The 57035-nt window shown below is 60.7% G+C and carries 52 protein-coding genes and 2 pseudogenes (1 of these 54 running past the window's edge); 27 read left to right on the top strand and 27 right to left on the bottom strand.

Going from position 1 to position 57035, the window contains the following annotated elements; genetic code table 11:
* The 4 genes and pseudogenes from ACR52_RS09980 to ACR52_RS31705 all read left to right on the top strand — a co-directional run.
* Positions 1 to 1944: the 3' end of an RHS repeat-associated core domain-containing protein gene (locus ACR52_RS09980; RefSeq protein WP_152687610.1), read on the top strand. Its footprint begins 2451 nt before the window's first position; 1944 of the gene's 4395 nt are visible here — the last part of the coding sequence; the start codon falls outside the window, past its left edge; the stop codon is at positions 1942 to 1944.
* Positions 1945 to 1965: 21 nt separating this feature from the next.
* A complete protein-coding gene (locus tag ACR52_RS09975) occupies positions 1966 to 2613 on the top strand; it encodes a hypothetical protein (protein WP_048723552.1) in 648 nt (215 codons plus the stop codon).
* 130 nt (positions 2614 to 2743) lie between these two features.
* Positions 2744 to 3331 (top strand): hypothetical protein, encoded by a 588-nt coding sequence (locus ACR52_RS31190; protein WP_236692129.1) that lies wholly within the window; start codon positions 2744 to 2746, stop codon positions 3329 to 3331.
* Positions 3332 to 3436: 105 nt separating this feature from the next.
* Positions 3437 to 3748 (top strand): annotated as a pseudogene (locus ACR52_RS31705) (hypothetical protein); the annotation flags it as partial.
* Between the two features lie 85 nt (positions 3749 to 3833).
* Here ACR52_RS31705 and ACR52_RS09960 read toward each other — a convergent pair.
* The 3 genes from ACR52_RS09960 to ACR52_RS09950 form a co-directional block, all read right to left on the bottom strand.
* Positions 3834 to 4109, bottom strand: coding sequence for an HU family DNA-binding protein (locus ACR52_RS09960; protein WP_003213368.1), 276 nt, complete (start codon positions 4107 to 4109; stop codon positions 3834 to 3836).
* A 191-nt stretch (positions 4110 to 4300) separates the two neighbouring features.
* A complete protein-coding gene (locus ACR52_RS09955; protein WP_048723545.1) occupies positions 4301 to 5449 on the bottom strand; it encodes an NAD(P)/FAD-dependent oxidoreductase in 1149 nt (382 codons plus the stop codon).
* A gap of 36 nt (positions 5450 to 5485) precedes the next feature.
* On the bottom strand, positions 5486 to 5653 hold the full coding sequence (locus ACR52_RS09950; RefSeq protein ID WP_032856748.1) for a rubredoxin: 168 nt from the start codon (positions 5651 to 5653) through the stop codon (positions 5486 to 5488).
* Positions 5654 to 5850: 197 nt separating this feature from the next.
* Between ACR52_RS09950 and ACR52_RS09945 the strand changes: the two genes are divergently transcribed.
* Both ACR52_RS09945 and ubiA read left to right on the top strand, forming a co-directional pair.
* Positions 5851 to 6414 carry a chorismate--pyruvate lyase family protein gene (locus ACR52_RS09945; RefSeq protein WP_048723542.1) on the top strand — a complete coding sequence of 188 codons (564 nt, stop codon included), beginning with the start codon at positions 5851 to 5853 and terminating at the stop codon, positions 6412 to 6414.
* On the top strand, positions 6414 to 7304 hold the full coding sequence (gene ubiA / locus ACR52_RS09940) for a 4-hydroxybenzoate octaprenyltransferase (RefSeq protein WP_048723540.1): 891 nt from the start codon (positions 6414 to 6416) through the stop codon (positions 7302 to 7304). Before ACR52_RS09945 ends, ubiA begins: the two co-directional genes overlap by 1 nt.
* A 219-nt stretch (positions 7305 to 7523) precedes the next feature.
* Here ubiA and ACR52_RS09935 read toward each other — a convergent pair whose 3' ends face one another.
* Entirely contained in the window at positions 7524 to 7904 is a 381-nt protein-coding gene (locus tag ACR52_RS09935) for a COG4315 family predicted lipoprotein (RefSeq protein WP_048723539.1), read from the bottom strand.
* 154 nt (positions 7905 to 8058) lie between these two features.
* Between ACR52_RS09935 and phoB the strand changes: the two genes are divergently transcribed.
* The 3 genes from phoB (at position 8059) to ACR52_RS09920 (ending at position 11595) form a co-directional block, all read left to right on the top strand.
* On the top strand, positions 8059 to 8748 hold the full coding sequence (gene phoB, locus ACR52_RS09930) for a phosphate regulon transcriptional regulator PhoB (protein ID WP_003176964.1): 690 nt from the start codon (positions 8059 to 8061) through the stop codon (positions 8746 to 8748).
* 95 nt (positions 8749 to 8843) lie between these two features.
* Complete coding sequence (phoR, locus tag ACR52_RS09925) at positions 8844 to 10130, top strand: phosphate regulon sensor histidine kinase PhoR (RefSeq protein ID WP_236692130.1); 1287 nt, start codon at positions 8844 to 8846, stop codon at positions 10128 to 10130.
* A gap of 124 nt (positions 10131 to 10254) precedes the next feature.
* The gene (locus tag ACR52_RS09920; RefSeq protein ID WP_048723535.1) at positions 10255 to 11595 is read left to right on the top strand and encodes a hemolysin family protein; all 1341 of its coding nucleotides are present in this window, start codon (positions 10255 to 10257) and stop codon (positions 11593 to 11595) included.
* Positions 11596 to 11598: 3 nt separating this feature from the next.
* On the opposite strand, the gene ACR52_RS09915 is transcribed toward ACR52_RS09920, so the two are convergent.
* The 10 genes from ACR52_RS09915 to ACR52_RS09870 all read right to left on the bottom strand — a co-directional run bounded on the left by ACR52_RS09915 (position 11599) and on the right by ACR52_RS09870 (position 22742).
* Positions 11599 to 12270, bottom strand: a complete 672-nt coding sequence (locus tag ACR52_RS09915; protein ID WP_048723533.1) for a M23 family metallopeptidase — start codon at positions 12268 to 12270, stop codon at positions 11599 to 11601.
* Positions 12271 to 12335: 65 nt separating this feature from the next.
* The gene (locus ACR52_RS09910) at positions 12336 to 12635 is read right to left on the bottom strand and encodes a helix-turn-helix domain-containing protein (RefSeq protein WP_048723530.1); all 300 of its coding nucleotides are present in this window, start codon (positions 12633 to 12635) and stop codon (positions 12336 to 12338) included.
* Between the two features lie 4 nt (positions 12636 to 12639).
* On the bottom strand, positions 12640 to 12963 hold the full coding sequence (locus tag ACR52_RS09905; protein ID WP_048723528.1) for a type II toxin-antitoxin system RelE/ParE family toxin: 324 nt from the start codon (positions 12961 to 12963) through the stop codon (positions 12640 to 12642).
* Between the two features lie 187 nt (positions 12964 to 13150).
* Positions 13151 to 14053, bottom strand: a complete 903-nt coding sequence (locus ACR52_RS09900; RefSeq protein WP_048723527.1) for a response regulator — start codon at positions 14051 to 14053, stop codon at positions 13151 to 13153.
* Between the two features lie 167 nt (positions 14054 to 14220).
* The gene (gene phoU, locus ACR52_RS09895) at positions 14221 to 14982 is read right to left on the bottom strand and encodes a phosphate signaling complex protein PhoU (protein ID WP_048723525.1); all 762 of its coding nucleotides are present in this window, start codon (positions 14980 to 14982) and stop codon (positions 14221 to 14223) included.
* 115 nt (positions 14983 to 15097) lie between these two features.
* Entirely contained in the window at positions 15098 to 15931 is an 834-nt protein-coding gene (gene pstB, locus ACR52_RS09890; RefSeq protein WP_048723523.1) for a phosphate ABC transporter ATP-binding protein PstB, read from the bottom strand.
* 93 nt (positions 15932 to 16024) lie between these two features.
* Positions 16025 to 17695 carry a phosphate ABC transporter permease PstA gene (gene pstA / locus ACR52_RS09885; RefSeq protein ID WP_048723521.1) on the bottom strand — a complete coding sequence of 557 codons (1671 nt, stop codon included), beginning with the start codon at positions 17693 to 17695 and terminating at the stop codon, positions 16025 to 16027.
* Positions 17696 to 17710: 15 nt separating this feature from the next.
* On the bottom strand, positions 17711 to 19744 hold the full coding sequence (locus ACR52_RS09880) for an ABC transporter permease subunit (RefSeq protein ID WP_173439226.1): 2034 nt from the start codon (positions 19742 to 19744) through the stop codon (positions 17711 to 17713).
* 385 nt (positions 19745 to 20129) lie between these two features.
* On the bottom strand, positions 20130 to 21116 hold the full coding sequence (locus tag ACR52_RS09875; protein WP_048723517.1) for a phosphate ABC transporter substrate-binding protein PstS: 987 nt from the start codon (positions 21114 to 21116) through the stop codon (positions 20130 to 20132).
* Between the two features lie 336 nt (positions 21117 to 21452).
* Positions 21453 to 22742: an MFS transporter gene (locus ACR52_RS09870; RefSeq protein ID WP_048723516.1), complete on the bottom strand. Its 1290-nt coding sequence runs from the start codon at positions 22740 to 22742 to the stop codon at positions 21453 to 21455.
* 470 nt (positions 22743 to 23212) lie between these two features.
* Here ACR52_RS09870 and ACR52_RS09865 point away from each other — a divergent pair, with 470 nt between their 5' ends.
* Positions 23213 to 23617: an acyl-CoA thioesterase gene (locus tag ACR52_RS09865; protein ID WP_048723515.1), complete on the top strand. Its 405-nt coding sequence runs from the start codon at positions 23213 to 23215 to the stop codon at positions 23615 to 23617.
* Between the two features lie 57 nt (positions 23618 to 23674).
* Entirely contained in the window at positions 23675 to 24574 is a 900-nt protein-coding gene (locus ACR52_RS09860; RefSeq protein WP_048723513.1) for a D-hexose-6-phosphate mutarotase, read from the top strand.
* A gap of 99 nt (positions 24575 to 24673) precedes the next feature.
* Here the strand turns inward: ACR52_RS09860 and ACR52_RS09855 are convergent, their stop codons facing one another.
* From ACR52_RS09855 to ACR52_RS09835, 5 genes are all read right to left on the bottom strand, one after another.
* Positions 24674 to 25210, bottom strand: a complete 537-nt coding sequence (locus tag ACR52_RS09855) for a DUF3299 domain-containing protein (protein WP_048723729.1) — start codon at positions 25208 to 25210, stop codon at positions 24674 to 24676.
* A 78-nt stretch (positions 25211 to 25288) separates the two neighbouring features.
* A complete protein-coding gene (locus ACR52_RS09850) occupies positions 25289 to 25534 on the bottom strand; it encodes a GlsB/YeaQ/YmgE family stress response membrane protein (RefSeq protein ID WP_048723510.1) in 246 nt (81 codons plus the stop codon).
* Positions 25535 to 25640: 106 nt separating this feature from the next.
* A complete protein-coding gene (locus ACR52_RS09845; RefSeq protein ID WP_048723508.1) occupies positions 25641 to 26726 on the bottom strand; it encodes a 5-(carboxyamino)imidazole ribonucleotide synthase in 1086 nt (361 codons plus the stop codon).
* 11 nt (positions 26727 to 26737) lie between these two features.
* On the bottom strand, positions 26738 to 27229 hold the full coding sequence (purE, locus tag ACR52_RS09840) for a 5-(carboxyamino)imidazole ribonucleotide mutase (RefSeq protein ID WP_003195648.1): 492 nt from the start codon (positions 27227 to 27229) through the stop codon (positions 26738 to 26740).
* A 330-nt stretch (positions 27230 to 27559) separates the two neighbouring features.
* Complete coding sequence (locus tag ACR52_RS09835; RefSeq protein ID WP_048723504.1) at positions 27560 to 28468, bottom strand: LysR substrate-binding domain-containing protein; 909 nt, start codon at positions 28466 to 28468, stop codon at positions 27560 to 27562.
* Between the two features lie 182 nt (positions 28469 to 28650).
* Here ACR52_RS09835 and aspA point away from each other — a divergent pair, with 182 nt between their 5' ends.
* From aspA to ACR52_RS09800, 7 genes are all read left to right on the top strand, one after another.
* Positions 28651 to 30075 carry an aspartate ammonia-lyase gene (gene aspA, locus ACR52_RS09830; protein ID WP_048723502.1) on the top strand — a complete coding sequence of 475 codons (1425 nt, stop codon included), beginning with the start codon at positions 28651 to 28653 and terminating at the stop codon, positions 30073 to 30075.
* Between the two features lie 394 nt (positions 30076 to 30469).
* Positions 30470 to 31921, top strand: coding sequence for an alanine/glycine:cation symporter family protein (locus ACR52_RS09825; RefSeq protein ID WP_048723501.1), 1452 nt, complete (start codon positions 30470 to 30472; stop codon positions 31919 to 31921).
* 86 nt (positions 31922 to 32007) lie between these two features.
* Complete coding sequence (locus ACR52_RS09820; RefSeq protein ID WP_048723500.1) at positions 32008 to 32985, top strand: asparaginase; 978 nt, start codon at positions 32008 to 32010, stop codon at positions 32983 to 32985.
* 128 nt (positions 32986 to 33113) lie between these two features.
* Complete coding sequence (locus ACR52_RS09815; protein ID WP_048723498.1) at positions 33114 to 37703, top strand: dermonecrotic toxin domain-containing protein; 4590 nt, start codon at positions 33114 to 33116, stop codon at positions 37701 to 37703.
* Between the two features lie 64 nt (positions 37704 to 37767).
* Positions 37768 to 38760, top strand: coding sequence for an AraC family transcriptional regulator (locus ACR52_RS09810; protein WP_048723496.1), 993 nt, complete (start codon positions 37768 to 37770; stop codon positions 38758 to 38760).
* A 165-nt stretch (positions 38761 to 38925) separates the two neighbouring features.
* Positions 38926 to 39960: a histone deacetylase family protein gene (locus ACR52_RS09805; protein WP_048723494.1), complete on the top strand. Its 1035-nt coding sequence runs from the start codon at positions 38926 to 38928 to the stop codon at positions 39958 to 39960.
* Positions 39957 to 41048, top strand: a complete 1092-nt coding sequence (locus ACR52_RS09800) for a polyamine ABC transporter substrate-binding protein (protein ID WP_048723491.1) — start codon at positions 39957 to 39959, stop codon at positions 41046 to 41048. Before ACR52_RS09805 ends, ACR52_RS09800 begins: the two co-directional genes overlap by 4 nt.
* 105 nt (positions 41049 to 41153) lie before the next feature.
* On the opposite strand, the gene pdxR is transcribed toward ACR52_RS09800, so the two are convergent.
* The gene (pdxR, locus tag ACR52_RS09795; RefSeq protein ID WP_048723489.1) at positions 41154 to 42704 is read right to left on the bottom strand and encodes a MocR-like pyridoxine biosynthesis transcription factor PdxR; all 1551 of its coding nucleotides are present in this window, start codon (positions 42702 to 42704) and stop codon (positions 41154 to 41156) included.
* A 102-nt stretch (positions 42705 to 42806) separates the two neighbouring features.
* On the opposite strand from pdxR, the gene ACR52_RS09790 reads away from it, so the two are divergent.
* From ACR52_RS09790 to ACR52_RS09780, 3 genes are read left to right on the top strand one after another with little or no spacing between them, the layout of a single operon-like run.
* Positions 42807 to 43445 carry an FMN-binding negative transcriptional regulator gene (locus ACR52_RS09790; RefSeq protein ID WP_048723487.1) on the top strand — a complete coding sequence of 213 codons (639 nt, stop codon included), beginning with the start codon at positions 42807 to 42809 and terminating at the stop codon, positions 43443 to 43445.
* The gene (locus tag ACR52_RS09785) at positions 43442 to 43888 is read left to right on the top strand and encodes a GNAT family N-acetyltransferase (protein ID WP_048723484.1); all 447 of its coding nucleotides are present in this window, start codon (positions 43442 to 43444) and stop codon (positions 43886 to 43888) included. The genes ACR52_RS09790 and ACR52_RS09785 overlap by 4 nt, the downstream gene beginning before the upstream one ends.
* A 10-nt stretch (positions 43889 to 43898) precedes the next feature.
* On the top strand, positions 43899 to 44579 hold the full coding sequence (locus ACR52_RS09780) for a GNAT family N-acetyltransferase (RefSeq protein ID WP_048723482.1): 681 nt from the start codon (positions 43899 to 43901) through the stop codon (positions 44577 to 44579).
* A 3-nt stretch (positions 44580 to 44582) separates the two neighbouring features.
* Here ACR52_RS09780 and ACR52_RS09775 read toward each other — a convergent pair whose 3' ends face one another.
* Entirely contained in the window at positions 44583 to 45482 is a 900-nt protein-coding gene (locus ACR52_RS09775) for a homocysteine S-methyltransferase family protein (protein WP_048723481.1), read from the bottom strand.
* 113 nt (positions 45483 to 45595) lie between these two features.
* Between ACR52_RS09775 and ACR52_RS09770 the strand changes: the two genes are divergently transcribed.
* Both ACR52_RS09770 and ACR52_RS09765 read left to right on the top strand, forming a co-directional pair.
* The gene (locus tag ACR52_RS09770; RefSeq protein WP_048723479.1) at positions 45596 to 46417 is read left to right on the top strand and encodes an ABC transporter substrate-binding protein; all 822 of its coding nucleotides are present in this window, start codon (positions 45596 to 45598) and stop codon (positions 46415 to 46417) included.
* Positions 46414 to 47244, top strand: coding sequence for an amino acid ABC transporter permease (locus ACR52_RS09765; protein WP_048723477.1), 831 nt, complete (start codon positions 46414 to 46416; stop codon positions 47242 to 47244). Before ACR52_RS09770 ends, ACR52_RS09765 begins: the two co-directional genes overlap by 4 nt.
* A gap of 9 nt (positions 47245 to 47253) precedes the next feature.
* Here the strand turns inward: ACR52_RS09765 and ACR52_RS09760 are convergent, their stop codons facing one another.
* Both ACR52_RS09760 and ACR52_RS09755 read right to left on the bottom strand, forming a co-directional pair.
* Positions 47254 to 47526 carry a helix-turn-helix domain-containing protein gene (locus ACR52_RS09760; RefSeq protein WP_048723475.1) on the bottom strand — a complete coding sequence of 91 codons (273 nt, stop codon included), beginning with the start codon at positions 47524 to 47526 and terminating at the stop codon, positions 47254 to 47256.
* Positions 47523 to 48857, bottom strand: a complete 1335-nt coding sequence (locus ACR52_RS09755) for a HipA domain-containing protein (RefSeq protein WP_048723471.1) — start codon at positions 48855 to 48857, stop codon at positions 47523 to 47525. Before ACR52_RS09755 ends, ACR52_RS09760 begins: the two co-directional genes overlap by 4 nt.
* A gap of 189 nt (positions 48858 to 49046) precedes the next feature.
* On the opposite strand from ACR52_RS09755, the gene ACR52_RS30905 reads away from it, so the two are divergent.
* From ACR52_RS30905 to ACR52_RS09740, 3 genes are all read left to right on the top strand, one after another.
* Positions 49047 to 49316 (top strand): hypothetical protein, encoded by a 270-nt coding sequence (locus tag ACR52_RS30905; RefSeq protein WP_048723469.1) that lies wholly within the window; start codon positions 49047 to 49049, stop codon positions 49314 to 49316.
* A gap of 110 nt (positions 49317 to 49426) precedes the next feature.
* On the top strand, positions 49427 to 50692 hold the full coding sequence (locus ACR52_RS09745) for an autotransporter outer membrane beta-barrel domain-containing protein (protein ID WP_048723467.1): 1266 nt from the start codon (positions 49427 to 49429) through the stop codon (positions 50690 to 50692).
* Between the two features lie 108 nt (positions 50693 to 50800).
* Positions 50801 to 51943 carry a hypothetical protein gene (locus tag ACR52_RS09740; protein WP_152687609.1) on the top strand — a complete coding sequence of 381 codons (1143 nt, stop codon included), beginning with the start codon at positions 50801 to 50803 and terminating at the stop codon, positions 51941 to 51943.
* A 74-nt stretch (positions 51944 to 52017) separates the two neighbouring features.
* Here ACR52_RS09740 and oadA read toward each other — a convergent pair whose 3' ends face one another.
* Positions 52018 to 53826, bottom strand: a complete 1809-nt coding sequence (gene oadA / locus ACR52_RS09735) for a sodium-extruding oxaloacetate decarboxylase subunit alpha (protein ID WP_048723462.1) — start codon at positions 53824 to 53826, stop codon at positions 52018 to 52020.
* 11 nt (positions 53827 to 53837) lie between these two features.
* Positions 53838 to 55253 (bottom strand): acetyl-CoA carboxylase biotin carboxylase subunit, encoded by a 1416-nt coding sequence (locus tag ACR52_RS09730; protein ID WP_048723460.1) that lies wholly within the window; start codon positions 55251 to 55253, stop codon positions 53838 to 53840.
* 194 nt (positions 55254 to 55447) lie between these two features.
* Between ACR52_RS09730 and ACR52_RS09725 the strand changes: the two genes are divergently transcribed.
* The gene (locus ACR52_RS09725) at positions 55448 to 56422 is read left to right on the top strand and encodes a LysR family transcriptional regulator (protein WP_048723458.1); all 975 of its coding nucleotides are present in this window, start codon (positions 55448 to 55450) and stop codon (positions 56420 to 56422) included.
* Here ACR52_RS09725 and ACR52_RS31175 read toward each other — a convergent pair.
* Both ACR52_RS31175 and ACR52_RS09720 read right to left on the bottom strand, forming a co-directional pair.
* Positions 56352 to 56549 carry a PA3496 family putative envelope integrity protein gene (locus ACR52_RS31175; protein WP_082143123.1) on the bottom strand — a complete coding sequence of 66 codons (198 nt, stop codon included), beginning with the start codon at positions 56547 to 56549 and terminating at the stop codon, positions 56352 to 56354. The genes ACR52_RS09725 and ACR52_RS31175 overlap by 71 nt on opposite strands.
* A 328-nt stretch (positions 56550 to 56877) precedes the next feature.
* Positions 56878 to 57035 (bottom strand): annotated as a pseudogene (locus ACR52_RS09720) (transcriptional regulator); the annotation flags it as partial.

Genomic DNA, 57035 nt, shown 5'->3' with positions numbered 1-57035 from the left:
GCGCTGATCAACGAGAACGGCGAACGTTATCGGTTTGCCTGGGATGCCGGGGATCGGTTGACCGAGCAACAAGACCTCGACGGCAGCGCCAAGCGTTACGACTACGACCGGCTGGACAACATCACGACGGTGACGGCCGTTGCAGCGCCTTATGGCAATGGCTTGGCGGTGGTTCCCGAGATGCCACCGGCGCCCATCGTTCATCAACTTGAGCGCGATGCGGTAGGCCGACTGATTGCGAAAGTCACCGACGATGGCCGCACCGACTACAGCTACGATGCGCTGGACCAACTGACGGCAGTCACCTTCACCGACTTGCAGGGCAATGCCCAAGCCCTGGGCTTTGCTTACGACGCCCTTGGCCAATTGCTTGCCGAACAGAGTTCAGCGGGCAACCTGCAACACCACTACGACGAACTCGGCAACCTGATCCAGACCCAACTGCCGGACGGCCGCTGGCTCAATCGCCTGTACTACGGCAGCGGCCACCTGCACCAGATCAACCTCGACGGCCAGGTCATCAGCGACTTCGAGCGCGACCGCCTGCATCGCGAAGTGCTGCGCACCCAAGGCCAGCTCAGTACCCGCAGCGAATACGACCGCAGCGGCCGCCTGCGCTCACGCCAACGACGCCACGCCAGCCAGCCGTCGTTGATGCCGGCAGCCGCGCAAAAGCAGTTCGAGTACGACCCCGCCGACAACCTGATCGGCAAACTCGACCAACAGCCCGCAGCACAACACCGCCAACTGCTGCACTACGACGCCACTGGCCGCATCATCGCCAGCCAGGACAGCCTGCATGGCCAGCGCGAAACCTTCGCCTACGACGCCGCCGCCAACCTGCTGGACGGCCCGCAACCCGGTGCCGGGCTGGTGGTGCACAACAAGCTGCTGACTTATCAAGACAAGCGTTATCGCTACGACGCGTTTGGCCGGATGATCGAAAAGCGCAGCGCCAAACGCGGCGTGCAGCGCTTTGCCTATGACGCCGAAAGCCGGCTGATTGAAGTGCGTAATGAAAATGGCAGCGTGGTCAGGATGACCTATGACCCACTGGGCCGGCGCATTGAAAAAACCGAGCACGGCAGTGATGGATATCCGCTAGGGGAAACCCGATTTACCTGGGACGGCTTGCAGTTGTTGCAGGAGCATAAACACAGCCAAACGAGCCTTTATATTTACGAAGGTGAAGGCTATGAGCCGTTGGCGCGAGTCGACGGCACAGGGCCGTTGCAAAAGATTCGCTACTACCACAATGACCTCAACGGTTTGCCTGAACAGCTGACCGAGGCTGATGGGCACACCCTGTGGCAGGCGACTTATCGGGTGTGGGGCAATACGCTTGAAGAGGTGCGCGAGCCGTATTACATCGAAGAGCAGAACCTGCGGTTTCAGGGACAGTATCTGGATCGGGAGACGGGGCTGCATTTCAATACGTTCAGGTTTTATGATCCGGATGTGGGAAGGTTCACTACACCTGATCCGATTGGGTTGGCGGGCGGCATCAATACTTACCTCTATGCCGACAACCCCTTTGGTTGGATTGACCCATTAGGACTTACGTGTGGAGGCAGTGGAAAAGTACACGGCAACAGCCATGCAAGCAAAAATCCTAATCACGCCTATGTCATCGTTGATACGAAAACAGGGCGAATGATGAAGCCGGGAATCAGCGGGCGTCCGCTAAATAAAAATGGCACATCACCTCGTGCCAACCAGCAGGTCAATGTGCTGAATAAACCTCAAGCTGGGCGTTACAAGGCAGTGATCGTCGAAAAGAACAAGACACGACTTCAAGTCAAAGCTACCGAGCAGAAGATCACGGACAAACATGCGGCGAGAAATAACGGCAACATGCCTTCACCGATCCACAAAAACCCGCTACCGCAGGTTGACACAAGAGATGGCTACCTTAAATTGTACGGTATGCCTGATAACCGTTAGTTTTTCGAAGTGAACAATGCAATGAATCTAAATATACTTACGCTGCAAGAAAGTGATGCATCCGTTCTGACAGAGGGTGTTCGCATACGTCAAATTGGCCATCACATCACCCAAATATTCATGACATTGTTGCCTAAGGTAGAGATAAACGGCAGCAGTAAAATAGTAGTTTCACTGGGGCCACGTGGCGACGAAGATCTATTTGATAATGTCTTAGGCGTGACAAATATCTTTATAGAAAACTTCGACTTCAAACAATTCTTCTCTCTGGATCGATTTAATCAGGACAAACAACTTCTGGAGAAGTTACGCCATGCACTCGTTGCTATTGCAATGCGAAAAGAAAGTAACCACGCAACTGTCGAGATCATAAACTCGACTGCTGAAGCGGTACTGAAAATGCATTTTGAGCTAGAGACTCCAATTAAAAAGCTGTCAAAAACCAGCAAAGATAAAAAACATAAAATAAACGTTTACAGGCTGCTCAACGCGAAAGTCGGTGAAGGTTGGTATTGCGAAGAACATAGTCCAACAAAGAATAAAATCTGGATGCATGAAATCCCCGGCTTTATTGACCGAAGTGATTTATTTAAAAGTGCAGAAATCAATGAACATGGCTACCAGATCAAAAATCGCCTAGGCAAAGTAGTTTTTGAAATTACTCTCTGACAAAGTACAACCCTATTTATGCGTTGTTTTTTAGCTTTCCAAAGTGAGCAGAACAAAAGGGGGTGGGGGTTTTAATTCAAATAAATCTGTCCCCTTTACCTCGTAATAAGATTTTGAGGAAAGTCGACTTATGAATTACTTCAAACTCAATCCGAATGTCGCCAGTAAAAAGTGGGAAGGTTATGTCAACCTCGGAGAGCTTATTTACAAGGGAGAGGAAGTAGACGACGTTGAGCTGTCCAATAGCCGAAAGCCCTGCACAATGAGGCCTCTGCACTACGACATTCTTGCCGCCGGAAAAACCGCCCCGGTCAATACCATTGGAGCTGATTTTTTTGTATTCGATGAGTCTCTTGAGGGTCTGGATAACCTGGCGGCTGAGAACGTGCAATATCTGCCTATCACTCACGAAAGCCAAAAAGTACGTTACCGACTCTTGCATGCCTACCATCATGTTGATTGCGTCGATTGGGCATTATCCAAATACGAAGCGTGGCCCGAAGAGCATGTGGTCAAGGAATGGCAGAATCCAAGAGGTCGTTTCTTTTTCGAACCAGTGCTGATCGCAGAAAAACTCCCTGAAACTGCTGAGGTCTTTCGTTTGGAAGGCTGGGGGGGAGCGTTCAACATCATCATTGGCGAAGCGTACAAAGAGAAGTTGCTCGCCCTTGATTTCGATCACTCTTTTTTGGAGTTTCACCTCATCACGCTCGTATGATGGAAAGGTCTTCACACATTCGCATCAACAGGTGTGGCTCCCGTCTCGAGTTTCCGTCAAGAAGCTGGACTTGGGTCGCAAGTGAGAAATCAAAACAATCCAGATTTTGAGTGGGATGCGGTAGACCGTCTGCGGCAACAGCAAGACCTCGACCACAGTCGGCGCTGCTATACCTATGACCCGCTGGATAACGTCGTCGCCGTGGGTTACCGCCGGGTAGCGAAACCGATCCGCTGGGCCACATCACCCGCTACCGTTATGACGTCCACGGCCAGGTCGTGGAAATCATTGATGCCACCGGCAAAAGTAAAAAGCTGCGCTGGAACCCGTTCGGGCAACTGGTCGAGCATGTCGATTGCTCGGGTTACCCAACGCGCTTTCACTACGACGAGCGGGGCTATTTGCAGGTCATTCAGAAAGCCCCCACAAAAAATGGGCACCCAACCCAGTCGGCGTGCCCATTTTTCCTACCACCCCGCCTACCTTCAAGACGGTACCGCTATTACGGGTTGACGCTGTCTTTGAGCGACTTGCCCGGCTTGAACGCAACGGTGTTGCTGGCCTTGATTTTCACAGGCTCACCGGTTTGCGGGTTTTTGCCGGTGCGGGCGCCGCGGTGGCGTTGCAGGAAGGTGCCGAAGCCAACCAGGGTGACGCTGTCTTTGCGGTGCAGGGCGCCGGTGATTTCTTCGAGAACGGCGTTGAGGACACGGTTGGCCTGTTCTTTGGTGAGATCCGCTTTTTCAGCGATGGCGGCTGCGAGTTCTGGTTTACGCATATGTGAAGCCTCTTTGACGGTTTTTTGTTGTTATGTCCGTGCTGCTCTCTATTGGAGCAGCGCCCAAGGCGCCGCAGGCTCTACTCTGCGGCAGACGGGAGTGAGGATGGCATGCCCTCGGACGCCGCGCCAGTCTCGCGGCGACCTTTCTAGGGGGAAAAACGTGCTTATTCCGACAGAACGGCCGGTATTTACGCCAGCAACGGCGGAAGTTCTTTGTTCAGGGCCAGTTTCTCCATCACGGCGCTGCCGGTCAGCGCGTAACCCAGCAGGCGGCCGCTGGCGTCGCGGCACAAGGCCTTGATGTCTGCGCCCTGCCCTTCGACGCTCCACACGCCTTCGGTGCCCCTTGGCGGAGGCGAAACGACAAGTGGGCATACCGGGGTTTTGACGGTGACCGGCATCGGTCCGTAGCTGACAGCCGTCGCGTTGCCGGCCAGGGTCTGGGCCAGGGCGCGGGCGCAGGTCATCAGCGGCATCACGTACAGCAGGTTGAGGCCGTCGACCTCGGCGCAGTCGCCCAGGGCGTAGATGTTGGCGTGGGAGGTCTTGAGGTGACGATCGACCATGACGCCACGGTTGATCTGCAGGCCGGCGGCAGCGGCCAGGTCGACACGCGGACGCAGGCCAATAGCCGAGACCACCAGGTCGCACTGGATCACTTCGCCGTCCGACAGGTGGGCTTCAAGGCCGTCCGCGTTGCGTTGCAGGCGATTGAGCACCGGGCCCAGGTGGAAGCGCGCGCCAAGGCCTTCCAGCCCGGCCTGCACCGCGGCGGCCGCCGCAGGGTGCAGCAGCGTCGGCATGACTTGCTCGCACGGCGCCACCAGGTCGATTTCATAGCCGCCGAGGATCAGGTCGTTGGCGAACTCGCAGCCGATCAGCCCGGCGCCGAGCAGCAGCACGCGGCGTTTGCCAGCGGCAGCCGCGCGAAAGCGTGCGTAGTCTTCAAGGTCGTTGATCGGGAAAATCAGCTCAGCGGCGTCGCCTTCGACCGGCACACGCACGGTTTCCGCGCCCCAGGCCAGGATCAGGTCGCGGTAGGCCACCGCTTCTTCGCCGATCCACAGGCGCTTGTGGCCCGGGTCGATGCCACTGATGCGGGTGTGGGTGCGCACTTCGGCCTTGAGTTGCTCGGCCATGGCGCCCGGTTCAGCCATGCTCAGGCCATCGGCTTCCTTGTTCTTGCCAAAGCCGGTGGAGAGCATGGGCTTGGAGTAGGAACGCCCGTCATCCGCGGTGATCAGCAGTAATGGGGTCTCGCTGTCGAGCTTGCGAAACTCCCGGGCCACGTTGTAACCGGCCAACCCTGTGCCGATGATCACTACAGGTGCGCTCATTCCTTTCTCCTTGTAATACGTTTCTGAAACTGAAAATCAGCCGATTTCGATCATTTCGAAATCCATTTTTCCGACGCCGCAGTCTGGGCACAGCCAGTCTTCCGGAACGTCCTGCCACAGGGTACCCGGCGCGATTCCGTCATCCGGCCAACCGTCTGCTTCGTTGTAGATCAGGCCACACACTACACATTGCCACTTCTTCATTTACTTACTTCCTCAGGGTCCAGGCATCTTGGCCGACGGTCGATAGATCCAGCGTTGCCATGCGGCTCAGGGCGTTTTGTACTGATCGGGGCTTGCAGATGCAAGCACGATCGACGCGAGGCGCCGGTTCAGCCCGGCAAAAGTTGAGGGCACCATGGTAAGCTCGCCGCCTCTTTTGCTGCCAATACTGACTCACCGTGCCGCACTCAATCGCCCTTCCCGATGCTTGCCAATGGCTGACCCAGAGCCTTCTGACCCCTGCGCCCACGCCCCTGACCCTCAATTGGCTGTTCGATGAGGGCTCGCTGACGCGCCGGCTGACGCGGCTGTCCGACGACGGTTTCAGCGTGACACCGCTGTTCGAAGGCTGGCAGCCGCTGCGGGACGATGAATGCGCGGCGCTGGGCCTGGCCCCGGCCAGCATCGGCTGGGTGCGCGAGGTGTATTTGCGTGGGAATGGCCAGCCGTGGGTGTTTGCCCGCAGCGTGGCATCGCGTAGCGCCTTGCAGGGTGACGGCTTGCACATGGATGAGTTGGGCAGCCGCTCGCTGGGCGAATTGCTGTTCTGCGACCACGCGTTCACCCGCCAGGCGATCGAGGTCTGCCATTACCCACGCCAATGGCTGCCCACGGCGGACCAGGCTGACGAGTTGTGGGGACGCCGATCGCGCTTTGATCGCGGCCAGTTAAGCGTGCTGGTAGCCGAAATCTTCCTGCCGACCCTGTGGCACGCGGTGCAAGACCATCCGGAGAACTGCTGATGTATCAACGTCTGCTCAAATCCTTGAACCGCCTGAACCCCAGGGCCTGGGATTTCATTCAGTTGACGCGCATGGACAAGCCCATCGGCATTTACCTGCTGCTGTGGCCGACGCTGTGGGCGCTGTGGATTGCCGGCAAGGGTTCGCCGTCCTTGATCAATATCGTGATTTTCGTACTGGGCGTGGTGCTGACCCGCGCCGGCGGCTGCGTGATCAATGACTGGGCCGACCGCAAGGTTGACGGCCATGTAAAGCGCACCGAACAGCGCCCGCTGGTGAGCGGCAAGATCAGTTCGAAAGAGGCGCTGGTGTTTTTTGCGGTGCTGATGGGCATCAGTTTCCTGCTGGTGCTGCTCACCAATGCCACGACGATCTGGCTGTCGTTGGGCGGCCTGGCGCTGGCGGCGAGCTACCCGTTCATGAAGCGCTACACCTATTACCCGCAGGTGGTGCTGGGCGCGGCGTTTTCCTGGGGGATGCCGATGGCGTTCACCGCCGAGACCGGCAGTCTGCCTGCCGCTGCGTGGTTGCTGTATATCGCCAACCTGTTGTGGACCGTGGGCTACGACACCTATTACGCCATGACCGACCGCGACGACGACTTGAAGATCGGGGTTAAATCCACCGCCATCCTGTTCGGCGATGCCGACCGCGTGATTATCCTCACGCTGCAAGGCCTGGCGCTGGTGTGCCTGTTGCTGGCGGGCTTGCGATTCGAGCTGGGCGGCTGGTTTCACCTGGGATTGCTGGCGGCGGCAGGTTGCTTTGCCTGGGAGTTCTGGTACACCCGCGACAGGGATCGCATGAAGTGCTTCAAGGCGTTTTTGCACAACCATTGGGCGGGGCTGGCGATTTTTGTCGGGATTGTGGCGGATTACGGGTTTCGGTGAACTCGGCACTCGCACGCGACCTTATGGCAAGCGGGCTTCTTGTGGCGAGCGGGCTTGCCCCGCGTTGGGGCGCGAAGCGGCCCCTATCAGGACCGCCGCGCTACGTCAGAGAGACCGAGGTGTCAGGTTTCGGGGCTGCTTCGCAGCCCAACGCGGGGCAAGCCCGCTCGCCACAACAAGCCCGCTCGCTACAGATGTGCCCCAGTGTTCAGCAATTGATCAAGGTTTGGCGATCTTCCATGCGCCGTCCATTTTGCCGTCACCGGTAGCATCACCGGCCTTTTTGTCCATGATGAAGGTGTAGACCGGTTTTCCGCCGTAAGCCCACTGACTGGTCTGGTCGTCACGGGTGATCACCGTCCACTTGCCCATCGACTTGTCGGTGGATTCAGCTTTCAACGGCGGCCAGTTAGTCGCGCATTTGTCATTACACATGGATTTGCCGTCGGCATCCTTGGCAAAGGTATAGAGCGTCATTTCCTTGTGATCCACCAACATCCCGTCTTTAGTCATCGCCGGTTCCGCCGCAAACGCCAGGGTCGGCAGCGTCAATGCGGCCGTTACCAGCAGGGTTTTCCAGGAAAAAGTACTGTAAGTCATCGGAACCTTCCTTTTGTGGTTGTCAGGATTCGGACCCAAAGCGTAGCCCAGAGAGGCGCGAATTGCCCAAGCGGCTAAATTACTGTCACACGACTGCAATAATTCCGTTATCTAATGCGGCGCAAGACAGTTAAATGACAAGAGGATTTTAGGCATGGTTGGCAGGAGCATTCTGATCGTTGACGACGAAGCGCCCATTCGCGAGATGATCGCCGTCGCGTTGGAAATGGCCGGCTATGACTGCCTGGAGGCAGAAAACTCCCAGCAGGCCCATGCCATTATCGTCGACCGCAAGCCGGACCTGATCCTGCTGGACTGGATGCTGCCCGGCACCTCCGGCATCGAACTGGCCCGCCGCCTCAAGCGTGACGAGCTGACCGGGGATATCCCGATCATCATGCTCACGGCCAAGGGTGAGGAGGACAACAAGATCCAGGGCCTGGAAGTCGGCGCCGATGACTACATCACCAAGCCCTTTTCCCCACGGGAACTGGTCGCTCGTCTGAAAGCCGTACTGCGTCGCGCCGGCCCGACTGATGGCGAAGCGCCAATCGAAGTCGGCGGCCTGCTGCTGGACCCGATCAGCCACCGCGTGACCATCGACGGCAAGCCGGCCGAGATGGGCCCGACCGAATACCGCCTGCTGCAATTTTTCATGACCCACCAGGAACGGGCCTACACCCGTGGCCAGCTGCTGGACCAGGTGTGGGGCGGCAACGTGTACGTGGAAGAGCGCACTGTGGACGTACACATCCGTCGCCTGCGCAAAGCCTTGGGCGATGCCTACGAGAATCTGGTACAAACCGTGCGCGGCACCGGCTACCGGTTTTCAACCAAGGGCTGAGCCAGCCGGTTTCTGAAACTAAGAGCCTGACTTAACAGCTGACAAGGACGCATGTTCAAGTGAATCAAAACTGGCATGGCACCCTGATCCGCCACATGCTTCTGTTGATCACCGGCTGCCTGCTGGTGGGCCTGGTCAGCGGCTACTATGGCTGGAGCCTGGCCGTCGGCATCGCGCTGTACCTGGGCTGGACCCTCAAGCAATTGCTGCGCTTGCATGAATGGCTGCGCCAGCACAAACCCGACGAAGCTCCCCCCGATGGCTACGGCCTGTGGGGCGAAGTATTCGACAGCATCTACCACCTGCAACGCCGCGACCAACGGGTACGCGGGCGCCTGCAAGCGGTGATCGACCGCGTGCAGGAGTCCACCGCTGCGCTCAAAGACGCGGTGATCATGCTCGACAGCGACGGCAACCTGGAATGGTGGAACCGCGCCGCCGAGACCCTGCTGGGCCTCAAGACACCCCAGGACAGCGGCCAGCCGGTGACCAACCTGGTGCGTCACCCGCGCTTCAAGGAATACTTCGAGCAGAACAACTACGAAGAAGCGCTGGAAATCCCCTCGCCCACCAACGACCGCGTGCGCATCCAGCTGTACCTGACGCGCTACGGCAACAACGAACACCTGATGCTGGTACGCGACGTGACCCGCATCCACCAGTTGGAACAGATGCGCAAAGACTTCGTCGCCAACGTGTCCCACGAACTGCGCACGCCGTTGACGGTGATTTGCGGCTACCTGGAGACGCTGCTGGACAACGTCGATGAGATCAACCCGCGCTGGAGCCGCGCCCTGCAGCAAATGCAGCAGCAAGGTTCGCGCATGCAGACCCTGCTCAACGACCTGCTGCTGTTGGCCAAGCTGGAAGCCACCGACTACCCCTCGGACAATCACCCGGTGCCGGTGCAAAGCCTGCTTCAAACGATCAAGAACGACGCCCAGGCCCTCTCCGGCCAGCGCGGGCAGCAAATCACCCTGGAAGCCGACCCGTCGATATTGCTCAAAGGCAGCGAGGGCGAGTTGCGCAGCGCGTTTTCCAACCTGGTGTTCAATGCCGTGAAATACACCCAGGACAAGGGCAATATACGCATCCGCTGGTGGGCTGATGAACACGGCGCGCACCTGAGTGTGCAGGACTCCGGCATCGGCATCGACGCCAAGCACCTACCGCGCCTGACCGAGCGTTTCTACCGCGTCGACTCCAGCCGCAACTCCAACACCGGCGGCACCGGGCTCGGCCTGGCCATCGTCAAGCATGTACTGCTGCGCCACCGCGCACGGCTGGAAATCAGCAGCGTGCTGGGCCATGGCAGCACCTTTACCTGCCATTTCCCGCCGACGCAGGTAACCCGTTCGCGGATGGTCGATCAGGCCACCTAGCGCCCCGCCCGGCAGCAACCACTAGGCAAGCGCCGCGTCAGCCGCTACATTGGCTGACTTGCGCCTGCCTTTCAGGCCCTCCTGTCCCCCCTTATTGAACACACGGAACCCGCAAAACCCCATCATGGACCCTTCCCCTGGCATCACCCTGGCCACACTCTTCGCCGATTTCGGCATGATTCTTTTTGCACTTGTCCTGGTACTGCTCAACGGTTTCTTCGTTGCGGCGGAATTCGCCATGGTCAAACTGCGCTCCACCCGGGTCGAGGCTATCGCCCACACCAACGGCTGGCGCGGGCAGATCCTGCGTACCGTGCACAGCCAGCTCGACGCCTACCTGTCGGCCTGCCAGCTGGGTATCACGCTCGCCTCCCTGGGCCTGGGCTGGGTCGGTGAGCCGGCCTTTGCGCACATCCTCGAGCCGTTGCTGGGCGCCGCGGGCGTCGAGTCGCCGGAAGTGATCAAGGGTGTGTCGTTCTTTGCCGCGTTCTTCGTGATTTCCTACCTGCACATCGTGGTCGGTGAACTGGCGCCCAAATCCTGGGCCATTCGCAAACCCGAGTTGCTGTCGCTGTGGACGGCGGTGCCGCTGTACCTGTTCTACTGGGCCATGTACCCGGCGATCTACCTGCTCAACGCCAGCGCCAACGCTATCCTGCGCATCGCCGGCCAGGGCGAGCCCGGCCCGCACCACGAGCACCATTACAGCCGCGAAGAACTCAAGCTTATCCTGCACTCCAGCCGCGGCCAGGACCCGAGCGACCAAGGCATGCGCGTGCTGGCCTCGGCCGTGGAAATGGGCGAACTGGAAGTGGTGGACTGGGCCAACTCCCGCGAAGACCTGGTGACCCTGGACTTCAACGCCCCCCTCAAGGAAATCCTTGCGCTGTTCCGTCGCCACAAATTCAGCCGTTACCCGGTGTATGACGCGGTGCGCAACGAGTTCGTCGGCCTGCTGCACATCAAGGATTTGCTGCTGGAACTGGCGGCACTCGACCACATCCCCGAGTCGTTCAACCTGGCCGAGCTGACCCGCCCGCTGGAGCGCGTGTCGCGGCATATGCCGTTGTCGCAGTTGCTGGAGCAGTTCCGCAAAGGCGGCGCGCACTTCGCCCTGGTGGAAGAAGCCGACGGCAATATCATCGGCTACCTCACCATGGAAGATGTGCTGGAAGTGCTGGTGGGCGATATCCAGGACGAACACCGCAAGGCCGAGCGGGGCATCCTGGCCTATCAACCGGGCAAGCTGCTGGTGCGTGGTGATACACCGCTGTTCAAGGTGGAGCGCCTGCTGGGCGTCGACCTGGACCACATCGAAGCCGAAACCCTGGCCGGGCTGATCTACGACACGTTGAAACGCGTGCCGGAAGAGGAAGAAGTGATGGAGGTTGAAGGCCTGCGGATCATCATCAAGAAGATGAAAGGGCCAAAGATCGTGCTGGCCAAGGTCTTGCTGCTGGACTGACCCTCAATTGCCCAATGCAAAATTGGGCAACGTGCCGACCGGCTGGTCGAACTCGTAAGGGATCGATACCAGCCCGGCCTTGGTACTCTGCTGCACCACAAAGTGCAGATGCGGCCCGCTGCTGTTGCCGGTATTGCCCGACAACGCCAGCGCACTGCCCACCCTCACCCGCTGCCCTGGCCTGACGCTGACCGAGCCCTGCTTGAGGTGCAGGTACACACCCTGGGTGCCGTCATCGTGCTGCACACGTACGAAATTCCCTGAAGCATCGCTGCCGCGGCCGGCCTGGCTGTTCTCGGTCTTCACCACAACCCCGCTGCGCGCCGCGATGATCGGCGTGCCTTCAGGCATGGCGATGTCCATGGCGTAGCGGCTTTTGGCATCCGTGTGGCTGAAGCTGCCCCTAGGGCCTTGGGTCAGGCGGAACGGCCCGCCCCGCCAGGGCAAGGGGTAGCGGTAGGCCTGCTGTGGGTAACGGGGTCTTGGCTTGTCGAGTACCGGCGGTTGCATACGCTCGAGCCTGCGCTCCCGGATCACGAACGCCTGGGCACCGGGGGTTTGCCGGTCGCTGAAGAGCACAACGCCATTGGCATCGGTGGATTTGTAGAGGGTCATGGCGAGAGTCGACGTGGCGACTGTGGCCAACATGCAGAACAGCAACAGGCGAAGGAGCATGGCGCAAACCTGCCGGGATGACTGAACGGCAGGCTAACAACGGTTGATGACAACTCTGAGTGAGGTCAGGCAGGCAGTGCTGTAAGGCAAATATCGACGTCCATTCGCGCTGCGGCCGATAAATTGACCAAAGCATCCAGCGAGAACTTATCGATCTTGCCGTTGAGTACGTCGTTAAGACGGGGCTGGCTGATACCGAGCCTTTGCGCCGCCTCTTTCTGGGAAAGCTCCCAACTGCGGATGGTCTTGCACAGCGCCAGCAGCAACTTTGAGCGCAAACGCATATTGGCGGCTTGCTGAGGAGTGTCCTCCAGAGCATCCCAGATACTGCTGAAACGTTCGGTGTGAATCTTTTGGTCTGTCATGGGCTTAGCCTAATTCCTGCAATCCGGCACGCGCCAGTTCGATATCCCGCACTTCGGTTTTCTGTGTGGTCTTGCGCAGCGCATGCAGCACATAAACAGCCTCAGGCCGATTAACCACATAGAAAACTCGAAACGCTCCCGATTCCTCAGTAATTCGAATCTCACTGACGCCCCTTCCAATCGTTTTCATGGGTTTGCAATCAAAAGGCTGCTCGCCCTGCTGCAAGAGATCCAACTGAAAACCGGCTGCCCTTCTGGCATCCAGAGGAAACGCTTTGAGATCCTTGAGCGAGCTTCCTAGAAACACCACATCCTTGTGCCTTGGCATTCACTTCTCCTTTCCTGGAAAGAAAAAGCGTAATCGACGATTCAGCCAGAGGCGGTGGAGGTTTGTTTCAAGGCATAGCAAAGGCTCGATAACACGGATGCGTTACCGAGAGACTATATCGAAACAGATATAAATCAAGCCAGGCATCGGGAATCAGACAGTCGGTCGATTCCCGATATTCAGGCGATCACGCACCCGGTACAAAGTGCTTCTGCGCCGTGCCGCGCGCGATCAGGCGGGAGATGTAGTCGAGCTTCTGCGCATCCTGGTCGATAAACCGGAAGGTCAGTTGCAGCCAGTCGCTGTCGGGCCTGGGCTCGAAGGCGACGATGGCGTGCAGGTAGCCGTTGAGGCGGGCGACTTCGGCGTTGTCGCCTTGCTCAAGGTCGAGCACGGCGCTTTCCAATACCTGAGGCAGGACTTCACCGCGACGCACCACCAGCAGCGCTTCCTTGATGCTCAGCGCCTTGATCACGCATTGCTGGGTGCCGCTGGACAGGCGCAACTGGCCCTGCCCGCGACCGCCAGCCGGCGAGGCAGCAGGAGCCGCCTGCACGGGCGGGCTGTTGAGCAGGCCTCTGCTCGGCGCAGCCGCCACCGTTGCCGGCTTGACCGCTTCGGGCCGGCCGCCGGTCAGGGCGCTCAGGGAATCGTTGCCGAAGGCTGAGTTCATCTTGGTCGGTGCGCTGGCGACCAGCGCGTCAAGGCGGCCGACCTTGTGCAGGGCCTGTTTGACCTTGCTCAAGAGTTGTTCGTTGGTAAACGGCTTGCTGACATAGCCGGACACCCCGGCCTGGATCGCCTGAACCACGTTTTCCTTGTCGCCACGGCTGGTCACCATCACGAACGGCATGGCCTTCAGATGCGCCTGCTCACGGCACCAGGTCAACAGCTCCAGCCCGGACATCTCCGGCATTTCCCAGTCGCACAGCACCAGGTCGAAGGTTTCGCGCATCAGGATGGCCTGGGCCTTTTTGCCGTTCACCGCATCTTCGATCTTGATCCCCGGGAAGTAATTGCGCAGGCACTTCTTCACGAGGTCGCGAATAAACGAGGCGTCATCCACCACCAACACACTGACTTTACTCATCGACCCTTTATCCTATAAAAACCGCGGCACGCAGAACGCCTGACTGATGGCATTTTGCCAAAACTCTGTAGTCACGTCGGGACTTTATGCCGACGATCACATAAATAATTCAGTTGCCACAAACGAAAACGCCCGACCAAAGGCCGGGCGTTAATTTCTCGGGCAACTTACTTATCGTCAGGATTGACCGGAACATTAGGGATTTGATCGACTGAGCCTTCAACTTCAGCCTTCATGCGCTTGAGGCCCATGTGCCGCACGTCGGTACCGCGCACCAGATAAATCACCAGTTCCGAGATATTGCGCGCGTGGTCGCCGATCCGTTCCAGGGAGCGCAGCACCCAGATAATGCTCAAGACCCGCGAGATAGAGCGCGGGTCTTCCATCATGTAGGTCGCCAGCTCGCGCAGCGCGGTCTTGTACTCGCGGTCGATGATCTTGTCGTACTGGGCCACCGACAACGCCAGTTCGGCGTCGAAGCGGGCAAACGCGTCTAGGGCATCGCGCACCATGTTGCGTACCTGGTCGCCGATGTGGCGCACTTCTACGTAACCGCGCGGCGCTTCGCCTTCTTCGCACAGTTGAATGGCGCGTCGGGCGATCTTGGTGGCTTCGTCGCCGATGCGCTCCAGGTCGATCACCGACTTGGAGATGCTGATGATCAAACGCAAGTCGGAAGCCGCCGGCTGGCGACGGGCAAGAATGCGCAGGCATTCTTCGTCGATGTTGCGTTCCATCTGGTTGATCTGGTCATCGATCTCGCGCACTTGCTGGGCCAGGCCCGAGTCGGCCTCGATCAGCGCGGTGACGGCGTCGTTGACTTGTTTTTCCACCAGACCGCCCATCGCCAGGAGGTGGCTGCGCACTTCCTCAAGCTCGGCGTTGAACTGCGCGGAGATGTGATGGGTTAAGCCTTCCTTCGAAATCATGGTTTTGCTCCACAAAAGCTGTATGCCGCAAGCTACAAGCTGCAAGTTGATATGTGTCGTTGCATTGAACTGCTTTTACTTGCCGCTTGAAGCTTGCGGCTCGCAGCTGCTCCAACTAGCCATAACGACCGGTGATGTAGTCTTCGGTCTGCTTCTTCGCCGGATTGGTGAACAGGGTGTCGGTATCGCCGAATTCCACCAGCTTGCCCATGTACATGAACGCGGTGTAGTCGGAAACCCGCGCCGCCTGTTGCATGTTGTGGGTCACGATGACGATGGTGAACTTGGATTTGAGCTCGTAGATCAGCTCTTCCACTTTCAGCGTCGAGATCGGGTCGAGTGCCGAGCAGGGTTCGTCGAGCAGCAGCACTTCCGGTTCCACGGCGATGGTGCGGGCGATCACCAGACGCTGTTGCTGGCCGCCGGACAGGCCGAGGGCCGATTCGTGCAGGCGGTCCTTGACCTCGTCCCACAGCGCCGCGCCCTTGAGGGCCCACTCGACCGCTTCGTCGAGGATGCGCTTCTTGTTGATGCCCTGGATGCGCAGGCCGTAGACCACATTTTCATAGATGGTCTTGGGGAACGGGTTGGGCTTCTGGAACACCATGCCCACGCGGCGACGCAGTTCGGCCACGTCTTCGCCCTTGCGGTAGATGTTGGTGCCGTAGAGGTTGATGGCGCCCTCTACACGGCAACCGTCCACCAGGTCGTTCATGCGGTTGAAGGTGCGCAGCAATGTGGACTTGCCGCAGCCGGACGGGCCGATAAAGGCGGTCACGCGCTGCTTGGGGATGTTCATGCTGACGTCGAACAGCGCCTGCTTTTCACCGTAGTACAGGCTCAGGCCCGGCACTTCGATGGCCACGGTTTCCTGGGCCAGGCTCAGGCTCTGCTTGTCGCGACCCAGGGCAGACATGTTGATGCCGTGGGAATGGGTTTCGTGTTGCATGGTCTCACTCCGTTCGTAGCTGCCAGCTTCTAGCTGCAAGCTGCAAGATTTGAGCAAAAGCGGCTTGTAGCTTGCCGCTTGTGGCTAATAGCTTTAGCTGTCCAACGCTTTGTATTTTTCGCGCAGGTGGTTACGAATCCACACCGCCGACAGGTTGAGCGTGGCAATCACCAGCACCAGCAACAAGGCAGTGGCGTACACCAGCGGCCGTGCAGCCTCGACGTTGGGGCTCTGGAAGCCGACGTCATAAATATGGAAGCCCAGGTGCATGATCTTCTGGTCCAGGTGCAGGTACGGGTAGTTACCGTCCAGCGGCAGCGACGGCGCCAGTTTCACCACACCCACCAGCATCAGCGGCGCCACTTCACCGGCGGCGCGGGCCACGGCGAGGATCATGCCGGTCATCATCGCCGGGCTGGCCATCGGCAGCACGATCTTCCACAGCGTTTCCGCCTTGGTCGCGCCGAGTGCCAGGGAGCCTTCGCGCACGGTGCGGGGAATCCGCGCCAGGCCTTCTTCGGTGGCCACGATCACCACCGGCACCGCCAGCAGCGCAAGGGTCAGCGACGCCCAGAGCAGGCCCGGCGTACCGAACGTCGGGGCTGGGAGGGCTTCGGCGAAGAACAAGCGGTCAACCGAACCACCCAATACATACACGAAGAAACCCAGGCCGAACACGCCGTAAACAATGGCCGGAACGCCCGCCAGGTTGTTCACCGCGATACGGATAATCCGGGTCAGGGCGTTCTGCTTGGCGTATTCACGCAGGTACACCGCCGCCAGCACGCCGAACGGGGTCACGATCATTGCCATGATCAGGGTCATCATCACGGTGCCGAAGATCGCCGGGAAGATCCCGCCTTCGGTGTTGGCTTCCCGTGGGTCATCGCTGAGGAATTCCCAGATCTTGCTGAAGTAGAACCCGACCTTGGTCATGTAGCCCATGGCGTTCGGCTGGTAGGCGTGCACCACTTTGCCGATGCCGATTTCCACTTCCTTGCCGTTCGCATCACGCGCCGTCAGGGCATCACGGTTGAATTGGGCGTGCAGGTCAGACAGGCGCGCTTCGATGTCCTGGTAGCGCGCATTCAGTTCGGCGCGGTCGGCGTCCATGTCGGCCTGGGCGGCGGCATCGAGCTTGCCTTCCAGTTCGAGCTTGCGACCGTGCAGGCGGATGCGCTCCAAACCGGCGTTGATCGCACCGATGTCGCTTTTTTCCAGGCTTTTGAGCTGGGCGGCCAACGTGTTGACGCGCTCGACGCGGGCCTGCAGCTCCGGCCATGCGGCCTCGCCTTCGGCGATGACCTTGCCGTCCTGCTTGACGTTGACCAGGGTGCCGTAGAAGTTACCCCACTCGCGACGCTCGATGGCCATCAGTTGCACAGGCGTGGTCTGGTCCTTCAGCCATTCGCCGACGATCCAGGTGAAGTCATTGCCGTTCAGGTCCCGGTTGCCGACCTTGATCAGCTCGCGGGTCATGAATTCCGGGCCCTGGGCGGGCACCGGCAGGCCGGCGCTTTTCAGGCGCTCGCGGGGCACTTCTTCCTTCTGCACCACTTCGCCGATGACGATATGGTTTTCCTGGCCCGGCACGGTGTAGTTGGCCTGGATCAGGTCGGCCGGCCAGAAGTGGCCCAAACCACGCACCGCAATCACAGCCAGCAAACCAAGGGTCATGATGACCGCGATGGACACCGCACCACCGCTGATCCAGACGCCGGGGGCGCCGCTCTTGAACCATCCATTCAGGGAGTTCTGTTTCACAGACTTCTACCTTTCTTAAAGCGACGAGTATTTCTTGCGCAGACGCTGACGAATCAGCTCGGCGAGGGTGTTCATGATGAAGGTGAACATCAGCAGCACCAGCGCCGAGAGGAACAGCACGCGGTAGTGACTACCGCCCACTTCCGACTCGGGCATTTCCACCGCGACGTTGGCCGCGAGCGTTCGCAGGCCTTCGAACAGGTTCATCTCCATTACCGGGGTGTTACCGGTGGCCATCAGCACGATCATGGTCTCGCCGACGGCGCGGCCCATGCCGATCATCAGCGCCGAGAAAATCCCCGGGCTGGCGGTCAGGATGACCACGCGCGTCATGGTCTGCCACGGCGTGGCGCCCAGGGCCAGGGAGCCCAGGGTCAGGCCGCGCGGCACGCTGAACACGGCGTCTTCGGCGATGGAGTAGATGTTCGGGATCACCGCGAACCCCATGGCCAGGCCGACGACGAGGGCGTTGCGCTGGTCGTAGGTGATGCCCAGGTCATGGGAGATCCACATGCGCATGTCGCCGCCGAAGAACCAGGTTTCCAGGTACGGGCTCATGTACAGCGAGAGCCAGCCCACGAACAGGATCACCGGGATCAGGATCGCGCTTTCCCAGCCATCGGGAACCCGCAGGCGGATCGACTCGGGCAGGCGACTGAACACAAAACCGGCCACCAGGATGCCAATCGGCAACAGCATCAGCAGGCTGAAAATCCCCGGCAGGTGCCCTTCGACATACGGCGCCAGGAACAGGCCGGCGAAGAACCCGAGGATCACCGTCGGCATCGCTTCCATCAATTCGATCACCGGCTTGACCTTGCGGCGCAGACTCGGGGCCATGAAGTAAGCGGTGTAGATCGCAGCGGCAACGGCCAGTGGCGCGGCCAGCAGCATGGCGTAGAACGCGGCTTTCAGCGTACCGAAGGTCAGCGGCGCCAGGCTCATCTTGGGTTCGAAGTCGGTGTTGGCGGCAGTCGATTGCCAGACGTATTTAGGCTCGTCGTAGTTTTCGTACCAGACCTTGCTCCACAGCGCGCTCCAGGAGACTTCCGGGTGCGGGTTGTCGAGCAGCAACGGTTGCAGCTTGCCGCCGGCTTCGACCATCACACGGTTGGCCCGTGGCGACAGGCCGAATACGCCCTGGCCGTCGACTACCGGGTCCACCAGCAGGGTGCGGTGGGCGGTGCTGTGGAACACGCCGAACTGGCCGGAAGCGTCGAGGGCGGTGAAGCCTTTGCGACGTTGTTCGGCAGTGATCTCAACAATCGGCGTAGTGCCCATCTGGAAGGTGCGGATCTGCTTGAGGTGCTGCTCGCCATCCGGGTCACGGGCCATGAACCACTGGGCCAGGCCACCCTTGGAGTTACCGATGATCAACGAGATACCGCCCACCAGTTGAGTGCTGGCGGTGATTTCGGCGTTGCCGTCTTCAAGCAATTTGTAGCGGCCGTTGAGGCTCTTGTCGCGCAGGCTGAACACGTCAGCGAGGGCACGACCGTTGATCACGTACAGCCACTGCTGGCGAGGGTCGATGAAGATCGCCTTCACCGGCTCGGTCATTTGCGGCAGCTCGACACGCTTCTGCTCGCTGGTGACTTCGCCGGTCATCATGTTTTCTTCGCGGCTCAGGGCCAGCACGTTCAAGTGCGAACCGGCCGAGCCGGCAATCACCAGCGACGAATCGGTCGCGTTGAGGGCGACGTGCTCCAGCGGGCGACCGGCGTCATCCAGGACGATCGGTGTTTCACCGTAAGGGTATTCGATGGCAGGAGAGATGGTCTTCTTGCCGTCCGGGTAGGACACCTTATAGGTGTGGCGGAATACCAGGGACTGGCCATTGGACAAGCCGAGGATGACCAGCGGGCTGCCCGGCTGGTCTACACCGATGGACACGACACTCGTACCGGCTGGCAGCGGCAGATCGACACGCTTGAGTTCAGCACCGGTATCCACACTGAAGAACAACGCCTGGCCCTTGTCGGAAACCCGCATGGCGACCTGGTTCTGTTCTTCAAGGGAGATCATCAGCGGCTTGCCAGCGTCCTGCAGCCAGGCCGGTGTCAGTGCGTCTTCCTTGGTCAACGAGGCGCCCTGGAACAGTGGCGCGACCACGTAGGCGAGAAAGAAGAAGATCAAGGTGATGGCGCCGAGGACGGCGAGACCGCCGATCAGCACGTACCAACGGGTCAGGCGATCTTTCAGCGCACGGATGCGGCGCTTGCGTTGCAGCTCAGGCGTATTGAAATCAATGCGCTTGGGGGGAGAAGTCGTCGTCATGGTGGAATTGGCCAGATCATTCATGCGCACACCCTAGCGGTCCTGTATGACAGAAAGATGACAATGCAGTGACGCAAGAAATTCGCCGCGTAGCAGCGCTAGCAGCGAACAAAAATTAGAGATGCGGGAACCGGCACACCGGCTCCCGCAGAGGCAATCAGTTGCCTTCTTTCAGACCCAGGTCAGCCAGGGCCTTGGCGGCAACTTTGGCTGGCAGTGGGATGTAACCGTCTTTCACTACAACTTCCTGGCCCTGTTTGGACAGAACCAGTTTCACGAACTCAGCTTCCAGCGGGGCCAGAGGCTTGTTCGGGGCTTTGTTGACGTAAACGTAGAGGAAGCGCGACAGCGGGTATTTGCCGTTCAGGGCGTTTTCTTCGCTGTCTTCGATGAACTCAGTGGTGCCTTTCTTGGCCAGGGCCACGGTCTTCACGCTGGCGGTCTTGTAGCCGATGCCCGAATAACCGATGCCGTTCAGCGAGGAGCTGATCGACTGCACGACCGAAGCCGAGCCAGGTTGTTCGTTCACGTTAGGCTTGTAGTCGCCTTTGCACAGGGCTTCTTCTTTGAAGTAGCCGTAGGTACCGGATACCGAGTTACGACCGAACAGCTGCACTGGCTTGTTGGCCAGGTCGCCGGTCACACCCAGGTCGCCCCAGGTTTTCACGTCGGCTTTGCCACCGCACAGGCGAGTCGAGGAGAAGACCGCGTCGACTTGTTCCATGGTCAGGTGCTGGATCGGGTTGTCCTTGTGCACGAACACGGCCAGGGCATCCACGGCAACCGGGATAGCGGTTGGCTTGTAGCCGTACTTCTGCTCGAAGGCCGCCAGTTCGGTGTCCTTCATCTTGCGGCTCATCGGGCCCAGGTTGGAGGTGCCTTCAGTCAGCGCAGGTGGCGCGGTGGCGGAGCCGGCAGCTTGAATCTGGATGTTGACGTTCGGGTATTCCTTTTTGTAACCCTCAGCCCACAAGGTCATCAGGTTGGCCAGGGTATCGGAACCGACGCTGGACAAGTTGCCCGACACACCAGTGGTCTTCACGTAAGCCGGAATTGCCGGGTCAACACCAGCGGCCACCGCATTGGCGGTCGCAACGCCAGCAGCGACAAAAGTCATAGCCGCCATCAAACGCTTCAGTTTCATGCCTTGCTCCTAGCAGATAGGGATAGTTGGGTCGGGCCCAAGTATCGGTAGGCCGTGTGAACACTCTATGTCTGGAATGTGACAGTTAGATGAAAGGCCACTATTCACTGGAGAAAGAGGGGCTTCGGGGAAAGGCCAGGAAATGCAGGGGGTTTGCGAGAGGGTTGCAGCGGCTTTTGGAAACGCTCTGTAATCGTTGTAGAGCACAAAACCTGTGGCGAGCGAGCTTGCTCGCGTTGGAGTGCGCAGCGCTCCCGCTTTTTTTGGGGCCGCTGCGCAGCCCAACGGGAGCAAGCTCCCTCGCCACAGGGTTATCGGCAGGTGCTCAAAGAAGTATCAGCGACCGCGCTTCCACAGATACCCACCCACCACCATCCCCATCACACACAGGACAGCAACGTAATAGGACGGGCCCATCGGGCTTTCCTTCATCAGCAGGGACACCGCCAGCGGCGTCAGGCCGCCGAACACGGCGTAGGCCACGTTGTAGGAAAACGACAAGCCACTGAAGCGCACCACTGGCGGGAAGGCTTTGACCATTACATAAGGCACCACACCGATAGTGCCTACAAACAAACCGGTCAAGGCGTACAGCGGAAACAGCCAGTCAGGATGATTAAAGAGGCTGTGATAAAGCGTCCAGGAAGTCGCCAGCAACAGTGCGCAACCGGCGACCAATATGCGGCCGGCACCGAAGCGGTCGGCCAGGGCGCCGGAGGCGATACAGCCCAGGCTCAGGGTGACGATGGCCAGGCTGTTGGCTTGCAGCGCAACGGTGGGGCTGAAGTGGTAGATGGTTTGCAGCACGGTCGGGGTCATCAGGATAACCACCACAACACCGGCCGAGAGCAGCCAGGTCAGCAGCATCGACAGCACGATGGCGCCGCGGTGGTCGCGCAGCACGGCGCGCAACGGCAGCTCAGCGGCCAGGGTCTTGCGTTGCTGCATCTCGGCGAAGATCGGTGTTTCATGCAGCCAGCGGCGCAGGTACACCGACAGCAGGCCGAACACACCACCCAGCAGGAACGGGATGCGCCACGCGTAATCCGAAACCTGCTCCGGGCTGTAGAGTGTGTTGATCGCAGTGGCAACCAGCGAACCCAGCAGGATGCCGGCGGTGAGGCCGCTGGTCAGGGTGCCGCAGGCGTAGCCGATGTGGCGCGGTGGTACGTGCTCGGAGACGAACACCCAGGCGCCCGGTACTTCGCCACCAATCGCCGCGCCCTGGATGACGCGCATCAGCAGCAACAGGATCGGCGCCCACAGGCCGATCTGCGCGTAGGTCGGCAGCAGGCCCATGATCAGGGTCGGCACGGCCATCATGAAGATGCTCAGGGTGAACATTTTCTTGCGTCCGAGCAGGTCACCGAAGTGCGCCATGATGATGCCGCCCAGGGGGCGTGCGAGGTAACCGGCGGCAAAAATGCCGAAGGTCTGCATCATGCGCAGCCACTCGGGCATGTCAGCGGGGAAGAACAGTTTTCCGACCACGGTGGCAAAAAACACGAAAATGATGAAATCATAAAATTCCAGCGCCCCGCCCAAGGCAGACAGCGACAGGGTTTTGTAGTCGTTGCGGGTCAGCGGGCGCGACGGTTGCGCACTGCTTGCGGGCACGGAGGACATGGCAAGGCTTCTCTTATTAGTCAGAACGGCAGATCCGGGGGACTGGCTGAGCCAGGACGGGTTGGGCAAGATAGCAAATCGCCTGGAAAAGCACAGCGCTGTCCTGTTAACAGTTCCAGTGGGTGAATTATTCCAGGTGCGCACGCATTACCCGCAAAGCAGAAGCACAGTTGCTGGAAAAAGCCCCGATACAGCCGCGATTTGCCGACCAAATGAGCGCCGGGAGGTCGTCGTGGCGTCAGGGTCTCGATATACTCGGCCCTTGCAAGCACCAGACCCGCTGTCTTGAGGGGCTGCTGTGCCAAAACGCTGTTGGGTGCCACCCAGCCGGTTTGGCAGAGTTTCCCTTTAGTGCGCCTTACGAGAAACGAGTCGAACGGAGTATGTTTGTGCTGAAACGTTTTTCCACCAGTCGGCTATCCACTTTGCATCACCTATAAAAAGCGTCACGGGTCAGAGGCACCCCCGGCATGATCGAACTCGAACAAGAAGATCCTATCCCGCAAGGCGATCTCGCCCTGCAAATCACCGCGCTCCCGCGTGAAACCAACGGCTTCGGCGATATCTTCGGCGGCTGGCTGGTCGAACAGATGGACCTGGCCGGCACGGCAATGGCCAGCAAGGTCGCCGGTGGCCGTGTTGCCACCGTGGCCATCGATCGCATGGCGTTCCTGGTGCCAGTGGCGGTGGGCGCGCAATTGTCGTTCTACACCCAGGCCCTGGAAATCGGCCGCAGCTCGATCCAGATGATGGTCGAAGTGTGGAGCGATGACCCGCTGTCCAGCGAATGGCGCAAGGTCACCGAGGCGGTATTCGTGTTCGTTGCCATCGATGGCAGCGGTCGTACCCGGTCGGTGCCGTCGCGGGCGCGTTAAACCTCGCCGGGTTTTGACGGTCAATTGCCTCATTGCCTGCCATAAAGAGTGCTTTGCATGACTACGCCCCACGTTGAAACCGTGAAAATCGACGAGCTGGACTGCTGGCGCATCCGCCACAACGGCGCCGAATTGATGGTGGCCCAGCAGGGCGCGCATATCTTCAGTTACCAGCGTAAGGGCGAGCAGCCGCTGATCTGGCCTAATAAAGAGGCGGTGTTCAAGCAGGGCAAAGGCATCCGCACCGGTGTGCCGGTGTGCTGGCCGTGGTTTGGCGTGTTCGACCGCAACCCGCAAAGCGTGAAAGCGATGCGCCAGAGTGACCAGCCGGCCGGTGCCCACGGTTTCGTGCGCACGGCGACCTGGGAATTGGCCGCGGCCGAGCTGGAAGGCGAGTCATTGCGCGTCGATCTGGTGCTGCCGGTCCCGGCAAACGGCTTCCCCGGCTGGCCACATCAAGTCGACCTGAAGCTAAGCCTGCTGCTGGACGATCAACTGCATATCCGCCTGACCAGCCACAACCGTGGCACCGACACCGTGACCCTCAGCCAGGCGCTGCACACCTACTTCGCCGTAAGCGATGTGCGCAACGTGCAAGTCGAAGGCCTCGACGGTTTGGCGTATATCGATACCGCCGATGGCTGGAGCAACCAACAGCAAGCCGGGCTCCTGCACTTCACCGCCGAGACCGACCGCATCTACCTCGACACTCCGGCGCAACTGGACATCGTCGATAACGACTGGCAGCGCCGCATTCAGCTCACCAGCGAAGGCTCGAAGTCGACCGTGATCTGGAACCCCTGGACCGAACGCGCCAAGGCTTTCGACGATATGGCCGACGACGGCTGGCAGGGCATGTTGTGCATCGAGACGGCCAACGTACTGGATGACGTGGTTGAACTGGCGCCGGGCGAGAGCCACACGCTGGGCGTGAGCATCTCCGCAATCGCCTTGTAACCCTGTAGGGACAGGCTTACCGGCGATGGCGGCCCTGAGAGCAGCGATAAATTCACTGGCCTCATCGCCGGCAAGCCTGCTCCAGGTTTAGCGGTCGGTTTAGAGATCCGACTCCTTCACCACCCGCACCTTCCCCGCTTCCAGCGCATAGGCAGCATCGGCCAGTTCATTGTTGACCTTCTCCACCTTCAGCGTGCCCGTGACCCACAGCGGCGTGTAGATATCGTCCAGCTTCAGCCCCTTGGGATAGCGCACCAGCACCAACTGATTCGGCGGCGGTGGCGGCACATGGATGCAGGCGCCAGGGTATGGCACCAGGAAAAACAGCGTGCTGCGCCCCTTGGCATCGGTTTCCAATGGCACCGGGTAGCCGCCAATGCGGATGTTCTTGCCGTTCATGGCGGCCACGGTCTTGGTGGAATACATCACCGCCGGCAGCCCCTTGCTCTGCTTCAAGCCACCTTTATCGGTGAAGGTGCCCTGGGCTTCGGGGGAGTTGTGGTCGATTTCCGGCATCGTTTCGAGGGCTTTCTGGTCCGACAGCGGCATCAGGTCGAGCCAGTCGGTTTCCGGCAGTTCGCCAGCGTGAACCAGGCCTGGGCCCAGCAAGAGGAGAGTCAAAAGAAGGCGGCGCATGGAGGGGCTCGACAAGGTAAACAGTGTCGGCATTCTAGCCCTCCGCGCCTGCGCAGCGCAGAGGACTTTGTCGCCTGATTACTTCTTTTTGATCAGGCCGTAGATCACCAGCAACACGATCGCGCCGACCAATGCACCGAGGAAGCCTGCACCCTGGCCAGCCTGGTAGATACCCAGTGCCTGACCGCCGTAGGTCGCGGCCAGGGAGCCGGCGATACCCAGCAGGATGGTCATGATCCAGCCCATGTTGTCGTCGCCTGGCTTGAGGAAACGCGCGAGCAGACCGACGATCAAGCCGATAAAGATGGTTCCGATGATACCCATGGCATTTCCCTCTGATTGAATGTGAGTCATGACCAAGCCTAGTCAGGCTTTGCCATCCTGCAATGAGAGAGCGGGCGGCAACCAATGGTTCCCGCCGGCCCCTGGGTTATTGCTCGGCGATCAGCGCTTCGACCTTGAGGATCTGCGCCTGGAGGGTTGCACGGTCCTTGCAGCGCAGGTTGGCGTGGCCGACCTTGCGCCCGGCCTTGAAGGCCTTGCCGTAGTGATGCAAGTGGCAGTCATCGATCGCGATCACCTGCTCAACCGGCGGTACCACGCCGATGAAGTTGAGCATGGCGCTCTCGCCGACCTTGGCCGTGGAGCCCAGCGGCAAGCCCGCGACCGCCCGCAGGTGGTTTTCGAACTGGCTGCACTCGGCGCCTTCGGTGGTCCAGTGCCCGGAGTTGTGCACGCGCGGGGCGATTTCGTTGGCTTTGAGGCCGCCGTCGACTTCAAAGAACTCGAACGCCATCACGCCGACGTAATCGAGTTGCTTGAGCACGCGGCTGGAATAGTCTTCCGCCAGCGCCTGCAGCGGGTGGTCGGTGCTGGCCACGGACAGTTTGAGGATCCCGCTGTCGTGGGTGTTGTGCACCAACGGGTAGAAGCGGGTTTCGCCATCACGGGCACGCACGGCGATCAGCGAGACCTCGCCGGTGAACGGCACGAAGCCTTCCAGCAGGCAGGCAACGCTGCCCAGCTCGGCAAACGTACCGACCACGTCGGCAGCGGTGCGCAGCACTTTCTGGCCCTTGCCGTCGTAACCCAAGGTGCGGGTTTTCAGCACGGCCGGCAGGCCGATGCTGGCGACTGCGGCGTCCAGGTCCGCCTGGGACTGGATGTCGGCGAAGGCCGGGGTCGGGATGCCCAGATCCTTGAACATGCTCTTCTCGAACCAGCGATCACGAGCGATGCGCAAGGCTTCGGCGCTCGGGTATACCGGTACGAACTGCGACAGGAAGGCCACGGTTTCGGCCGGGACACTTTCGAACTCGAAGGTCACCAGGTCGACTTCGTCCGCCAGCTGGCGCAGGTGGTCCGGGTCGCTGTAGTCAGCACGCAGGTGCTCACCCAGGGCCGCCGCGCAGGCGTCGGGCGCAGGATCAAGGAAAGCGAAGTTCATCCCCAGCGGGGTTCCCGCCAGGGCCAGCATGCGGCCCAGTTGGCCGCCACCGATTACACCGATTTTCATCGTCAACAACCTCAGGCGATACGTGGGTCTGGATTGTCCAGCACGCTGTCTGTCTGCTCAGCACGGAATTTTTTCAGCACCGCGTGGAACTGCGGGTGCTTGGCGCCCAGGATGCTGGCGGACAACAGCGCGGCGTTGATCGCGCCGGCCTTGCCGATCGCCAGGGTCGCCACCGGAATACCGGCCGGCATCTGCACGATGGACAACAGCGAATCCACGCCCGAGAGCATTGACGACTGCACCGGCACACCGAGCACCGGGAGGTGGGTCTTGGCCGCACACATGCCTGGCAGGTGCGCTGCACCGCCGGCACCGGCGATGATCACCTCGATGCCACGGGATTCTGCTTCATCGGCATACTGGAACAGCAAATCCGGGGTGCGGTGGGCAGAGACCACTTTCACTTCATACGGAATGCCGAGTTTTTCCAGCATATCGGCGGTGTGGCTAAGGGTGGACCAATCGGACTTGGAGCCCATGATCACGCCAACCAATGCACTCATCGTCGTGCCTCTTCTCTCTGGGCGCCCGCAGGCGCGTCAAAAAACAACAAGCCACGCGGGAAATCCGGCGTGGCTTGTTGTACGAATCAAGGCCGGTTGGACCGGCCGAAGGCCGCGCAGTATACCGTAATAACGCAGATAAACAGCCCCTGGGATGACCATCTGTCTAGCGGGGTAAAGTGGCGGTTTTATTGACTTAAGAGTCAGTCCCAGGCGCCGCGATTTCTGTAGGAGGGGCTTGCTCCCGATAGTGATGTGTCAGTGACATATCAGTGCCTGACACGCCGCTATCGGGAGCAAGCCCCCTCCCACATTTGGTCGGTGTCGGGCTCAGGTATTCTGCGCCGCGCCACCTTCCAACTTGCGCCACAACAACCGCACGTTCGCCTTGCGCACCAAGGCACACCGATACAGGCGAATCTCCAGCGGCACATGCCATTGCGGCCCGCCGCACACTACCAGTTCGCCTCGCGCGAGTTCGGCACGCACGCTCAGTTGCGGCACCCAGGCGATGCCCAGGCCTTCCAGGGCCATGCTCTTGAGGCTGTCGGCCATGGCGGTTTCGTAAACCGTGGTAAAGCGCAGGGCGCGCTGGCGCAATAGCAAATGCACCGAGCGGCCAAGGAAGGCGCCGGCGCTGTAGGCCAACAGCGGCACACTGCCTTCGCCTTCCAGGTCGAACAGCGGCTTGCCGTCGGCATCGGCGGCGCACACCGGGAGCATTTCGGTGTTACCCAGGTGCAGCGAGGGGAAAATTTCCGGGTCCATCTGCATCGCGGCGTCCGGATCGTAGAACGCCAACATCAGGTCGCAGCCGCCTTCGCGCAGGGCGTGCACGGCGTCACCGACGTTAGTGGCGACCAGCCGTGTGGCGATGTTCAGCCCTTCGTTGCGCAGTTGCGCGATCCAGCGGGGGAAGAAGCCCAGTGCCAGGGAGTGTGCAGCGGCCACTTGCATGACTTCGCCCTGCCCGCCTTCCAAGTGATGCAAATGGCGCAGAACTTCACCCAACTGCTCGACCACCGTGCGCGCGGTGACCAGAAACAGCTGCCCCGCCGCCGTCAATTCCACCGGCGTGCGCGAGCGGTTGACCAGGGTCAGGCCCAGCGCGGCTTCCAGGCTGCGGATGCGGCGGCTGAAGGCGGGCTGGGTGACAAAACGTCGCTCGGCCGCCTGGGAAAAGCTGCGGGTAGCCGCCAAAGCGCTGAAGTCTTCCAGCCATTTGCTCTCAAGGTTCATCACTTCCTCCCACGGGTACGCACCATTTTGGCACACACGCCCGTCATGATAGCTGGGTCACACCTACATTATGCCGTTTATGCATAGCCCAGTGCTTAACAGCATTGGCCCAAAAACGCCCACAAGCCTAGCATTCGCAGCGTTCCGGCCTGTTCCGGGTCCATATCGAGATGATTTCCGTCATGTCCTCCGCTGCATCATTCCGCTCAGAAAAAGACCTGCTTGGCGTACTCGACGTACCTGCTCAAGCGTATTACGGCATCCAGACCCTGCGAGCCGTGAATAACTTCCGCCTCTCGGGCGTTCCGATTTCGCATTACCCGAAATTGGTGGTCGGCCTGGCAATGGTCAAGCAAGCAGCCGCTGACGCCAACCGCGAGTTGGGCCAGCTCAGCGAAGCCAAGCACGCTGCCATCAGCGAAGCCTGTGCCCACCTGATCCGCGGCGACTTCCACGAAGAGTTCGTGGTGGACATGATTCAAGGCGGCGCCGGCACTTCAACCAACATGAATGCCAACGAAGTCATCGCCAACATCGCGTTGGAGGCCATGGGCCACAACAAGGGCGAGTACCAGTACCTGCACCCCAACAACGACGTAAACATGGCGCAGTCGACTAACGACGCCTACCCGACCGCGATCCGCCTGGGTCTGCTGCTGGGCCATGACGCGCTGCTCGCCAGCCTCGACAGCCTGATCCAGGCGTTCGCCGCCAAGGGCGTCGAGTTCGGCCATGTGCTGAAAATGGGCCGTACCCAACTGCAAGACGCCGTGCCGATGACCCTCGGCCAGGAATTCCGCGCCTTCGCCACCACCCTCGGTGAAGACCTGGCCCGCCTGAAAACACTGGCGCCAGAACTGCTGACCGAAGTGAACCTGGGCGGCACCGCCATCGGCACCGGCATCAACGCCGACCCGCGTTACCAGGCCCTGGCCGTACAACGCCTGGCCACCATCAGCGGCCAGCCGCTGGTACCGGCGGCCGACCTGATCGAAGCCACTTCCGACATGGGCGCCTTCGTGCTGTTCTCCGGCATGCTCAAGCGCACCGCCGTGAAGCTGTCGAAGATCTGCAACGACCTGCGCCTGCTGTCCAGCGGCCCACGCACCGGCATCAACGAGATTAACCTGCCGGCCCGCCAGCCAGGCAGCTCGATCATGCCCGGCAAGGTCAACCCGGTCATCCCGGAAGCCGTGAATCAGGTGGCATTCCAGATCATCGGCAACGACTTGGCACTGACCATCGCGGCCGAAGGCGGCCAACTGCAACTGAACGTGATGGAGCCGCTGATCGCCTACAAGATCTTTGACTCGATCCGCCTGCTGCAACGCGCCATGGACATGTTGCGCGAGCACTGCATCGTCGGCATCACCGCCAACGAAGCGCGCTGCCGCGAACTGGTGGAGCACTCCATCGGCCTGGTCACCGCACTGAACCCGTACATCGGCTATGAAAACGCCACCCGCATTGCGCGTATCGCCCTTGAAAGCGGCCGCGGCGTGCTGGAACTGGTGCGCGAAGAAGGCTTGCTCGACGACGCCATGCTCGACGACATCCTGCGCCCCGAAAACATGATTGCCCCACGTTTGGTCCCGCTGAAGGCCTAAGCGTTTGTTGCACCGCTCACCAGGTTGAGGGACTAGACACCTCTCACCTTTTGAGGGCCTGAAGGCTCGTTCTTCAGGCCCTTTTTTTTGCCTCAAGGTTGTGAAATGACGCCCATAAAAAATCCAATATCGCCCTGCAAACCCACCTTGCCTGTCACCGCGTGGCTGAAACCTTTAATCAGCCCGGGCAGACGGATCACGTTCGCCTAGGTATAGTGCCGCCCCTCTTCGCGTCTGCGGCTCTCGGTAACGAGGCCCGGGTACCACGCGAAAGCGCATGAATAACAACACCCGCAAAAGGATTGGGGTCGAACTGCCGCGCACTGCCTGGTGCTATGCGGTGAGGTCGCGCCATCCTGCGTTTGCCATTAGAAAAATCAGCGAGGAACACTCCATGCTCGAAGTCATCAACGACTTCCTCTCAGGGAAAGTACTGATCGTGCTCATTGTCGGGCTCGGCGGTTATTTCACGATCCGCTCGCGTTTCGTTCAATTGCGTCACTTTTTCCACATGTTCTCGGTGTTTCGCGACAGCCTGAAGAGCAGCGCCGGCCAACTCAGTTCGTTCCAGGCGCTGATGCTCAGCCTGGCCGGGCGTGTGGGTGCCGGTAACATTGCCGGTGTTGGTATTGCCGTGACCCTGGGCGGCCCCGGTGCCGTGTTCTGGATGTGGGTCACCGCCTTGGTGGGCATGTCTTCGAGCTTTATCGAATGCTCCCTCGGCCAGCTGTACAAGCGTACCGATGCTGAAGGCACCTACCGTGGCGGCCCGGCCTATTACATCCAGCACGGCCTGCAAAAACGCTGGCTGGGTATGGTCATGGCGTTCCTGTTGCTGGTGACCTTCGGCTTCGCGTTCAACGGCCTGCAAGCTCATGCCGTGACCCACTCGCTGAACAACGCCTTCGGCCTCGACACCACCTACACCGGCCTGGCGCTGGCGGTATTGCTGGGCCTGGTGTTCATCGGCGGGATCAAGCGCATCGCCTCGATCGCCGACCTGCTGGTGCCGGTCAAGACCCTGGTCTACATCGCCGTGACCCTCTATGTGATCGTGCTGCAGTTCGACCACGTACCTGCCATGCTCGCGACCATCGTCAAGAGCGCGTTCGGCCTCGACCCAGCCTTCGGCGGCCTGGTGGGCAGCGCGATTATCATGGGTGTGAAGCGCGGCGTGTTCGCCAACGAAGCCGGTTTGGGCAGTGCGCCTAACGTGGCGGCGGTGGCGGCGGTAGAACACCCGATCGCCCAAGGCGTGGTGCAAGCGTTCAGCGTGTTCCTCGACACCTTCGTGATCTGCACCTGCACCGCGTTGCTGATCCTGCTTTCCGGCTTCTACACCCCGGGCTTTGAAGGCGACGGCATTGCCCTGACCCAGAACTCCCTGGCAGCGGTAGTGGGCGACTGGGGCCGCATGTTCATCTCGGTGGCCCTGGCGTTGTTCGTGTTCACCTCGATCATGTACAACTACTACCTCGGCGAGAGCAACCTGCGCTTTTTGGTCGGCAACAACCGCAAGGTGCTGATCGGCTACCGCGCCCTGGTGCTGGTGCTGATTTTCTGGGGTTCGATCGAGAACCTCGGCACCGTGTTCGCCTTTGCCGACATCACCATGACCATGCTCGCCTTCGTCAACCTGTTCGCCCTGGCGTTCCTGTTCAAGATCGCCATGCGCATCCTGAACGACTACGACAACCAGCGCGCGGCGGGCATCAAGACCCCGGTGTTCGATTCCAGCCAGTTCCCTGACCTTGACCTGGACCGCAAGGCCTGGCCGGCCAATCCGGTGAAGCCTGAGCCAGCAACTCAAGCATCGGCTGAACTGAACGCTCAAGCGCAACGCTAAGCGTAGTAAGCCTAGATAGATGACACGCCGCCCGGCCTTGGGCATTCTCTGGGCCCGGCGGCGTTTTTCGTTCAGGAGAATTCTCGATGTCCAAAGCTAACAACATCATGGTGCTCTACACCGGCGGCACCATCGGCATGCAGGCCAGCGCCAACGGCCTGGCGCCCGCATCCGGCTTCGAAGCGCGCATGCGCGAACAGCTTGCCGATGCGCAAGTGCCCGCCTGGCGCTTCCGCGAAATGTCCCCGCTGATCGACAGCGCCAACATGACCCCGGCCTACTGGCAGCGCCTGCGCACCGCCGTGGTGGAAGCTGTAGATGAAGGCTGCGATGCGGTGCTGATCCTGCACGGCACCGACACCCTGGCCTACAGCGCGGCGGCCATGAGCTTCCAACTGCTCGGCCTGCCGGCGCCGGTGGTGTTCACCGGCTCGATGCTCCCCGCCGGCGTGCCGGACAGCGATGCCTGGGAAAACGTCAGCGGCGCGCTGGTAGCGCTGGGCGAAGGCCTGGCACCCGGCGTGCATCTGTACTTCCACGGTGCGCTGATGGCGCCGACTCGCTGCGCGAAAATTCGCAGCTACGGTCGCAATCCCTTTGCCGCCTTGCAACGCACCGGCGGCGCAGCCAAGGCGGATAACCTTCCCGCCGCGCTGGATTACCGCCACGACAAGGCCCCGGCCAATGTCGGCGTGCTGCCGCTGGTACCGGGCATCGCCGCCGCGCAGCTGGATGCGTTGATCGACAGCGGCCTGCAGGCGCTGGTGCTGGAATGCTTCGGCAGCGGCACCGGGCCAAGCGATAATCCGGCGTTCCTCGCCAGCCTCCAGCGCGCGCAGGATCAAAGCGTGGTGGTGGTCGCGATCACCCAATGCCATGAAGGCGGCGTGGAACTGGACGTGTACGAAGCCGGCAGCCGTCTGCGCGGCGTCGGCGTGCTGTCCGGTGGCGGCATGACCCGTGAAGCCGTGTTCGGTAAGTTGCAGGCCCTGTTCGGTGCCGGCCTCGCGACCAACGAAGTCCGCCGCCTGGTGGAACTGGACCTGTGCGGTGAGCTGGCCTGAATCGCACCGCAAAACCTGAGTAAAAAAACCGGCCAACTACATAGTTAGCCTCCTTCCTGCCTTGCCGCTTTCTAGCATGCCGAAGCTGTTCTTCCGGCAGCGTCCATGAAATGGCAAGGCAGGAACCCATGAGTCAACAAACGTCTACCCCCCAGCACAGCACCACCGATACGCTGATCACTCAACTCTGCGTCGGCCCCGCATTCAGGGAAGCAGCCAGCGCATTGCTGCGGCGCTCGTTGCAAGAACTCTACCCGGAGCAGGGCATCGACCCGGACATCGCCATGGTCGGCACACCGGCGTGGGACGTTGTCGACGACGAAATCGTCGCCAGCCCCACCGGGTACCAACACCTTACCGACATCCTCACCAACCAGGCCGTCTCGGGCGAACCCACGCTCTATATCGAAGGCGTACACTTCCTCGTTCAGCAGAAAAACCAGCAACCCTCTGCCCACCTGCCTGTGCGCATCACGCAAATCGCCACCCTGATCAACCTGCTGGCGCCCCTGATGCTCACCGCCTATCAGGAACAACAAGTGGCGTTCTGGAACGCCAGCAATGGCAATTCCGGCCCCCACTGGCAAGCCCTGTCCAGCACGCTGCGGTCGCTGTGGAATGTAACCCGTGTCGAAGGGTGGGACGAGCAGGACTGTGCCATGGCCCGCACGCTGTACGCCGCGCCTGAACTGACGCGCCGCCAGGTCGGCGACGACTTCGCCAGCCGCGCCTACCTGGTGGACGTTGATCAGGTCGACGGCGCAACCGTCACCCACTTTGGCGTGCTGTCGATCGCCGTGCTGATCGGCAGCTATGAAGGGGAGACCCATATCCTCACCTACTCGCTGCTCAACGGTTACGAAAAGTTCACCTCGCTGGAGCAACTGGGCCAGAGCTTGCCCGACCACCTCAACCGCCATTCGCGCCCCCATATCCAGTGGCGGCTGTTCGAACCCACCGGGCATTTTTTCGAACACCAGGCTTGCACGGTAATTGCCCAACAGCTCGCCTTCATTGGGGAAATCGACTTTCAGCAACTGAGACGCACCGACCCCAGCGAGTCCTCACTCAATCTGCCACCGGCCACCAAAGAGCTGGTGGGTGAAAAGCAACCCGACCTCACACCCTATCTCAACGCCCTCCCTTCTTGGCTGACGTCCGCCTCCACTACCGACATGAGTCTCTACGCACGCTATCTGAAAGACCTCGCCGCCCTACACAGCCTCAACGCCGGCAAGTCCTATGACGACGACATCCCGCACATCCAAACCTATGCGCTGGACAAGCTGCGCGCCGAAATGCTCAAGGAGCACACCGACGCGGCGAACCTGCGCTTGGATAACATCGAGGTTCAGGTGCGCAGCCTGATTGTCTGGGGCAGTTTCACCGTGCCGGGCAAAGTAGACACCACCACCTTCAGCCTGGCCGACCTGGCCCTGCAAAACCTGATCAGCCTGCCCCTCGGCGACAAAAGTATTCGCCTGCGCAACGGCGGCGCCCTGCCTGAGTGGCTAACCGTGGCGTACATCGAAACCCTGATCCGCCGGGTGGACATCGGCAAACACTATCCGGCCCTGGCCAAAAGCAAGTTGCTCGACAACCCCCTCGAATCCACCCGCCGCCAGGGCCTGTACAGCAGCCATTTACGTATCCAACTGCCGCTGCAGGCGTTGCAATACAAAATTAACCAACAAGCCGGGGTCGACGAGCTGGGATATCGCTACGTCGCTGCCGTACTAGCGCCAGAGACGACGGACCGCCAGGTCGATGGGCACAGCATCGTCCTTCGCCCCCTGGCCTTCGCACCGAAAAACCGCAGCGCAGGCACGCAAGACGTGGTGGCCAACATATTTGTGATTGGCCCCCAAGACCAGAGCGCCGGGCCCTGCCTGTTGTATCGCCCGATGGCAGAGCTGCAACTGCTGCAATACCCGTCACCGGCCGACCTGCTGTATGCGATCCGCCAATCGCAACATCTGCGCGACTCGGTCCTGGCCTGGCTGCCGGACAGCGTGCGCGACGACTATGCCCGCTACGCGTTCCCCGGCGAACTGCCCTCGCCCTGGGCGGTCGTGGAGCTGCTGGTGGACCCGGTCAAACTCTATACGATGAGCGGCCCCATGGACCTGGGCACGCAAGTGCTCAGCGGTGACCTGCCCGGCGAGCTGTTCAAGGCCAACGCCAACGCGCTGATCACGCTGGCGGACCGTCAGTCGGCGTCGAACGCCGAAAGCCGCTGGGCGTCGTTCAAGCAGGCGGGCTGGCTGATATTTAACGCGGCACTGCCGTTTTTGGGCCGAACCGTGAACACCGCCGCCTGGATCTGGCAGATCCTGGATCAACTGCAAGCGGTTACCGACGCACAGCAGCAGAAGGACAAACCGGCTGAATGGTCCGCTCTGGCGGGGTTGTTACTCAACCTGGGCATGTTTCTGACCCTGCACATCGCCAGCCGCAACGCGCCGTCAGACCCCCGCTTGACCAAGGAAGAGCCCGCCCCGAAACCTCCCGCCGAGCCCGAGGTGATCGCCAAGCCCGTGACGGTCAAACAGCTGGCCAACCTGTCGGCACCTGAACTGCCCGGCAATCACCCGCATGCACTGCACACGCTTGCCGCGATCAATCGCAGTGCCAACGACTTGGGCAGTCTGCTGGACAGTTTCAAAGTCGAAAACCCGGGGGTGCGCAACAAAGCCTCGTCGCGCACCGGCCCCCAACGTCACCTCTACCCGCTACTCGGTAAATGGTACGCACAAGTCGGTGAGCGCTGGTTCGAAGTGACGGTGGACGAGAATGACGAAGTGCAGATCGCCGATTCCAAGCAACCCATGCGCAACGGCCCCTTTCTGATCGGCAATCTCAAGGGCGAGTGGTTCATCGATACCCGGCTGCGCCTGCGTGGCGGCGGCTCAAAAAGCCTGGAGCGCAGAGCCAGGGCTGAAGCCGACCGCAAGGCAAGCCAACTGCGCAGCCCGATCACCACCTTTGAGCAACAGAAAAAAACCGCCCAGGAAACCCTGCAAAAAGCTCATCAAGCATTGGTTGACGCCCCGTCCACCTCGGCCCAGGCCGCGCAAAGGGCCTACCTCAATCAACTGGATGTCCAGCGCACGGACTACGAAACAGCCCTGCAAAACCTGAAAAAGTTAAATGTGGTTGCCCCAACGCCTGACTACCTGCACCGCGCCGTGGGGTATATCAAAGCTCAACTGAACCTCAGCTGGACCGGCCTCAACGAGGTGCTGAAAGCCTTTACTCCCAAATTACGCACAACCCTGGACCACATCGCGAAGCAGGCCGTCAATGCACACGTGCGGAACATCCCCGATGCGCTCGAAATGAGCGAAACGCTGCGCGGCATGGTTGGGCGCCTGGATTACTTCGAAACGCGATTCAACGAACTGCGTGACCTGCCCGGCGAAGGCCTGCGCCTGATAAAGGACACCAAAAGCCTGCTACCCGCCTACAGCAGCGGCGACCTCAAGGCTTTGCAAGTCACCCTGGCCCGCAACCTGTGCCTGCGCGAAAACACCACCCTCAGCGCACCGCTGGCGTGGACGGCCATCGACCATATCGTCGATGCCTGCGACATTGCCATCCAGGCCCTGCGCGACACCTTGAGCGAGTACACAGACAAGCGGATCGACGAACAGATCGAGACCCTGAGCAGCCTGATCGAACAGTTCACGGTGCTGGGCGAGCGTCTGCAGGACTTCCCCACTGAGTTCCCCAGCGTCTCGCAGGCGGTACCCCTGACCCACCTGCGCGACCATCTCGGCGAGTACACACACCGGGCCAGTGTTCACCTTGCGCAATTAGCCGGCCGACGCAGCACGCTGAGAGCCACCCCCAGCCTGCCGCCCACACCTCCACGCCCGCAGAAAAAATTCATCCGCACCCGTTACCACGGCATGGTGGTGGGAGAGCCGCAATTGTCCGCCACGGGCCAGGACACCGGGCTGGTGGATGTTCGCTCGCCCCTGTCCAACACCGTGGTGGCCACGTTTCACGAGAAACCGGACGGCTTTTGGGTGCAGCGGGCCAGGAGCGAACAAGCGGTGAGCACACCCATCGACCTGCAAACCAGCGTGGATGCAGGGCAGGAACTGCTCGACGGCTTACAGGACTTCAAACAACGGGTCACCGGGCTGGCCAATCAAGCCCAGCGCACGCCCATCGGCATCGAGTACCTGTACCATCAACACGCCCAGCGCCTGGAGCAAGCCACGCGCAGTATCGAGGAAGCCCTGACCCAGAAGAACCTCGCGCAAGACGACGTGACCCTGGCCAGCACCGTCAAAAAGTCACTCAGCGAAGCCGCCACCACCCTCTATCAACAATCCATCGATAACGTGCTGAGAATGACCCAGCAGCACCCGCCCACCCCCTCCGGCGTACAATGGCTCAAGGCCCGCAATGCGATAACCATCAAAAAAACCGTCAGCCGACGGCGCGTCAAGTCCGCCAAACCGGATTACCTCGACGAGTACACCATCACCGAGCGCAGCACCCATAAGGTGCTGTGGTATGCACACTTCCACTACTCAGCCGACTGGACAACACCCAGGTCGTTTATCAACGCGCGCCTCAAGACACCGCAGGAGCACAGCCTGGGTGCGGCGGCCGACACCACCAAGGGCCTGAACAGCGCACAACGCGTGGCGTTCCACCGCAGCGAGATCAACGAGAGTCAGGCCCGAACCTATTTTTTAAACTGACCTGACGCAGGGTCGACGGCACACAACTTGCTCCCTGACTGCACCTGAAACGTTGGAGCCGTCGATGCTGCACGCTCATCTCACCACCCTCAATGCCGTGTCGCTGGTGCTCAAAACCTTCAAGACTGAAGGCCTGCCCAGCGAGGCCTTACTCGCGGGCAGTGGCATCTGCGCAGCGGACTTGAGCCGTGCCGACACGCGCATCACCACCAATCAGGAAATGCGCGTGTGCGCCAATGCCGTGGCGCTGCGTCGTGATGTTGGCCTCGAACTGGGCCAACAGATGCATGTATCGGCCTACGGCATGCTCGGTTACGCCCTGCTGACCAGTGCCACCTTCGGTGACGCTCTACGCTTGGCGCTGCGTTATCCGGCGCTGCTGGGAACACTTTTCGAGCTGAGTCTTGAGGAGGACGGTGAGCGCCTCTGGTTCACCGCCAGTGACTACCGTGAAAACCCAGCGCTTGAGATGTTCAACGTCGAACTGTGCCTGGCATCGCTCAAGGTGATCTGCGACGACCTGCTCAGCCAGCCCCTGCCGCTGCTCGCCGCGCGCTTTGAACACAGCGCGCCGGATTATCACGCGCGCTACAGCGAATGCTTCGCCTGCCCGCTGCACTTTGAAGCCAGCGCCAACGCGTTCGCCTTCGACAAGCGCTGGCTGGACCAACCGCTGCCGCTGGCCGACGCGGTCACGCACCAGGCCATGGCCGAGCGTTGCCGCAAACAGAACCTGGAGTTCACCGGACGTCAGGCGTGGCTGGGCAGGATTCGCCAGTTGCTCATCGCCCAACTCAACGCCGCGCCCGGCCTGGAAGGCTTGGCCGCGCAGATGAACTGTTCGGCGCGTACCTTGCGCCGGCACCTGCATGACCTGGGCTGCAGCTATCAGGAACTACTCGACGAGCTGCGCTTCGAGCGGGCCAAGCAGCTGCTGGCTGAGGACCAGTGGCCAATCTACCGGATTGCCGAGCAGTTGGGCTTCAGTGAGACCGCGAGTTTTCGCCATGCGTTTGTGCGGTGGAGCGGTGTGGCGCCCAGTCAGTTTCGTCCTTGACCTGCACTGCGGTGATGCCATCGCGAGCAAGCCTGCTCCCACATGGGGCGAATTGCGGACAGAGAATTTGGCCGTATTAATCCCCTTTTGGCCGCTCCTGCCGTTCTCATAAACCGCGCCCGCCGCAAGACTGCATCCACCGATACAGCCTGCGGAGAACAAAAAATGCTGACGATCTACTCGGACGATCACCACCTGCACCACGGCCGCTGTGAACTGATGGACGGGCAACTGATGCCCTGCTTTGAGATGCCCTCACGCGCCGACCACGTACTGCAACGGGTCAAGGACCGCGAACTGGGCCCGGTCCACGCCCCGCAGGACTTCGGCCTGACACCCCTGCAACGTATCCACAGCCGCGACTACCTCGATTTCTTCCAGGGCGCCTGGCAACGCTGCACCGCATTCAACCAGAACGGCGACCTGCTGCCCTATACCTGGCCCGCCCGCACCTTGCGCCGCGTATTGCCCACCAGCCTGCACGGCCAACTGGGTTACTACAGCTTCGACGGCGGCGCCCCGATCACCGCCGGCACCTGGCAAGCGGCCTACAGTGCAGCGCAAGTTGCCCTCACCGCCCAGGCTGCAATCCAACAGGGTGCCTACAGTGCCTTCGCCCTGTGTCGACCGCCGGGACACCACGCCGCCAGTGATTTGATGGGCGGTTATTGCTACCTCAACAACGCCGCCATCGCAGCCCAGGCCTTCCTCGACCAGGGCCACAAAAAAGTCGCGATCCTTGATGTGGATTACCACCACGGCAACGGCACCCAGTCGATTTTCTATGAGCGCAGCGACGTGCTGTTTACCTCGATCCACGGCCACCCCGAGGCGGAGTTTCCGTTTTTCCTGGGCTATGCCGACGAGTTGGGCGACGGCGCCGGGGAAGGCTTCAACTTCAATTACCCACTGCCGGCAGGCGCAGGCTGGGAGCGCTGGAGCGCAGCGCTGGAAGAGGCCTGCACAGAGATTGAGTGCTACGGCACCGACATCATCGTCGTGTCCCTGGGCGTGGACACGTTCAAGGACGACCCCATCTCACAATTCAAACTCGACAGCCCGGACTACCTGGCGATGGGTGCTCGCATCGCCCGCCTGGGCAAACCGACGCTGTTTGTGATGGAAGGCGGTTACGCAGTGGAAGAAATCGGCATCAATGCCGTCAACGTTCTCGAAGGTTTTGAGGGGTCCATCCAATGAACATGCTCAAGTCGCTCGTCCTCTGCGCGGCCGTTATCGGCGGTGCGGCCCACGCCGAAGAGAAAACCCTGCGGGTCTACAACTGGTTCGACTACATCACGCCCAAGGCGCTGGAAGACTTCAAGGCGCAGCACCCGCAGGTCAAACTGGTGTACGACATCTTCGACACCAACGAAGCCCTGGAAGCCAAGCTGCTCACCGGCAACTCCGGCTATGACGTGGTGGTGCCGTCCAATGTGTTCCTCGCCAAGCAGATCGAAGCCAGCGTGTTCCAGCCTCTGGACCGCAGCCAGCTGCCGAACTGGAACCACCTCGATCCCAAGCTGATGAAGCTGATCGAAGCCAACGACCCCGGCAATAAATTCGCCGTGCCCTACATGTACGGCACCATCCTGATCGGCTTCAACCCGGACAAGGTCAAGGCCGCGCTGGGCGCCGATGCGCCGGTGGACAGCTGGGACCTGATCTTCAAGGAAGAGAACATCAGCAAACTCAAGCAATGCGGCGTCGCGCTGCTGGATTCACCGTCCGAGATCCTGCCCCTGGCCCTGCAATACCTCGGCCTGGACCCCAACAGCAGCAACCCCAAGGACTATGTAAAAGCCGAAGCGCTGCTGATGAAGATCCGCCCCTACATCACCTACTTTCATTCCTCCAAGTACATGGCCGATATCGCCAACGGTGACATCTGCGTCGCCGTCGGTTACTCCGGCAGCTTCTCCCAGGCCGCCAACCGCGCCAAGGAAGCCAAGAACGGCGTGACCGTGGACATGCGCCTGCCCAAAGAGGGCGCGCCGATCTGGTTCGACATGCTCGCCATTCCCAAGGGCGCAAAGAACCCGCAGGACGCCTACACCTTTATCAACTACCTGCTGCAACCGCAGGTGATCGCGCCGATCAGCGACTTTGTCGGTTACCCCAACCCCAACAAGGACGCCACCGAGCAGGTTGATCCGTCGATTCGCAACAACCCCAACCTGTACCCGACCGAGGCGGCGATGGCCACGCTCTACACGTTGAAGCCCCTGGGCCGTGACGCCGAGCGCGCCAGGACGCGGGCCTGGACCAAGATCAAGTCGGGTACCTGAATAACACCTCCCGAAGGGGCCGCCCCCTAACGTGGTCGAGGTCTTGAGCGGCATTCAGCAGCCACCCTCACCGGACCGGAGGAGACATGCACCACGGCCCGTCGACTAACCTCTCCAGGCTTTACGCAACCGCGTCAGCGCCTGGCTGATCGCCGCCTCGGGCACTGCGGCAAACCCCAGCACCAACCCGGCGCGCTGATCGGGTGAAGTGCTGGAGTCGGGCAGCCAATAATGGCTCAGGCCATTGACCTCGACCGCAACAGTGCGGGCCTGTGCCACCAATTGCTGCTCACGGGCGAGGCTCTCCACCCGTACGGTGAGGTGCAGGCCTGCCGCCACATTCGGCAGGCTGCCCACGCCCGGTAACTCGCTTGGCCAGCCACTCAGCAGCGCGTCACGCCGGCTGAGCGCGGCGCGGCGCATGCGCCGGATATGCCGCTGAAAGTGCCCCGCCGCCATGAACTCCGCCATCACGGCCTGGGTGCTGATCTCCGAGTGCCGTACATCCACGGCGCGACGCTGGGCGAACACGTCCACCAGCGCAGGCGGCAACACCAGGTAGCCCAGGCGCAGCGCCGGGAAGGCGACTTTGCCGAAGGTGCCCACATACAACACGCGCCCGCTGCGATCCAACGCCGCCAGCGGGGACAGCGGCGCGCCGCTGTAGCGGTACTCGCCGTCATAGTCGTCCTCGATGATCCAGCCACCGCTGCGCTCGGCCCAGGCCAGCAACTCCAGGCGCCGAGCCAGGCTCATGACCACGCCCAACGGGTACTGATGGGACGGGGTGACATAGGCCAGGCGACAATCCTTGAGACGGTTCAACACGTTGCAGTCGATGCCCTCCGCGTCTACCGCCACGCCATGCAAACGGCCACCGGCGAGCGCGAAGGCATGGCCGGCTGCGCGGTACCCCGGATTTTCAATCGCCACGCCATCGCCGGGCGCCACCAGCAGCTGTGCACAAAGGCTAATCGCCTGCTGCGCGCCACTGGTGATCACAATTTGCTCAGCGGTGCATTGCATCCCACGCGAACTGCGCAAATAGGCGGCGATCAGCCCGCGCAATCGCGGGTCTCCTGCGGGGTGGCCGTAACACAGCAGTTCGAAGTCGGGCTTGCGCCAGAAAGCCGCATTCAGCTTGGCCCACACGTCAAACGGGAACAGATCAAACGCCGGAACCCCCACCCTAAAGGCCCGCGGTGGGCCCGTGGGTGGCAGGGGCAAATGGTTGTTTTCAAGACGCTCGATGGCGGCGCTGTGGATAACTTTGTCGGACGAAATACCGTCCTTATTTGCTGATTTTGTGGATAACCCTGGGGATAAGACTGTTGAAAACCCTGTGGACAGTTTTGTGGATAGTTTTTTTGCCGGCGCCAGGGTTTGTGGCAATTGCGCCACATAGGTCCCGTCGCCTACCCGCGCCTCGATAAAACCTTCGGCATACAACTGGTCATACGCGCGTACCACACTGTTGCGGGAAATCCCCAGTGCGGCGGCCAGGTCGCGACTGGCCGGCAGCCGCGTACCGCTGACCAGGCGACCGTCGAGCACGCGCTGGCGCAGCGCCTGGTACAGCTGACGCGTCAAGCCCTGGCGGCGATCCAGTTCAATGCCGGCGGGGTTGAACGACAGCGGCGGCGCTAACGGGGACATGGCACTCGCTCCAACATTGGACCTATGAAATAAGCCATTGATGGCTCTTACAACGGACCATTAGCCTGCCTAGGATGCAGGCATTCGCCAAGGAATATTTTCATGTACACACCGCGCGCCTTTGCCCTCGACGATTTGCCCGAACTCCATCAACTGATCCAGCACACCCGCCTGGCGCAGTTGGTGACCGTGAGTGAGCAAGGCCTGCTGGCCAGCCACTTGCCGCTGCTGCTCAACCCGGATGAGGGCCCTAACGGCATGCTCTACGGGCACCTGGCCAAGGCCAATCCCCAGTGGCGAGACCTGCAAAACGGCAGCGAAGCGCTGGTGATTTTTGCCGGCGCCGAAGCCTACATCAGCCCGGCGTTCTACCCGGCCAAGGCCGAGCACGGCAAAGTGGTGCCCACCTGGAACTACCTGGCGGTGCATGCCTACGGCAAGGCCGAGGTGTTTACCGACGCAAAGCGCCTGCTCAGCGTGGTCAGCGCCCTCACCGACCGCCACGAAGGTAGCCGCGCCCAGCCATGGAAAGTCAGCGACGCGCCGGCCGACTACATTGAAGGCATGCTCAAGGCCATTGTCGGTTTTTCCCTGCCGATCGAACGCCTGATCGGCAAACGCAAACTCAGCCAGAACCGCAGCCCGGCAGACATCGCCGGCGTGCGCGAGAGCCTGGCCACCAGCCTCGATGTGCGTGACCAGACCCTCGCCCGCTTTATTCCTCAAGGAGCTTCAGAATGAGCCAGATCGACATCCGCCAGGTCACCGCCGCCGACCACGCCGCCTGGCTGCCCTTGTGGCACGCGTATTTGACGTTCTACAACACCGAGTTGCCGGACGCCGTCAGCCAGAGCACCTGGCAACGCCTGATCGACGCCAACGAGCCGACCCATTCCGCCCTGGCCTGGCAGGACGGCAAGGCGGTGGGCATGGTCAACTTCATCTATCACCGTTCCAATTGGAGCATCGAGAACTCCTGCTACCTGCAGGACCTGCTGGTCGACCCGGCCCAACGCGGCACCGGGGTTGGCCGCAAACTGATCGAATTCGTCTACGCCACGGCCAAGGCCGACGGTTGCTGCAAGGTTCATTGGCTGACCCACGAAACCAACGCCACCGCGATCCAGCTGTATGAACGCATCGCCGAACGCCCGGGTTTCATCCAATTTCGCAAAGGTCTTTAAGGAGCGCAGCATGTCCACTTCCCTCGCCGACTGGAAAGGCGTCCCGGCGCCTACCGCGCAACTGCTCGAAGGGCGTTTTATCCGCCTGGAAAAACTCGACACGGCCCGCCACGCGGACGGCCTCTGGCAAGCCCTGGAAGGCCCCGGTGCCGACCCCAAGCTGTGGGACTATTTGCCGTACGGCCCGTTTGCCGACCGCGCCGCTTTCGATGTTTGGCTTAACAAACATGCCCGCAACAGCGACCCGTATTTCTTCAGCGTGATCGACCGCGCCAGCGGCGACGTGCAAGGCATCTTCAGCCTGATGTCGATCTTCCCCGAGCATGGCCGCATCGAAATCGGCCACGTCACCTTCGGCGCCTCAATGCAGCGCTCGCCGAAAAGCACCGAGGCGGTGTACCTGCTCGCCAAGTACGCGTTCGACCAAGGCAACCGACGGCTGGAATGGAAGTGCAACAACGCCAATGGCCGCTCCAAGTACGCGGCGGAGCGGTTGGGCTTCAGTTTTGAAGGGGTGTTCCGCCAGCATATGGTGGTCAAGGGGAATAACCGGGATACCGCGTGGTACTCGATTCTCGACTCGGAATGGCCGGCGATTGGGGCGGGGTTTGAGGCGTGGTTGTCGGAGGCCAACCAGGCCGATGACGGGCAGGTGAAAAGCCTGGCGCAGTGCCGCCGCCAGGCGCTTTAAGCCTTAACGCAGCTTCTGGGCCAGCACCGCAATGTGCTCTGGCCCGATCCCGCAGCAACCGCCCAAGTGGCTGGCGCCCCGAGCCTGCCAATCGGCGGCCCAATGCAGGTAACCCGGCGGGTCGAGATCCTCGCGCAGCGGGTCCAGGCCATCGTTGGCTGTGGCCTCCTTGGGTTGCGGCGGGAAAGCGTTGGCGTAGGCACCGATCTGAATCGCCACCCCCAGGCGCTCGAAGGTTTGGCGCGCCGTATCAATGGCCGCGCCAATCACTTCCGGCTGGCTGCAGTTGAACAGCAACACCTGCACCCCCAACTGCGCCGCCGCTTCTGCCGCGTCTGCCACCGGCTCGCCGGAGCGCAGGCGTGGCACCTCGTCGGTGTCTTCGTCTTTCAAAGTAAACGACAACCAGAACGGTTTGCCGTCCTTCGGCAGGCCGGCATGAATGGCGCGTGCCTCGACAATCGAGCTCTGGGTTTCCGCCAGCCACAGGTCGACATGAGGCGCCAGGCCGTTCACCAGCGGGGTCAGCAGTTCGGTGACCCGATCCGCCTCAAACAAATCCGGCCGATAAGAACCAAACAGCGGCGGCAATGAGCCCGCCACACGTACCGTCCGGCCTGAAGCCTGCACCGCACGCCGCGCCAACTCCCCGGCCAGCGCTGCCAGCGCTTGGCCCTCGGCGGCAAACCGCGCCTCGCCAATATGAAACGGTACAACGGCGTAGCTGTTGCTGGTGATCACAGTGGCGCCGCTCTCGATGTAAGCCGCATGCACCGCCTCCACCGCCTGCGGCGCTTCGCTCAAAGCCAATGCCGACCACTCCGGCTGCCTGAACGGCGCGCCTCGGCGTTGCAGTTCGCGGCCCATGCCACCATCGAGGATTACTGCGTTTACTGCGGCCATATGCTTTTTACTCATAAGCTTATGAAAATAACTCACTATCAGAGTCGTTCTTATAACTATTTAATGCGTACCATCAGGTTAATAACAACCTCTTTTTTATTCGGGTGTCGATTGTGAAATGTAAACCGCTGCTGGCCTTGGGCCTGACGATTCTGGCTGCCTCTACCCAAGCCTTCGGCGGCGCGACCCTCGACCGCGTGGAACACAAGAAAGAACTGGTGGGGGTGCTGATGGAAAGCTACCCGCCATTCTCGTTCCTCAATGAGCAGAACCAACTCGACGGTTTCGACGTCGACGTGGCCAAGGCGGTGGCGCAAAAGCTCGGCGTGAAGCTGCGCCTGGAAACGCCGTCCTGGGACGTGATTGCCGCAGGCCGCTGGAGCGGGCGCTATGACATTTGCATCTGCTCCATGACCCCGAGCAAGGCCCGCGCCGAGGTGTTTGACTTCCCGGTTGAGTATTACGCCTCGCCAGCGGTGATCGTGGTGAATGCCAAGGATGACCGCATCCACGGCGCCAAGGACCTGAGCGGCAAAAAAGTCGGCCTCACCAGCGCTTCCAGCTATGAAAGCTACCTGAACAAAAACCTGGTGATCGAAGGCGCTGAAGACACGCAGTTGCAGTACCCGTTCGAGGACGTGCAGATCGCACCGTACGACACCGATAACGTCGCCTTCCAGGACCTGGGCCTGGGCGCCGGCGTGCGCCTGGACGCGATCCTTACTAACCTGGTCACCGCCCAACCGCGCCTGACTCAGGACAAACGCTTCAAGCTCGCCGGCGAGCCGCTGTACTCCGAGCCCAACTCGGTGGCGATCGAAAAAGGCGACCCGCAGTGGGACGCCAAGGTGCGCGAAGTCTTTGCCCAGCTGAAACAGGACGGCACCTTGAGCACGCTGTCGCAAAAATGGATCGGCGCCGACATCAGCCAATGACCGCGTTCCCCACACCTCCCAAGCCGCCGATGAGCGCATCGCGGCTACAGCGACTGTTTGGCTTTCGCACGCGCCTGTACCTGACCTGGGCCGCACTGTTTTGCCTGTTCGCCAGCTTCTTCCTGAGCTTTGACCTGAAGTTTTCGATCATCCTCGACAAGCTGCCCAACCTGGTGGGCGTGCACCTGGCGCCCAACGGGTTTCTGCAAGGCGCGGCGTTGACGCTGTTTTTGTGCCTGTGTTCGATGCTGGCGTCGTCGGTACTGGGTTTTGTTACCGCGCTGGGACGCCTGTCGCAAAGCGCCGTGGCCTTCGGCATCGCCAGTTTTTACGCCTCGTTCTTTCGCGGCACACCGTTGTTGATCCAGATCCTGCTGATCTACCTCGGCCTGCCCCAACTCGGCCTGGTACCGGGCGCCATCGTCGCCGGGATCATCGCGCTGTCATTGAACTACGGCGCCTACCTGAGCGAAATCTTCCGCGCCGGCATCCTCGGCGTGCCCCACGGCCAACGCGAAGCGGCCCTGGCCCTGGGCATGCGCGACAGCGCGATCTTCTGGCACATCACCCTGCTCCAGGCCATGCGCACCATCATTCCGCCCGCCACCAACCAGTTCATTTCCATGCTCAAGGACTCGTCCCTGATCTCGGTGATGGGCGTGTGGGAAGTGATGTTCCTGGCGCAGTCTTACGGCCGATCGAGCTATCGGTACATCGAAATGCTCACCACAGCGGCGATCATTTACTGGGTGATGTCCCTCGGGCTGGAACTGATCCAGGCACGCATGGAGCGGTATTACGGCAAGGGGCATGTGCGGCGCGGATGACGGTCAGCGTCACTTGCGGCGCACCTTGACCACGCCCATCTGCAAGCCGAAGGGACGGAACACCGCATTCAGCGACTTCAGCGTCTGATTGCCCTCGCCATGTTCGATATGCACCAGGGTACGCACGGAGATTTTGCACATTTTGGCGAACTGGCTTTGGTGCAGGCCGGTGACTTCGGTGCGCAGGCGGCGTACGGCGTCGCCTATTTCAAGCGAGCCGTCAGTTAACCCTTGTTCAATGCTCTCGATTAACAAGGCACGAGCATCCATGCTAGTGGTCATCTCAGCCCCCACTCTTGGAGGCGCAGGTCCAATTTTCCCAGCGGAATGTGACGATGATTCAGGGTGACTGAAGGTATGCCGCCAGCGACCAAAATGTCCGGCAAAGCTCGCAGATGGTCGGCGTCTTTTCGTAAGCGCTCGAAAGCCTCCTCTGGGTCAACAATCCCTGCGAGCGCATCACATACGCCCCGCCAATTTATCGCCCCCCCCGCCTCCAATGGCTCGGGCCACCTGGTTGTTCGAACAATTCCCTCAGCGTCCATGACCATTGGAGCCAAATCGTAAATTGGCGCCAGGCGCAAAGACGATTGCCCTCGGATTACCGACGTGTTGCGACCGTGGTTATCCGAATTACCCAACACCTTGTTGAGCAAGTCTCGTCGCAAATACTCCGCTACAAGATCAGCCACCTGATCCTTCTGCCCGACAACGATCCATTGACTGACTAAAAGCTGGATCACCTCTACATGCGACATTTCAGCGCCCGGAATAAGCACGTTCGCCATTGAGTAGATTGATTCGACAGCCAATCTCTCGACACCTCGCTCCGTCACCTTGCGATCAAACCGGTGCATCCACAGACTGGGCTTCTCCGCCTCTTCCAGTGCAAGCCCCTGAGCGGCAACTGTTTCTATCCCAAGGCTCTGAAGAGCCTTGTAGTAGTGAAATTCACTTCTGAGGATATCTTGGTCGGTCTGTGTAGCCTTGTTACGCGCGAACTTGATGAACCAATGCTGGATAACGTCAGCGTCATCCAATATGGCATCCGGATACAGGAGGCCCTTGCCATCTTCAGCCATCAGTAATTTCGGAGCCTCGCCACCGGCCCCACTTGCACCACCAATTGCTGCCCCTCGCTCGTAGGCATAATCCAAAAAAGCATGGTCCCGAATAACCACTTCCTGTCGGGAAAAGCCAATAGGGTTTCCGGCACCTAACGCCTCGGCGGACTCTTTTATGCGCATGTTGCCTATAGGTGCTGGCGTGCTATGCCCTAGCAAGAAAAGATCAGAGTCGACGTCATCTGGCTTTTTACGGCCAACGCGAGCCATGAGAAAACGCTTCGCAGCGCCTGCCGGCGCGATATCGTGCAAAAAGGCAGGTGCTGCCTTGAGAAAATTAATCTCCCAATCCAGCGGATACCTTGCACTCACCGCCTTGGAAAACGGCAGTTGAAGGTCTTCCAGGTTTTCGACGAGATACCCGCTCTTGTAAGCAAACTTACAGGCACCCTTGAACCCCTTTTGCGGCTCGAGAAACTCCAGGCCCATAGCGTCATGCCAATCGCCGGCGACAAAGACCTGGAGCGTCATTTGATAGGGAGTGTTCATTTGCAATTTAATGCACCCACAGGGAAGTTTTAACGGTACTTACGCAATATAGTGCATTCACGGGTGAGCCTGGGGTTAAATTTACGCATTAAAATGCATATATATCGAGATCGGTGATCGAAAAACGCAATAAAGTGCAGATAACCTAGGCCATCATCTCCCCATCGCCTCGCGCTCGCCATCATTTTATTGGCCAGCATCGGCTTCGTCGAAGCGGCCCAGGCCCCATCGAAAACCCTGCAGATCGACACCCCAACCACCACCGGGCAAACCCTGGGCGGCAGTGATTCGTTGACCACGTCGGCGCCCGGCAGCATCACCACGCCCGGCGTGGCGGTGGGCCTCAAGGACGGCACCATCAGCGACAGCAACAGCCTGGCCCTGGATATGGGTGGCGACGAGCTCCGCAGCAACAGCCGCAGCCACGCCTTGATCGGCCAATGGCAGATGAGTTTTTAATCGCCCTCGACTCAGCGATAACTCCCGCAAACCAGGGGGCGATAGCCTGACAGTTATCGCCCCGCCATCCCGCTAAATTCCCGGCCTCATACATCAGAGGTTGGGATTTCATGCCCTTTACACACCGTAGACTCTCACTGTTCATGGCCATTGCGATCAGTGCCATCAGCCTTCAACACGCGCATGCGCTCGGCGATATCGAATACACGCCGTACACCTTTGAACCCTCTGTGCCCGAGGTCGAAGTGGCCTCTATCGACGGTTACCTCACCCCGCTGGCCACCACCCACAACGGCCTGCAAGTCGCCAAGGTCCTGGACCCCGTGCTGAACCGCTTACTGGAATCCGGCGAGCTGACCTCCGAGCAGATCAAGGCGCTGGAAAAATACGCTGACGAGCTTGCCCAGCGGCCCGGCGGAATCGGCGCGGCCCTCGAACAATTGGCCGGCAGCCAGAATGCCAACCTGGCCGCCGCCACCCAAAACACCGCCCAGCTCCTCAGCAATCAATTGCTCTCGACCCTGCGCACACTGCCCTCCGACGACGAAGGCCACTTCTGGGTGCAAGGCCTGGGCAACGATGGCCGCCTCGACAAACAAGGCGGCAGCGCCGGCTTGAAATACGGCACCCAAGGCTTGCTGATGGGCGCCGACTGGGCGCTGGACCACGCCTGGCGTGTCGGGGTGATGGGCGGCAAATCCACCAGCCACTTTGATGCCCAACGCTTCGCCGCCGACCTCGACAGCTGGCACCTGGGCGGTTACGCCGTGCGCCAGGACGGCCCACTCGGCTTACGCCTGGGGGCGATCTACAGCAGCCATGCCGGGCAGAACAAACGCAGCATCGACATGCCGGGTTACAAGGAACAGCTCAAAGGCGATTACAACGCACAAAGCCAGACCGCCTTCGCGGAAGCGGCCTATCAACTGGGCTATACGGCATTAAACGCTGAGCCATTCGCCAGCCTCGGCTACCAGCGCTACCAACGCGGCAGCTTCAAAGAGAAAGGTGGCCTAGCGGCGCTGAATGTGGGCACGCAAACCCAGCAAAACCTCAGCACTACGTTCGGCCTTCGCCTGAATACGCTGTTCAGGTTCGACAACCAAATGAGCCTGACGCCCCACCTGAGCGCGGGTTGGAAACACCTTTATGGCGCAGTGGACAGCCAGGTCCGACAGTCTTATCGGTATGCGCCAGGGCTCATCAATGAGTTCTCCATCAACGGCACCGCACTGGACCGCGATAGCGTCAATGTGCAGACGGGGCTGGACCTTGCCCTGTCGACGCAACACACCGTAGGCCTCACCTACACCGGCGATTACGGCACCCAAAGCCGTAGCCAGGGCCTGATGGCACAGTGGCAAACTCGCTTCTAATCGCAGCAAACTGAGGAAGTTTCTCGCTCACCATGGGCGGTAATCCTGACAGTCGCGGGCTACGTTACTGGCTACATTCCGGTCTCCTACACACGTGAGGCCGGAACCATGTCTTCGATATTCCCGTACATTCCTTCCGTCGGCGCCCTGATCGGGGATGGCATACGCGCAATGGCGCAAACCACTTCGCAAGCGCCCACCCCTCCCCCCACGCACTTACCACCCCGCGATGCGCCAGCCAATCAGAACGATATCGCCACCGCGCTGAAAGGGGTCTTTGACGGACAGCCAGAGGTCACAACCCATGCCAGGTTCAGCTCGGTGTCCATCACCCTGAACAATGGCAAGGGCCTGGATATCGACAACGCCGCAAAACTGATCTCGTCTACCCCACCTACGGGTGTAGCGACTTCTTTGCGCGGCATTGAGATCCTCAACAGCGCAACCGCAAAGACTGTCGGTGAGAAAAACGGGCTCGCCAGCTCCGGCCTGGTACCGGTGTGGCTGGAAAACCACGGCAGCATCACCGGCAAAAACGGTGCGGGCGTGAAGCTGGACGGTCAACAGGATGACGAAGTGATCAATGCGGGCCTGATCGCCGGCAGCCAGGGGTTGGCATTGGACTTGGGCGGCGGTAATGACGTGCTGATCGTCAAAAACGGTGGCCGCTTCGAGGGTTCGGTTGACGGCGGCAGCGGCACCAACCAAGTCATCCTCGACGATACCCAGGGCGGCCACTTCGACGGTGCCAGTCAGATGCAGCACCTGTGGGTGAGCAGCGGCACCTGGACCCTCACCGGCGCAGTAGCTGCCAACCAGCAAGGTTCGGTCTACAGCGGCGCTACGTTGATCAATCAAAGCAAAATCGGCGGCTCCATGACCGTCGAGCCCGGCGCTACCTACTCCGGCGGCACGGTCACCAACCTAGACGTCGCGGGCACGCTGCAACTGGACCCTGCCGCGCACATCGAAAATGACCTGCGCATGCAAAAGGGCTCGACCCTGGCGTTCAGCCTCAATCCTTTGAAGGTCGGCAATACCGCCCATCTAGACGGCGCCACGCTGAGCATCCAGATAGACAACGAAAACGACCCGCGCCTCTCGCAGCCCCTGTCCATCATTGACGCCAAACAGATCGACGGCCAATTTGCCGGCGTCACCAGCAACCTGAAAACCCTGACTCCGGAACTGACCTACAGCCCTGGCGGCGTCTTCGTCACCTTCAAACGCAACGAACCCACCGTCGCCTGATCATCAAATCGCGGGCGAAAAAAAGGGGGGCACCTGCCCCCCCGAGGATTAAACGGTAGTGTCGAAGGCTAGGATCAGCCTTCGATTTCAATCAGGATTTCGCCCGGATTGACCCGGTCGCCCTTGGCTACATGAACAGCGGTCACTCTGCCGGCGATCGCTGCCTGCACTTCGGTTTCCATCTTCATGGCTTCGGTAATCAGCACAGCCTGGCCGGCCTTGACCATGTCGCCTTCCTTGACCAGCACGTCGACGATATTGCCCGGCATTGCCGTGCTGACATGGCCCGGCTCCGTGGCCTGCTTGCGCTTGCTGCTGCCGCCGCCGACAAACTCGTTGAGCGGTTCGAACACCACTTCTTCCGGCATGCCGTCGATGGACAGGTAGAAGTGCCGCTTGCCTTCGGCCTTCACGCCGACACCGGTGATATCCACGCGGTAGCTTTCGCCGTGCACGTCGATGACGAACTCGGTCGGTACGCCTTCGCCACCGGCACGCACTACGCCGCCGGCTTCTGGAATCGGCAACAGCACTTCAGGCGCCAGGGTGCCGGCATCGCGTTCTTCGAGGAACTTGCGGCCGATGTCCGGGAACATGGCGTAGGTCAGCACGTCTTCTTCAGACTTGGCCAACGCGCCGATTTCGCCGCGCAACTTGGTCATTTCCGGCTTGAGCAAGTCGGCTGGGCGTATGTCGATCACCTCTTCACTACCGATGGCCTGACGACGCAGTTTCTCGTTCACCGTGCCCGGCGCCTTGCCGTAGCCGCCTTGCAGGTAAAGCTTCACTTCGTTGGTGATGGTCTTGTAGCGCTCACCGGCCAGCACGTTGAAAAACGCCTGGGTGCCGACGATTTGCGACGTCGGGGTGACCAGCGGCGGGAAGCCGAGGTCTTCACGCACCCGCGGGATTTCGGCGAGCACTTCGCTCATGCGGTTGAGTGCGCCCTGCTCTTTCAGCTGGTTGGCCAGGTTGGAAATCATCCCGCCCGGTACCTGGTTGACTTGCACACGGGTGTCGACAGCGGTGAATTCGCTTTCGAACTGGTGGTACTTCTTGCGCACGGCGTAGAAGTACAGGCCGATCTCTTGCAGCAGTTCCAGGTTCAGGCCGGTGTCGAATTCGCTGCCTTTAAGGGCGGCGACCATCGACTCGGTACCGGGGTGGCTGGTGCCCCAGGCGAAGCTGGAGATCGCGGTGTCGATGTGGTCGGCACCGTTTTCGATGGCCTTGAGTTGGCACATCGCGGCCAAACCGGCAGTGTCATGCGAGTGAATGAACACCGGCAGGCTCTGCTCGGTTTTCAGCGCCTTGACCAGTTCGCCGGTGGCGTACGGGGTCAGCAGGCCGGCCATGTCCTTGATCGCTACCGAGTCGCAACCCATGGACTCCATTTGCTTGGCCTGGGCCACAAACGCGTCGATGGTGTGCACTGGGCTTGTGGTGTAGGCGATGGTGCCCTGGGCGTGTTTGCCGGCAGCCTTGACCGCTTCGATGGCCACGCGCAGGTTACGTACGTCGTTCATCGCGTCGAAGATGCGGAACACGTCGATGCCGTTAACGGCGGCCTTGGCGACGAAGGCTTTGACCACGTCGTCGCTGTAGTGGCGGTAGCCCAGCAGGTTCTGGCCGCGCAGCAACATTTGCAAGCGGGTGTTGGGCAACGCGGCGCGCAGTTGGCGCAGGCGCTCCCACGGGTCTTCTTTCAGGAAGCGCACGCAGGCATCAAAGGTCGCGCCGCCCCAGACTTCCAGGGACCAGTAGCCGACTTTGTCGAGCTTGTCGCAGATCGGCAGCATGTCCTCGGTGCGCATGCGGGTCGCCAGCAACGATTGGTGAGCGTCGCGCAGGATGGTGTCGGTGACAAAAATTTTCTTGGACATTGTTCTATTCCTCACAGGCCTGCGTGGGCGGCGATGGCGGCGGCGATGGCCAGGGCCAGCTCTTCGGGTTTGCGCTTGATCGAGTAGTTGGTCAGCTCAGGGTGGCTTTCCACAAAGCTTGTATTAAATTGGCCGCTGCGGAATTCCGGGTTGCGCAGGATTTCCTGGTAGTAGGCGGCAGTGGTCTTCACGCCTTGCAGGCGCATGTCGTCCAGGGCACGCAGGCCGCGGTCCATGGCTTCTTCCCAGGTCAACGCCCACACCACCAGTTTCAGGCACATGGAGTCGTAGAACGGCGGGATGGTGTAGCCGGTATAGATCGCCGTGTCGGTACGCACGCCGGGGCCGCCGGGCGCGTAGTAACGGGTGATCTTGCCGAAGCTCGGCAGGAAGTTGTTCTTCGGGTCTTCGGCGTTGATACGGAACTGCAACGCAAAACCACGGTGCTGGATATCTTCCTGCTTCACCGACAGCGGTAGCCCCGAGGCGATGCGAATCTGCTCGCGGACGATGTCGATCCCGGTGATTTCTTCGGTGATGGTGTGTTCCACCTGCACCCGGGTGTTCATCTCCATGAAGTACACCTCGCCCTCGGCGAGCAGGAACTCCACGGTGCCGGCGTTCTCGTAACCCACCGCCTTGGCCGCGCGCACCGACAGGTCGCCGATGTAGGCGCGCTGTTCAGGGGTCAGCTGGGGGCTTGGGGCGATTTCGATGAGCTTCTGGTTGCGGCGCTGGATCGAGCAGTCGCGCTCGAACAAATGCACCACGTTGCCGAAGCTGTCACCGAGGATCTGCGCCTCAATGTGCTTGGGATTGACGATGCATTTTTCCAGGAACACTTCCGCCGAACCGAACGCCTTGGTGGCTTCGGAAATGACGCGGGGGAAGGCTTGTTCGAGTTCTTCGCGGCTGTTGCAACGGCGGATACCACGACCGCCACCACCGGAGGTGGCCTTGAGCATCACCGGGTAACCAATGCGGTCGCCTTCGATGAGCGCTTCGGCGATATCGGCGACGTTGCCTTCAGTGCCGGGGGTAACCGGCACGCCGGCCTTGATCATGCTGCGGCGGGCTTCGGTCTTGTCGCCCATGCGACGAATCACTTCAGCCGACGGGCCAATGAACTTGATCCCACGTTCGGCGCAGATATCCGCCAGCTCGGCGTTTTCCGACAGGAAACCGTAGCCGGGGTGCAGCGCGTCACAACCGGTTTCCACGGCGAGGTTCACCAGCTTGCGCGGGTTCAGGTAACCGGCCAGGGACTCGGCACCAATACTGTGGGCTTCGTCGGCACGCTTGACGTGCAACGCATGGCGGTCGGCGTCCGAGTAAACCGCGACCGAGCGAATGCCCATCTCGGCGCAGGCACGCACGATTCGTACGGCAATCTCACCACGGTTGGCGATCAGGATCTTTTTTATCACTTGGAAATTCCCTTGAGCCGATTGCTGCGTTCTTCGACCCGCTGGAGCCGGGTCGGCGCGTGACCAAATGTTTCAAGCCAGTCGCAAACACACACTAAGCCCGTGGAGGGATTAACAAAAATCAATAATTATTGGGACGTGCATAAGTAAAGACTTATAGTTGGCCGGACGGCCTGGAGCGAGAGGATGTAAAAATGCGTAAGTCATTGATGCGACTGACATTGCGTCAATTGCAGATCTTCCATGAGGTCTGCGATTTGCGCTCCTACAGCCGCGCAGCTGAGGAAATGTCTCTCACACAGCCGGCTGTCAGCCTACAAATTCGCCAGCTGGAAGACCTGATCGGCCAGCCTCTTTTCGATTACGTCGGCAAAAAGCTCTACATGACTGAGGCCGCCGAAGCCCTGCAAAGGGCGAGTCGGGATATTTTCGGGCGCCTGGAAAACCTCGATATGCAGCTGTCGGACATGCAGGGCTCGCTGCAGGGCCAGCTGAAACTGGCGGTGGAATCCAGCGCCAAGTACTTCGTGCCGCACCTGTTTGCCGCCTTCAAGCGCCAGCACCCGGAGGTGCAGCTGAACCTCACGGTGGTCAACCGCGCCCAGGTGATTCGCAGGCTCTCCGACAACCGCGATGACCTGGTGATCATGTCCATGGTGCCCCAGGACATGGGCCTGGAATTCCTGCCGTTTCTCAACAACCCGATCGTCGCCGTGGCGCCACCGGATCACCCCTTGAGCCTGCAAGGGCCGCTGCGCCTGCAAGACCTTGAGCCTTACACCCTGGTAATACGCGAACCGGGTTCCGGCACGCGGCTGGCCTGCGAGGAGTACTTCAAGGAGAAACGCGTGCACTTCACCCAGACCGTGGAAGCGGCCTCGGCCGAGGCGCAGCGTGAGTGCGTGAACGCAGGGTTGGGCCTTGCCTTGCTGACGCGCCACGCGGTCAACCTGGACCTGGCCACCGGCGGGCTCAAAGAGCTGCCGGTGGAGGAACTGCCGCTGTACCGCAGTTGGTGCCTGGTGCAAGCCAAGGCCAAACGCCTGTCACCGGTGGCCCATGCGTTCCTGGGTTTTATCCGCAGCGAGCGGGTGCAGATCAGCGCGCTGGCTGAGCGCTTCGCTGGGCAGCCAAGGGTGCCTGCCAGTGGAGTTCCGGGTAGTCAGTGATGCTCTGGAGCAATTGGCGCTGGTCGCAGCGGTCTTCAATTGCGCGCCGGAACGCCATGCGGCGCTGGTCTTCCTGCTGACGACGGGTCTTGACGGAGCTGTTGCTGTCTTCAAAGTGCCGGGCCATTTGGAGTCTCCCAATGCGATTACGGGGAGTTCAGGATGGGCGTGGGGGATGACGGTTTGGCGGCGCGGGGGTTACAGGACGATGAATATTGTCTGTTGGGTGAGGGGGCTTGTTGTGCTGATTGGGGCTTTCTGTGGCGAGGGGGCTTGTCCCCCGTTGGGCTGCGAAGCCGCCCCAATAAGACCACCTCGGTGCGTCTGGCATACCGCGTTGGCAGGTTTTAGGGCCGCTTCGCAGCCCAACGGGGGACAAGCCCCCTCGCCACAGAAAGCCCGCTCACCACAACAAGCCTCCTCACCAAAGAAAGCCCGCCAGCCACAATCCAAGATCAGTCGTCGAGGGCTTTGACGGACTTGGGCGACAACCGAAGGCTGCGCAAGCTGCGCTTCACGCTCTTGAGGTGGTTAACCAGGCTCGGCCCGCGCGCCATGGCCACGCCCATCGCCAACACGTCGATCACCACCAGGTGGGCGATGCGCGAAGTCA

Origin of the sequence: Pseudomonas fildesensis (assembly GCF_001050345.1) — a bacterium.
GTDB classification, from domain to species: domain Bacteria; phylum Pseudomonadota; class Gammaproteobacteria; order Pseudomonadales; family Pseudomonadaceae; genus Aquipseudomonas; species Aquipseudomonas fildesensis.
This window is presented reverse-complemented; position numbering and strand designations above follow the sequence as displayed.

Excerpts from the sequence above, each read along its gene's own strand:
- ACR52_RS09975 (WP_048723552.1), top strand. The coding sequence starts at position 1,966 with ATGAATCTAAATATACTTACGCTGCAAGAAAGTGATGCATCCGTTCTG.
- ACR52_RS31190 (WP_236692129.1), top strand. The coding sequence starts at position 2,744 with ATGAATTACTTCAAACTCAATCCGAATGTCGCCAGTAAAAAGTGGGAA.
- ACR52_RS09960 (WP_003213368.1), bottom strand. The coding sequence starts at position 4,109 with ATGCGTAAACCAGAACTCGCAGCCGCCATCGCTGAAAAAGCGGATCTC.
- ACR52_RS09955 (WP_048723545.1), bottom strand. The coding sequence starts at position 5,449 with ATGAGCGCACCTGTAGTGATCATCGGCACAGGGTTGGCCGGTTACAAC.
- ACR52_RS09950 (WP_032856748.1), bottom strand. The coding sequence starts at position 5,653 with ATGAAGAAGTGGCAATGTGTAGTGTGTGGCCTGATCTACAACGAAGCA.
- ubiA (WP_048723540.1), top strand. The coding sequence starts at position 6,414 with ATGTATCAACGTCTGCTCAAATCCTTGAACCGCCTGAACCCCAGGGCC.
- ACR52_RS09935 (WP_048723539.1), bottom strand. The coding sequence starts at position 7,904 with ATGACTTACAGTACTTTTTCCTGGAAAACCCTGCTGGTAACGGCCGCA.
- phoB (WP_003176964.1), top strand. The coding sequence starts at position 8,059 with ATGGTTGGCAGGAGCATTCTGATCGTTGACGACGAAGCGCCCATTCGC.
- phoR (WP_236692130.1), top strand. The coding sequence starts at position 8,844 with ATGCTTCTGTTGATCACCGGCTGCCTGCTGGTGGGCCTGGTCAGCGGC.
- ACR52_RS09920 (WP_048723535.1), top strand. The coding sequence starts at position 10,255 with ATGGACCCTTCCCCTGGCATCACCCTGGCCACACTCTTCGCCGATTTC.
- ACR52_RS09915 (WP_048723533.1), bottom strand. The coding sequence starts at position 12,270 with ATGCTCCTTCGCCTGTTGCTGTTCTGCATGTTGGCCACAGTCGCCACG.
- ACR52_RS09910 (WP_048723530.1), bottom strand. The coding sequence starts at position 12,635 with ATGACAGACCAAAAGATTCACACCGAACGTTTCAGCAGTATCTGGGAT.
- ACR52_RS09905 (WP_048723528.1), bottom strand. The coding sequence starts at position 12,963 with ATGCCAAGGCACAAGGATGTGGTGTTTCTAGGAAGCTCGCTCAAGGAT.
- ACR52_RS09900 (WP_048723527.1), bottom strand. The coding sequence starts at position 14,053 with ATGAGTAAAGTCAGTGTGTTGGTGGTGGATGACGCCTCGTTTATTCGC.
- phoU (WP_048723525.1), bottom strand. The coding sequence starts at position 14,982 with ATGATTTCGAAGGAAGGCTTAACCCATCACATCTCCGCGCAGTTCAAC.
- pstB (WP_048723523.1), bottom strand. The coding sequence starts at position 15,931 with ATGCAACACGAAACCCATTCCCACGGCATCAACATGTCTGCCCTGGGT.
- ACR52_RS09875 (WP_048723517.1), bottom strand. The coding sequence starts at position 21,116 with ATGAAACTGAAGCGTTTGATGGCGGCTATGACTTTTGTCGCTGCTGGC.
- ACR52_RS09870 (WP_048723516.1), bottom strand. The coding sequence starts at position 22,742 with ATGTCCTCCGTGCCCGCAAGCAGTGCGCAACCGTCGCGCCCGCTGACC.
- ACR52_RS09865 (WP_048723515.1), top strand. The coding sequence starts at position 23,213 with ATGATCGAACTCGAACAAGAAGATCCTATCCCGCAAGGCGATCTCGCC.
- ACR52_RS09860 (WP_048723513.1), top strand. The coding sequence starts at position 23,675 with ATGACTACGCCCCACGTTGAAACCGTGAAAATCGACGAGCTGGACTGC.
- ACR52_RS09855 (WP_048723729.1), bottom strand. The coding sequence starts at position 25,210 with ATGCGCCGCCTTCTTTTGACTCTCCTCTTGCTGGGCCCAGGCCTGGTT.
- ACR52_RS09850 (WP_048723510.1), bottom strand. The coding sequence starts at position 25,534 with ATGGGTATCATCGGAACCATCTTTATCGGCTTGATCGTCGGTCTGCTC.
- ACR52_RS09845 (WP_048723508.1), bottom strand. The coding sequence starts at position 26,726 with ATGAAAATCGGTGTAATCGGTGGCGGCCAACTGGGCCGCATGCTGGCC.
- purE (WP_003195648.1), bottom strand. The coding sequence starts at position 27,229 with ATGAGTGCATTGGTTGGCGTGATCATGGGCTCCAAGTCCGATTGGTCC.
- ACR52_RS09835 (WP_048723504.1), bottom strand. The coding sequence starts at position 28,468 with ATGAACCTTGAGAGCAAATGGCTGGAAGACTTCAGCGCTTTGGCGGCT.
- aspA (WP_048723502.1), top strand. The coding sequence starts at position 28,651 with ATGTCCTCCGCTGCATCATTCCGCTCAGAAAAAGACCTGCTTGGCGTA.
- ACR52_RS09825 (WP_048723501.1), top strand. The coding sequence starts at position 30,470 with ATGCTCGAAGTCATCAACGACTTCCTCTCAGGGAAAGTACTGATCGTG.
- ACR52_RS09820 (WP_048723500.1), top strand. The coding sequence starts at position 32,008 with ATGTCCAAAGCTAACAACATCATGGTGCTCTACACCGGCGGCACCATC.
- ACR52_RS09815 (WP_048723498.1), top strand. The coding sequence starts at position 33,114 with ATGAGTCAACAAACGTCTACCCCCCAGCACAGCACCACCGATACGCTG.
- ACR52_RS09810 (WP_048723496.1), top strand. The coding sequence starts at position 37,768 with ATGCTGCACGCTCATCTCACCACCCTCAATGCCGTGTCGCTGGTGCTC.
- ACR52_RS09805 (WP_048723494.1), top strand. The coding sequence starts at position 38,926 with ATGCTGACGATCTACTCGGACGATCACCACCTGCACCACGGCCGCTGT.
- ACR52_RS09800 (WP_048723491.1), top strand. The coding sequence starts at position 39,957 with ATGAACATGCTCAAGTCGCTCGTCCTCTGCGCGGCCGTTATCGGCGGT.
- pdxR (WP_048723489.1), bottom strand. The coding sequence starts at position 42,704 with ATGTCCCCGTTAGCGCCGCCGCTGTCGTTCAACCCCGCCGGCATTGAA.
- ACR52_RS09790 (WP_048723487.1), top strand. The coding sequence starts at position 42,807 with ATGTACACACCGCGCGCCTTTGCCCTCGACGATTTGCCCGAACTCCAT.
- ACR52_RS09785 (WP_048723484.1), top strand. The coding sequence starts at position 43,442 with ATGAGCCAGATCGACATCCGCCAGGTCACCGCCGCCGACCACGCCGCC.
- ACR52_RS09780 (WP_048723482.1), top strand. The coding sequence starts at position 43,899 with ATGTCCACTTCCCTCGCCGACTGGAAAGGCGTCCCGGCGCCTACCGCG.
- ACR52_RS09775 (WP_048723481.1), bottom strand. The coding sequence starts at position 45,482 with ATGGCCGCAGTAAACGCAGTAATCCTCGATGGTGGCATGGGCCGCGAA.
- ACR52_RS09765 (WP_048723477.1), top strand. The coding sequence starts at position 46,414 with ATGACCGCGTTCCCCACACCTCCCAAGCCGCCGATGAGCGCATCGCGG.
- ACR52_RS09760 (WP_048723475.1), bottom strand. The coding sequence starts at position 47,526 with ATGACCACTAGCATGGATGCTCGTGCCTTGTTAATCGAGAGCATTGAA.
- ACR52_RS09755 (WP_048723471.1), bottom strand. The coding sequence starts at position 48,857 with ATGAACACTCCCTATCAAATGACGCTCCAGGTCTTTGTCGCCGGCGAT.
- ACR52_RS09745 (WP_048723467.1), top strand. The coding sequence starts at position 49,427 with ATGCCCTTTACACACCGTAGACTCTCACTGTTCATGGCCATTGCGATC.
- ACR52_RS09740 (WP_152687609.1), top strand. The coding sequence starts at position 50,801 with ATGTCTTCGATATTCCCGTACATTCCTTCCGTCGGCGCCCTGATCGGG.
- oadA (WP_048723462.1), bottom strand. The coding sequence starts at position 53,826 with ATGTCCAAGAAAATTTTTGTCACCGACACCATCCTGCGCGACGCTCAC.
- ACR52_RS09725 (WP_048723458.1), top strand. The coding sequence starts at position 55,448 with ATGCGTAAGTCATTGATGCGACTGACATTGCGTCAATTGCAGATCTTC.
- ACR52_RS31175 (WP_082143123.1), bottom strand. The coding sequence starts at position 56,549 with ATGGCCCGGCACTTTGAAGACAGCAACAGCTCCGTCAAGACCCGTCGT.